Here is a 56,432-nt window from a genome sequence, read left to right on the forward strand (position 1 = left end):
GGGCGGTGGCGGTGGCGGTGGCGGTGGCGGTGGCGGTGGCGGTGGCGGTGGCGGTGGCGGTGGCGGTGGCGGTGGCGGTGGCGGTGGCGGTGGCGGTGGCGGCTCGGAACACGTTGCCGCGGCCGGGCGCCGCCCGGCCGCTGGCGGTTACGGGATCAGGACCACCTTTCCCGTTGTTCCCCGGTTCTCCAGGGCGCTGTGGGCTTCGGCCGCTTCGGAGAGCTTGAAGGTGTGGACTGCGGGGCGCAGTCTTCCGGCCGCTAGCTCTGCCAGGGACCGCTCTTCGAGGCTGCGGAGGCCGCCCAGCTTCTCCAGGAGCTTCGGGCCCAGGGCGCCGGAGACGGTGAGGCCTCGGCCGACGATGTCCGCGACCGTGGCCTCGGTGGCCTTTCCGGCGGACCAGCCGAAGACGACCATGCGGCCGCCGAAGCCGAGCCGGTCGAAGGCCGCCCGGCCCGTCTCGCCGCCGACCGAGTCGAACAGGAGGGTCGCTTCGCGGCCCTCCAAGGCCTTGTCCAGCACCGAGGTCCAGTCTGCGGCCTTGTAGTCGATCGCCGCGTCGGCGCCGTTCTCGGCGACCTGACGGACCTTGTCCGGGCCGCCGGCGAGGCCGACCACGTAGGCGCCGGCGTTCTTCGCGGCCTGCACCAGGAGGGTGCCGATGCCGCCAGCGGCGGCCGGCACGATCACGACGTCTTCGGCGGTGACCGGGCCGACCGAGAGGACCATGAGCGCGGTGCGGCCGGTGCCGATCATCGCGATCGCCTCGGCGAACCCGGCGCCGTCGGGGATCTCGTGGACGTTCTCGACCTCGCGGACGGCCTTCTCGGCGTACCCGGCGGAAGCGAAGCCGAGGTGGGCGACCACGCGCTTGCCGATCCAGGAGGCGTCGACGCCCTCGCCGACCGCGTCGACGATCCCGGCGGCTTCGCGGCCGGGGATCATCGGCAGCGGCGGCAGCGGGTACGGGCCGTTCTTGTCGCCGCTGCGGAAGGTCGTGTCCAGGAGGTGGACCCCGGCGGCGCGGGTGTCGATGCGCAGCTGGCCGGGGCCCGGCTCGGGGTCGGACACCTCCTCGTACACGAGGACCTCGGGGCCGCCGAATTCGTGTTGCCTGATCGCGTGCATCTCTTCCCTCGTCTCGTTCGGTGGGTGTGCACTCAACTCTAGGAATCGGGCGACTGGTGCCGCATCTGTCGAACGACCTGAGTTGCCCCTGACGAAAGTCAGGGGTGGGGGAAGAGCGGTAATCCGGGGTCGATGCCCAGGCCTGTCAGGAGGGTTCGGGCCTCGTCGCGGCGGTCGTCGGCTTCTTCGGGGTGGCCTGCGGCCTGGTAGGCGTTGGCGAGGGCGAGGAGGCTGCGGGCCTGGCGCAGGGGATCGGGCATCGCAGCGAAGACGTCGCAGGCCTGGCGGCCCATGCGGATCGCCCTGCGCAGGTCGCCTTCGGCGGTGTGCAGCTTGCACATCACGCGGGCTTTGACGGCGAGCGATTCGGAGGTCTCGTAGCGGGCGAGGTGCGCGACCCGGTCGAGCGTGTCCCGCACCTGGTCGAACTGCTCGGTGTCGACGTACAGGTCCGCAAGCCAGTACGTGTAGATCAGCAGGTGCCGCCAGTTGTTGAACTGCTCGACCAGTTCGAGGCTGCGCAGCAGCGCGGCCTCGGCGCGCGGGTTGTCCTCGTCGGCGCGGTGGACCGCGAACTGCCGGAAGTACAGCCGCGACTGGTAGTACTTCGACGGGTGGTCGCGCAGCATCTCGGCGATCTCGCGGCTCAGGTTCTCGGCGGCGCTGATGCGGCCCTGGTCGACGTAGAGCTCCGAGAGAGACAGCAGCGGATAGACGGTGGTCGGCCCGTCGTCGGCCGCCGCGTCCAGGTCGCGGGCCTTCAACAGCAGCGCCTCGGCCTCGGCGAAGATCCCCATGCGCCGCAGCACGGTCCCCAGCGAGGTCAGCACCTCGACCCGCACCTTCCGGTTCCCCGAGCGCTCGGCCGCGACCACCGCCTCGCGCAGCAGCGACACCGCCTCCCGGTACCGCCCGAGCTGCGTCAGCGTGGTCGCGAGGTCGTTGCGGGCTTTGCCCGTGGCGTCGCCGTGCGGGGTCAGGCGCAGGTATTCGAGGGTCTTCTCCGCGTACGCCTTCGACTTGTGCAGGTCCCCGGCCGCGAACGCGACCGCATCGGCCAGCGCGTATGCGCGCACCGCGTCCATCGGCTCGGCCGAGCGCGTGCCGGTCTCGATGCCGCGTTCGGCGACATAAGCGAGTTCGGGCAGCTCGTAGAGCGAGTCGGAGAGCGCCCGGCGGTTCGCGGCGTCGTCCCGGTAGCCCGCGTCGGCGAAGGAGATGAGGCGGGAGAGGAGCCGGGAGACGTGCGGGTGGCCGTTCCATTCGAGGAACGTGGCCACGATGTTGCGGTACTCCAGGACCGGCAGCCGCGTGGAGCCCTTCGCGTACCACGCGACCGCTTGTTCGCGGAGCCGTTGCAGCGCAGCGGGGTCGAACGCGGACTCGGCCTTCTGTCGGGCGTACTCGCGCACGAGGTCGTGGAAGCGGTAGCGGCCGGGCCGGTACTCGTCGATGCGGTGGGCGGCGACGAGGTTGGCCAGGAGCCGTTCGGCCGCTTCGGGTTCCCAGGTGACGAGCGCGCACGCGAGGCCTTTGGAGAAGTCGGTGCCGGGCAGGTACGCGAGGTTGAGGTACAACAACTCCTCTTCCGGTTCGAGCGCCTGGTAGGAGAGGTCGAACGCGGCGGCGACGGTGGTGGTGGGGTCGCCTTCGACGGCGAGGCGGGAGAGCCGGTCGTGCCCGGCGAGGGCGGTCGCGGTCTCGGCGAGGGTGGTGCCGGGCTGCGCGTCGAGGTTGGTGCCGACGATGCGCAGGGCGAGGGGGAGGCCGCCGCAGAGTTCGGCGACCCGTTGGGCCGCTTCGGTTTCGCGTGCGACGCGGCCTGAGCCGATGAGGCTTTCGAGGAGGCCCACGGCGTCGGCGTCGTCGAGGGCGCCGACGGTGAGCTGGCGGATGTCGTGGGCGGCGGCGAGGTCGGGGAGGCGGCCGCGGCTGGTGACGACGGCGACGCAGCCGCTGGTGGCGGGCAGGAGCGGCAGCACCTGGGTCGAGTTGCGGGCGTTGTCGAGGATGAGCAGGGTCCGGGTGTCGGCGAGGCGCGAGCGCAGCAGCGCGGCGGCCTCGTCGAGGCCGGAGGGGATCGCCTCGGTGGGGACTCGCAGGGCCCGCAGGAACCCGGCGAGGGCGTCCAGCGGCGCGAGTGAAGGGGTGCGGTCGAAGCCGCGGAGGTTCACGTACAGCTGCCCGTCGGGGAACCGCTCGCGCACCCGGTGCGCCCAGTGGAGTGCGAGCGTGGTCTTCCCGGAGCCGCCGATGCCGGAGATGACGGCGACCTGCGGGCCGCCTTCGAGGAGCCGGTCGAGGGCGGTGAGCTGGGCGGTGCGGCCGGTGAAGTGGATGCTGTCGGAGGGCAGCTGCGCGGGCGCGGGGAGTTGGGCGCGGGGCTTGGGGGAAGCGGGTCGCGGTGCGGCCCTGAGGGACGGGTCGTCGCGGAGTATCGCGGTGTGGAGGTGCTTGAGGCGCTGGCCGGGGTCGATGCCGAGTTCTTCGGCGAGTTGGAGGCGGATCGACTCGTACACGTCGAGTGCTTCGGCGGGCCGGTCCTCGCGGTAGAGGGAGGTCATGAGCAGTTCGGCCGTGTGCTGGCGGTACGGGTGGGCTTCGAGGACGCGGCGCAGGTCGGCCACGACGGAGACCCCTGTGGCGAGCGCGAGTTCGAGTTCGGCGCGCGATTCCTCGGCGGCGGCGCGCTCCTCGTCCCAGCGGCGCGCGCCCGATTCGATGACGCGGCCGCCGAGTCCGGCCAGGGTGGGCCCCCGCCAGAGTTCGAGGGCTTCCCGCAGACTCAGCAGGGCCGCTTCGGGTTCGGAGGCCGCCTCCTGTTCGCGGGCGATGCGGACGGTGCGCTGGAACTGCAGCGAGTCGAGTTTCTCGGCCCGCACGCGCAGGCGGTAGCCGTCGCCGACGGTCTCGATCTCGCTGGTGCCCATGGGGAGGATGAGTCCGCGGGCGCTGGCGACGGTGTTCTGGATCTGCCGCCGGGCGGTCGCGGGCGGCGCCTCTTCCCAGAGGGCGTCGACGAGTTTCGGCAGTGGCACGACGTGCCCGGCTTCCAGGAGCAGCACGGCGAGCAGCCTTGGCAGGGTCCGCCCGGGCAGCGCCACGGGCAGGCCCTCCCAGGCCAGCTGCAGGGGCCCGAGGATGCCGAAGTCCACGGTCCACCTCCCGGGGAGTCGAGGTGCGGCCGTCAATACATGGGGACGATTCCAGTCTATGGGCAGATCGTGATCAATTGGGAACGGTTGCAAGGGGTTTCCGCAGAGTGACCGTGCAGGTACCGGTTGGTGTCTCATGAACGACTCGTGAAGGTCTTGACGGGGCCGAGACGATGCTCGGGTTATCGAGCGAAGGAGGAGCGATGTTCACGAGACAGCGTCCCGAGTCCCAGACCAAGCCGCAGGAGGCCCGCGCCCGCTTCCGGGGCGGCCTGGTCGCCACCACGAGCGGCTGGTCGCAGGGGTACGTGCAGGCCAACCTGGTGTCGGTCCCGGCCCAGCACGCGATCGCCTTGCGGCGCTTCGCGGTGCGCAACCCGCGGGCCTGCCCGCTGCTGGACGTGGTCGCGCCCGGCCGCTACTGGACGGAGCTGGCGTTCGGCGCGGACCTGCGCCGCGACCTCCCGGCCTACCGGGTGTGGCGCAAGGGCGAGCTGGTCGCCGAGCGCACCGACGTGGCCGACCTGTGGAGCTCCGACCTGGTGACCTTCCTGACCGGCTGCACGTTCACGTTCGAGCCGTTCCTGGAGCGGGCGGGCATCCCGCTGCGCCACCTGGAGCAGGGCGTCAACGTGCCGATGTACCGCACCAACCTGAAGGCCCTGGGCGCCAGGCGCTTCCGGGGCCCGGTGGTGGTCTCGATGCGGCCGATGCCCGCGGCGATGGCCGACCACGCGGCGGCGATCACCGCCGACATGCCGTACGCGCACGGCGCGCCCGTCCACATCGGACGACCGGCCGCGATCGGCATCCGCGATCTCGACCGCCCCGACTTCGGCGACCCGGTGCGCCTCCACGACGGCGACGTGCCCGTGTTCTGGGCCTGCGGCGTGACGCTTCAGGAAGCGGTCGTGAAGGCCAAGCTGCCGTTCGCGATCACCCACGCGCCCGGGCACATGCTCATCACCGACCGCCGCGCGAAGATCAACGGCACCGGTGAAATCCCCCTGGTTTTTTGAGCGCAGTATCCGCTAGACCGGGCCCGGCGCCACGGATGCGGGCGCCGGTTCCGGCAGGCGGAACAGGCCCAGGAAGCGTTCGGCCATCGCCTGGTCGCCCTGGACGGTGACGCGGCCCGCGTGCAGCGACACGTCGAGGCTGCGGCCGCCGAGGGTCAGGCGCTTGAGCGTCTCGGCGTCTGTGCGGATCACCGCGTGCGGGTGCTCGGGCCGGCCGGGGGCCAGGAGCAGCTGCGCGTCGATGATCTCGGCGATGAACGGCCGGTCGTCGACCCACAGTTCGAAGGCCGCGTCGAAACCGCGCGCGGCCACAGGCATGAACAGCGTCCGCATCGAGAGGATCAGCGCGTCCGCGCCCATCGGCGCGTCCAGCGGGATCGCGGCCGAACGCGCGCCCCAGCGCAGCAGGAACACGATGACCGGTTCGAGGTCGCGGCCCCACTCGGTGAGTTCGTACACCTTGGACGCGGCCGGAGGCGGCAGGCGGCGTTTGGACACCACGCCGTGGGCCTCGAGCTCGCGCAGGCGCTGGGACAGGACGTTGGCGCTGGCCCCGTGGAGGCCGGCCCGGAGGTCGGTGAAGCGCTTCGGTCCGAGCAGCAGTTCGCGGACGATGAGGAGCGACCAGCGCTCGCCGACGAGGTCGAGCGCGTGGGCGGCAGGGCAGCCGTCGCCATAGGTGCGCACGGTTCCTCCAGTACCAGAGAGGGGTGAAACCGCTGGTGAATATCATTGCGGTAGTACGTATTCATCATAGAGTCACGTAAGGCGAGCTTCAAGTCCTGGTTAATGACCAACAGATCTCGAAACGGTAACGTGCGCTCTGTAAAAGGTGCGTGTCCGGCAGCCCGTCCGCCTTGCGCCGGGAGGGATCGTGCGGCACCATTCATTTCGTGCCACGACTTACCGCCTCCTCGCTGATGGAGCACCACCAAGCCGCCAGCACCCTCGTCGCGCTCCTCGAGGGCAACGGCCGCTTCGTCGCGGGCGAGCCGCGCTACAAGCGCGACATCAAGGCGGCCCGCGAGGCCGCCCCCGGGCAGCGGCCCAGCGCCGCCGTGTTCACGTGCATCGACTCGCGCGTGACCGCCGAGAGCGTGTTCGACTGCGACTTCGGCCAGCTCCTGGTCGTGCGCACGGCCGGGCACGTGCCCGACCGGGCCGCCGTCGGCTCGCTCGAGTTCGCGGCCGCGGAGATGGGCGTCTCCCTGGTGGTCGTGCTCGGGCACGAGCGCTGCGGCGCGATCGACGCCGCCCTGCACGCGGTCGAGGACGACGCCCACGACCCGCGCACCGACTACCTCGTCGAGCAGCTGTGGCAGCCCGCCTCCCAGGCGTGGTCCGAGACGAAGGACCCCGAAGAGGCCGCGTCGCGCGCGCTGCGCCTCCAGGTCCGCCGCACCGTCGCCGACCTCGGCCGCCGCGAGAACCTCGAAGGCGTGCTCGTCGTCGGCGCCGTCTACGACCTGGACACGGGCAAAGTAAGCCTCATCGACGAGAACTGATAGCGAAGAGCTGTCAGAATCGGGGTATGAGCGACCAACCCTTGACCGAGGCCGAGATCGAGCTCGCGCTGTCGGAACTGCCCGGCTGGAGCCACGTCGGCGACAAGCTCGAGCAGACCTGGACCTTCGACGGGCACCTGCGGGCCCTCGCCGCCGCGTCCGCCGTCGGCTTCCTCAGCGAGCAGCGCAACCACCACGCCGACCTGACGATCAACTACAACCGGCTCCGCGTCTCCACGACCACCCACTCGGCGGGGAACAAGGTCTCCGTGAAGGACACCGACCTCGCCAGGGCGGTCAGCGACCTCCTGGAATAAGGCGCGAGTGGCTGCTGCGTCCCGTGGTGCGCCTGTGCTCCCGATGCTTACGACCTGCGAAAACAGGGCATGCAAAGGGCCTTCTTCTCTGCGATGATGAAGAAAGCACAGGTGGGAGCATGTCATGGACGCATATGCCGCTCGGGCCTCCAGGACCGACAAGCGCATCGCCCTCGACCGCCTCGCCAGGGCCCGGCGCAAGGGCATGATCGACACCCGGGAGTACCGTCTGCGGCGGCGGCTGGCCGAACAGGCCGACAGCATCGCCGACCTCCAGACCCTCCTGCTCGACGTGGGCGACGACCAGCTCGGCCGGGACCACTGGCGTTACGGCCGCTGGCGCGGGCCGGTCAAGGACGGTCGCGAACTCGAGATCCAGCGCGTCGTGGGCGCGGTGTTCCTCTCCGCCGCGCTCGTCGTGGTGGTCGTCTGCGTGTGGGTCGCGATCATCGTCTACGAGCACTTTCAACCGTAGTTAGGCGACGAGGGCTTTCAGCTTGTCCCGCAGGCCGTCCAGGTGCTCGGCGATCCACGGCATCTCGAGCGGGTCGTCCGAGAGCAGCGCCGCGAGCCGCTCGGAGTCGGAGTCGCCGTAGATGCCGGTGACGGCCACGCGGATCGTCAGCGCGGCAGGCTCGTCACCGAACGCGTCCCCCGCGATGACCACGATCCCGAACTCGTCCAAGAGGACCCGCGCGAGGTCGGCGCTCGTGCGCACGCCCCAGCGCTCGGCCAGCGCCGCGCGCAGCGGCCCGAACTCCGGCCACACGTAGAACCCGCCCTGCGGGACGCGCACGTCGCAGCCGACGGCCGCGAAGACCTCGGCGACGGCGTTCGCGACCGCGCCGTGCAGGCGCCGCGACATGGCGACCCGGTCGACGAGCTCGGCCGGGTCCGACCACGCGTACGCGGCGGCGTGCTGCATCGGCAGCGGCGCCGAGGACCACAGTTCGGAGGCGATGCCCCGCACCGTCTCCTGCAGCCGCTGCCCCAGTTCCGAATCGGGGAAGCGGGCCGCGCCGATGCGCCAGCCGCCGAGGGCGTAGTTCTTGGAGAGCGCCGTGGTCGTCACCGTGCGCTCGGGCGCCCACTGGCTGGGGGAGGGGAACGGCCCGTCCTTGAACACGAGGTCGCGGTAGATCTCGTCGGCGACGATGACCAGGTCGAGCTCGCGCGCGGCCGCGCACAGGGCCTTCACGGACGCTTCGGACGCGAGGCGCCCGGTCGGGTTGTCCGGCAACGTGACAACGACCAGTCGCGGGTCCCGGCCCGCCGCCCGCGCCTCCAGCACCGCGGCGGTCATGAGCGCCGCGTCGGGCACGCCGCCCTCGCCGTGCGGCACGGGCACGCGGACCGGCTCGCGGCCGAGCAGCTGCGACTGGGCCGCGTACGACACCCACGCGGGCGCCGGGAGCACCACGTCCCCGCCGACGGCGTGCTGCAGCGCGAACAGCAGCGGCTTCGACCCCGGTCCGAGGAGCATCTGGGACGCCTCGGTCGGGTTGCCCCGGCGGGTCCAGTACCCGGCGGCGGCCTCGCGGGCCTCGTCGGTCCCGGCCACGGGCCCGTACGCGATCTTCCCGGCGGCCTGCGCGAGGCGCTGGCCCAGCAAGGGGTGCAACGGAATCCCGGCCTCACCGAAGCCGAGCGCGAGCACCTCCAGCCCGGCGGCGCGGCGAGCGGCGATGGCTTCGTTGGCGGCGAGGGTTGCGGAGACGGTCACGGGTGGCTCCTTGATGGAAGGTCGCAGACCTGCACCAATCTGCCCCGAATGGAGCATCAACGCAAGTATTTCTACCTTTCGCCGAGGGTAAGATTTCCTTATGCTCGACGTGCGCCGCCTGCGGCTTCTCTACGAATTCGCGGCCCAGGGATCGATAACCGCCACTGCCGCGGCGACCGGCCAGACCGCCTCCGCCGTCTCACAGCAGTTGGCCGCCTTGGAGAAGGAGACCGGTGTCTCGCTCCTCGAACGCACCGCCCGCTCCGCCCAATTGACCGACGCCGGACGCCGCCTCGTCGCCCACACCGCCCGCATCCTCGAAGCGATCGACGCCGCCGAGACCGACCTCGCCGCCGAAGCCGGCGAACCGCGCGGCCGCGTCACCGTCACCGCGTTCCCCACCGTCGCCGTCGCCCTCGCCGGCCCCATCGTGCGCCGCCTGCGCCGCTACCCCGAATTGCAGATGGTCCTGCTCCAGCAGCACACCGTCTCCGAATCGCTCGCGCGCGTCCGCTCCGGCGAGATCGACCTGGCCCTCATCGACGACTGGTCCGGCCAGCGCCGCCCCGCCACGACCGGCCCGCTCACCTTCCACCACCTCGTCAACGACCCGCTCGTCGCCGTCCTCCCGCTCAGACACCCCTTGGCGGACAACGAGGTCCTGTCGGCGCACGCGCTCGCGGCGGAGTCCTGGATCGCCTCCCCGGAAGGCGAGCCCTCGCGGATGGCGCTGGCGCGGCTGTGGCGGAACGAGGGCATCAGCGCGCCGGTCTCGGAGTTCGAGGGCCTCGACACGATCCTCACCCTCGTGGCGAAGGGCCTCGGGGTGACGGTGGCGCCGTGGATGGCCGCCGCCGAACGCAAGGACGTGGAGGTGCGCAAGGTCGCCGAGGACCTGCCGGGCCGGGACGTCTACGTCGTCCACCGGACGGCCTCGACGGGCCGCCCGGCGGTGATGACCGTGCTCCAGGCCCTCCACCAGGCCGCCAGGAAGCTCATGACGGCCGCAGAGAAGTTCTAGCGGAGCTGCGAGGGCGGGAACTTCTCGTCCTCGTCCCAGGCCGCCGCCTCCGGCTTCGGCTTGGGCCCCGGCTTCTCCTTGGGGGCCTTGGGCTCCTTCGGCTTCGGCTGCCAGCGCGCCAGGTACGAGGCGAGCCAGGTCGTGATCGGCACGGCCGCGATGAGGCCGAGCGTGCCCGCCACGGACCGCACGATCTCGGTGGCGATCGTCTGGCTCGTGAGCACCTGCTCCAGCGGCCGGTTCGCGGCACTGATGAGCACCAGCAGCGGCAGCGACGCGCCCGCGTACGCGAGCACGAGCGTGTTCACCACCGAGGTCAGGTGGTCGCGCCCGACCCGCATCCCCGACTTGAACAGCCGCGCGGTGCCCCACTGCGGGTTGGCTTTCGCGACCTCGTCCACCGTGGCGGCCTGCGAGACCGTCACGTCGTCGATCACGCCGAGCGCGCCGATGAGGATGCCCGCCAGGAGCAGGCCGGACATGTCGATCGGGTACTGCAGCGCCAGGTTCGTGGTGTTCTCGTCGAGCACCCCGTTGAGCTTCGTGAGGTTCACGGCCGCCTCGGCGAGCAGCACCGTGAACACGAGCGACGCCAGTGTCCCGACCACTGCCACCGTCGTCGTCCGGTTCCAGCCGTGCCCCAGGTACAGCGAGACGAGCATGATCGCGGACGAGCCGACCACCGCCACGAGGATCGGCGAGGACCCGTCCAGGATCGCCGGGACCATGAACAGGAGCACCACCGCGAACGTGATGCCGAGGCTGACGAGCGACCGCGCGCCCTTCCAGCGCCCGAACGCGACCACGGCGAGCGCGAACGCGATCGCCAGCGCCCACAGTGCGCTCGCCCGGTCGTGGTCGATGATGTGGAACTGCTGGCCCGAGACCGAGTCCGGCGTGTAGATGAGGATGACGTCGTCCCCGGGCTCGACGACGGGAGCGCCAGGGCCGCTGGGGATGTCGACGACCGCCTCCTCGCCCTCGTGCTCGCCCGAGAGGAGCCGCACGACCACGTCGCCGCAGACCGTGGCCTGCAGCTGCTCGTTCAGCTCCGCGTCCGCTTCCTCGCACTCGGTCTCGTTCACCGTGAGCACGTGCCCGTCGACCTCGGTGCCGTACCCCTCGATCGAGGAGGCGTCCTCGACCCCGGAGGGCCACAGCAGGATCAGGCCGAGGATCGTCGCGGCCGCCGCCGGGACCAGGACCCACAGGGCCGCGCGCGGGACGGCGTCGTTGGGGACCATATGACTGTGCTGCAGAGAATCCTGGTTCACGCCCGTGAGCTTACGATCCCCCGCACCCGTTGCCGCGCAGCAGCGCGCCCCGCCCGTACACGTCGGACAAATCCGTCCGTATCGGAGCAACTACCAGCGGTCGGCGACTGTAGCGCTCCAGTCGCCCACAGTCATTACCGTTCACACGTCCACAGGATCGACCCAGCGGACCGCGGAGTAATTGCGCCACAAGTGGAGCAGTGCCGGGTCCCCGCGGACCAGCAGATCATCGAACGGCAGCCGGTTCCACAGCGCCAGGTACAACAGCTCCACCGGGCCCTCGATGACGCAGTGCGGGGTCTCGACCTCGCTGAACGTCACGAGCGGACCCGTGTCGGTGGGGTGGATGTACCAGTCGCCGCGCCCCGGCGGCAGATCGGTCGCATGGATGTGGAGCACGGACGGCCGCAGCGCCCGCACCCGGCTCGACGGCCTGCCGTGGAAACCCAGCAGCAGCTCGTCGATACCGTCGGCCGCGAACTCGGGGCCGACCGGTGATATCTCGTCGCCCCGGGCCTGTTCGGCGTCGACGCGGTGGATGGTGGTCTCGTGGGCCTGCCTTCTGACCCAGAAGCGGCGCGACGACTCGGAGGGGAACATCTGCCAGCACTGGAGCCCGCTCGGAGCGGCCTCCAGTGCGGCCGCAAGCCGCAGGAGCCCTTCGCGGACCCAGTCGACCAGCAGGTCCTCGTGCGGCATGGGCCCCACGAGGTGCTGGAACTCCTGTTTCCGCGGATCGTAAGGCAACGCTCCGCCCACGATCGCCGCCGCCCATCGATGGACGGTCCCGATGTGGGTCAAGAGGTCCTTGACGTTCCAGCCCGGACAGGTGGGCACACTCGCGGTCAGCGCGAGCTCTCCACCAGCGACAGCGATCCGCTCCCCTTCGGTGCGCAGCACGTTGATTTGATCGCCGATGTTCATCCCCTGAAGTTTCGCACCTGTGTCGTGAATTACGCAAGCTCGGGCGGTGGACCGATACACAAGTGTTAAACCGGTGGAGCGGTGGCGAGTCGGACGCGAGCAGACACATGGCACTTGCGCCACACCCGCCGTAGCATCGAGCCGTGCTCCACCGGCTTCTCGTCGTCACCGACCTTCCCGGCAGCCCGCGGCCGCTCGTCGAGCAGGTCGCGCTGGCGCTGCGGGGCGGTCCGTTCGCGCTCGTCCTGCGCGACAAGCAGCTGGAGTGGGAGGAACGGCTCGCCTTGGCGGGGGAGCTGCAGCCGATCCTGGACGCTTCGGGCGGGATGCTCATCATCTCCGACCCCGCCGGACCCGTTGCGGCAGCGCATCTTTCGAGAAATTTCCCGATTCCAGCGCCGCGCCCGGCGCTCCTCGGCCGCTCCGTCCACGCGGGCGAGCCGATCGACCCGGGCCTGGACTACTGCACCTTGTCGCCGATATGGCTCACCGACTCAAAACCCGGCTACGGGCCCGCGATCGGGCCCGCCGCGCTGCGGGAGGCATGCGCGGCGGGCCCGGTCCCGGTGTACGCGCTCGGCGGCGTGACCAGCCCTGACAGGGCCCGCGCCGCAAGGGAGGCGGGTGCGGCGGGAGTCGCTGTCATGGGCGCGGTCATGCGCGCCGCCGACCCGGAGCGCGCGGTGCGCGGGCTCCGGAAAGCGCTCTGCTAGCGGTCGAGGCCGTTGTCGGCGATGACCTTCGAGTAGAACTTCGCGCTGTCCTTCGGGGTGCGCACCTGGGTCGCGTAGTCGACGTGGACGATCCCGAACCGCTTGTCGTAGCCGAAGGCCCACTCGAAGTTGTCCATGAGCGACCAGGCGGTGTAGCCGCGCACGTCGGCGCCGGCCTCGATCGCGTCGTGGACGGCCGCGATGTGCGAGCGCAGGTACGCGACGCGCTCGACGTCGTGGACCTCGCCGTCCGCGCCCGGACCGGTCGGGTAGGCCGCGCCGTTCTCGGTGATCATCGTGGGGACGCCGTAGTCCTTGTGGATGCGCACCAGGAGGTCCGTCAGGCCCGACGCGTCCACGGGCCAGCCCATGTCGGTGAAGTCCAGGCCCTCGGGCGTGTAGCCCTCGATGCCGACCGCGCCGGGGTTGACGTCGATCTCGGGGGCGTCCGGGTTGGCGCGCAGCCAGGTCGGGCAGTAGTAGTTGATGCCGAGCACGTCGATCGGCTGGTTGATCTGGGCGAGGTCGCCCTCTTTGACGAACGACCAGTCGGTGTGGTGCTGGGTCCGCTCGATGACGTCCGCGGGGTACTGGCCGCGCAGGATCGGGTCGAAGAAGACCCGGTTCGCGATGCCGTCCACGATCCGCACGGCTTCCTCTTCGCCGCGGCACTGGGTCGGGTTGAGCACGATCGAGACCTGGTCGGCCCCGGCCGCGCGCAGCGCCTGCACGGCGAGGCCGTGCGCGAGGTTGAGGTGGTGCACGGACGCGAGCGCCGCGGCGGGCTCGGTGCGGCCCGGCGCGTGGTGGCCGTTGCCGTAGCCGAGGAACGCCGAGCACCACGGCTCGTTGAGGGTCCACCAGGTGTGGACGCGGTCGGAGAGGCGGGCGCCGACGATCGCGGCGTAGTCGCCGAAGCGCTCGGCGGTCTCGCGCTCGGGCCAGCCGCCGCGGTCCTCGAAGGACTGCGGGAGGTCCCAGTGGTAGAGCGTCGGCATCGGCTTGATCCCGGCCGCCACCAGCTTGTCGACGAGCCGGTCGTAGAAGTCCAGGCCCTTGGGGTTGGCCGGACCCGTGCCGTCGGGCTGGATGCGCGGCCACGCGATCGAGAACCGGTAGGTGTCGACGCCGAGGGACTTCATCAGCGCGACGTCCTCGTCGACGCGGTGGTAGTGGTCGCAGGCCACGGCGCCGGACTGGCCGCGCCAGGTCTTGCCGGGGGTCGCCGAGAACGTGTCCCAGATGGACTGGCCCCGGCCGTCCTCGGTCGCCGCGCCCTCGATTTGATAGGAGGCCGTGGCGGTTCCCCACAGGAATCCCTGGGGGAAGGTCAGCTGCGTCATCGATCGCACCTTTCGCGAACTATAGGAAACAGTTTGCCGGGCCCCGGAATGATACGTCATTGGAATCGCTCCCATGAATCGGGTACTTGCAGATATCGATCCAATGCCGCCCGGTAACGATTCGGCAATGCACACTTGACAATCAGTGTTACCCAGAGCACCATTGCCTGCGTCGCCCCAACGGCGGGTGAGGCAGTCCCTACCAGCGGTGGAACCGGTGAGAGCGGTTCCCCTCAGGCGGGGACGGGAGGCAGTCGGACTCGCCGGGCGCACCACACCTGCGAAGAGAGGGAAACCCCGATGAGCAAGACACGAAGAATCTCCTGCCTTGCGGCTGCCGCCAGTGCCACCGCGCTCGCCGTGACGGCGTGCGGCGCCCCCGACGAGGGCAGCGAGCAAGAAGAGTTCAACATCCGCGGCGAGATCCCCGCCGCCGCCGAGGACTGCGCGCAGTACGACGCCTACGGCGACTTCGAGGACGAGACCGTCACCATCTTCGCGTCCATCCTGGACCAAGAAGCCGACGAGATGCAGGCCGGCTGGTACTACTTCGAAGAGTGCACCGGCATCAACATCGAGTACGAGGGCACCGCCCAGTTCGAGGCCGACATGAAGGTCCGCGTCGACGGCGGCACCGCCCCCGACATCGCGCTCTTCCCGCAGCCCGGCCTCATGTCCAACTTCAAGGACGACCTCGTCCCGGCCTCCGACGCGCTCTCCGCGCTCGCCACCGAGGGCTGGTCCGCGGACTGGCTCGAGTACGGCACCATCGACGGCCAGCTCTACGCCGCGCCGAACTCCGCGAACGCCAAGTCCTTCATCTGGTACTCGCCGCAGTTCTTCGCCGACAACGGCTACACCGTCCCGACCACCTGGGACGAGCTGATCACCCTCTCCGACACGATCGCCGCCTCCGGGACGACCCCGTGGTGCGCCGGCTTCGAGTCCGGCGGCGCCACCGGCTGGCCCGGCACCGACTGGATCGAGGACATCGTCCTGCGCGAGAGCACCGACCTGTACGACCAGTGGGTCAACCACGAGATCCCGTTCAACGACCCGCAGATCGTCGCCGCGATCGACAAGGCCGGCACCGTGCTGCAGAACCAGGACTACATCTTCAACGGTCCTGACACCATCAGCTCCACCGCGTTCCAGACCGCCGGTCACCCGGTCCTGAACAACGAGTGCGCCTTCTACCGCATGGCCTCCTTCTACGGCGCCATGTGGCCCGAGGACACCGTCGTGGCCGAGGACGGCGACGTGTTCGCGTTCCGCTTCCCCGAGACCAACGCCGGTGACAACACCATGCTCGTCGGCGGCGAGTTCGTGGCCGCCTTCTCGGACTCCGAGGCGACCGAGGCCACCCGCCAGTTCCTCGCTTCCGAGCTCTACCACAGCACCCGCCTGCAGACCGGCCCGTGGAGCACCGCCCAGCAGGGCGTCGACGCCACCGTCGCCACGACCCCGGTGAACGTCTTCGCCACCGAGATCCTGACCGACCCGGCCGTCACCGTCCGCTTCGACGGCTCGGACCTCATGCCCGGTGAGGTCGGCGCCTCGTCCTTCTGGACCGGCATCGTCGAATGGGCCGACGGGGCCAAGACCTCGCAGCAGATGGCCGACGACATCGAAGCCTCCTGGCCGTAAACCCCGGCCCGTGTAGCTGACAAGAAGCCGAGCGGGGCCCACCGGCCCCGCTCGGCCCATTGCATCCCGGATACCTGGAGTCACTCACAGTGGACATCTCCGATTACACCGACCGCTTCGGCCTGCTGGGCGTCGGCCTGGTCGCCTTCGCGGCGGTCCTCCTGGCCCTCTACGGCCTCGCCGAACTGGCCTCGCGCCGCGACCGCAGCCGTGCGGTCGCGTTCGTGTTCCTGGCCCCCGCCGTCCTGTTCCTCGTGGTCGGCCTCGTCTACCCCGCGATCCGCACCGTCGCCATGTCGTTCTTCTCCGGCGACGGCACCGAGTTCGTCGGGCTCGACAACTACACCTGGGCCGTCACCGACCCCGACGCCCTGAAAGTCCTCATCAACACCGTCCTGTGGATCGTCATCGTCCCGCTCGTCTCCACAGTGGTCGGCCTCGTCTACGCCGTCCTCATCGACGGCCGCAAGGGCGAGCGCGCCTACAAGGCCCTCGTGTTCCTCCCGATGGGCATCTCCTTCGTGGGCGCCTCGATCATCTGGAAGCTCGTCTACGAGTACGACGCCTCCGGGGACCAGATCGGCCTGCTCAACCAGATCCTCGTGTGGTCCGGCGGCGAGCCCGTCAACTGGCTCAACGAGACTCCCTGGAACAACCTGCTGCTCATGGTCGTCCTCGTGTGGATCGAGGTCGGCTTCGCCACCGTCGTCCTCTCTGCCGCGCTCAAGGGCGTGCCCACCGAGATCGTCGAGGCCGCCCGCATCGACGGCGCCAGCCCGTCGGAGATCTTCTGGAACGTCACCGTCCCGTCGATCCGCTCGGCCATCGTCGTCGTCGCCGTCACCGTCTTCATCGCCACGCTGAAGCTCTTCGACATCGTGCGGGCCATGACCGGCGGCCACCACGGCACGGACGTCCTCGCCCACAACATGTGGGACCAGGCCTTCCGGCTCGGCAACGACGGACGCGGCGCCACCATGGCCGTCCTGCTGTTCGCGCTCGTCATCCCCGTCGTCATCTACCAGGTGCGCAACATGCGCCGCCAGGAACTGGAGACCCGATGAGCACCGACACCCAGGCGCCCGAGCAGGCCCCGAAGATCGGCGAGACGCGGGGCGCCCGCATCCGCCGCGTCCTCTCCAGCCGCGCCGCCAGCGTCGTCGCCCTCGTCATCGCCGCACTGTGGACGATCCCGACCGCCGGGCTCTTCATCTCCTCGCTGCGGCCCGAGGACGACATCAACGAGTCGGGCTGGTGGATGTTCTTCACCAACCCCGGCTCGGCCACACTGGAGACCTACAACTACGTCCTGTACTCGAACACGCAGGGCGGCGGGCTCATCCGCAACCTCATCAACACGATCGTCATCACCATCCCCGGCGTGATCGTGCCGGTGGTGTTCGCGGCCATGGCGGCCTACGCGCTGTCCTGGATCGACTTCAAGGGCCGGAACTTCCTCTACATCGCAATCTTCGCGCTGCAGGTCGTCCCGCTCCAGATGGCGCTCATCCCGCTGCTGGCCTTCTTCAGCAAGGGCCTGCACATCGGCGGCCTGACGATCACGCCCGCGTGGGAGCTCGAAGGGGTGAACACGATCGTGCAAGTGTGGATCGCCCACTCCATCTTCGGGCTGCCGCTGGCGATCTTCCTGCTGCACAACTTCATGCGGGAGCTCCCGGGCGACGTCATGGAGGCCGCCCGGATCGACGGCGCCAGCCACTCGCAGATCTTCCGCAAGGTCGTGCTGCCGCTGGTGACCCCGGCGATCGCGTCCATCGCGATCTTCCAGTTCCTGTGGGTGTGGAACGACTTCCTGGTCGGCCGCACCTTCGGCGGCGGCGAGGCCACGCGCCCGCTCACCGCCGTGCTCGGCGACATGGCCGGCAGCTGGGGCAACAACTGGACCCGCCTCCCGGCGGCCGGGTTCATCGCGATCATCGTGCCGCTCGTGGTGTTCCTGCTACTGCAGCGCTACTTCGTGCGCGGGCTGCTGGCGGGCTCCGTCAAGGGTTAAGCGACGCAACGAAAAGGGGGCGGGCCCGCGGGCCCGCCCCTGCTTCGTGCTCAGTTCGCGCCGCTCCACAGCCCCTGGAAGTGCTGGAAGTACCGGTCGGCGACCGTCTGGTTGAACACGCGGATCATGTTGTCGTCGGAGTGCTTGAGCCCGTTGCCGTTGAGGTTGTGGGTCCCGGTCCACACGACCGCGCGGTGCGAGGACCCGAACTGGGCCTCGGCGACGATGTACTTGTTGCGGTGGGCGTCGTGCACGCGCACGTTGCTCGCCCCGAGCTTGTCCTCGATCCACCCCGGGCTGGCGGTCGGCCCGGTGCGCACGATGACCCGCACCTGGCAGCCGAGCCCCTGGATGCGGTCGAGCTGGGCCCGCGTCTCGGGGCGGTTGGACTGGAAGTTGGCGTGGCCGACCCAGACCCGGTCGCCCTCGTTGCACGCGGTGATCTGGGAGAGCTCGGCCGCGACCGGGTCGGCCGAGCGCGGGAACACCCACGCCCTCGCGAGCGAACCGGACTTGCCCTTGTTCGCGTCGGTCCAGCCGTCCCAGCTCTTCGCGTAGAGCCGGTTCCAGTAGGCGGTGTAGAAGTCGAAGACCGCCTGGTCGCCGTGGACGCCGAGCAGGTTGTGCGCCTGCGTCAGCTGCGAGCCGACGAAGCTGAGGCTCGTCACGAGCACGGTGGGCGCGCCGCCCTTCTCGATGAGGAAGAACCGGTTGTGCATGGGGCCCTTCCGGGTCCCGTCCGCGTTCGGCAGGCAGCCGGCGCTGCACTGGCGCACCGAGGCCCCGGCGGCCTTCAGCTTCGCGATCACCGGGTCGTTGAGCGAGGGCTTGTCGCTGCGGGTGCCGAAGACCGCCTTGACGTCCACGCCGCGCTGCTTCGCTGCCACGAGCGCGTCGGCGAGCGGCGCGATCGGCTTGTCGAGCGAGAAGTAGTAGACCGCGAGCCGGATCGAGTCGCCGCTGCCGGTCGCCTGGACCTGCTTGGTGATCTCGTTGAGGATCGCGGTGTCCTTGCCGCCGTTGGGGTCCGTGCCGCACATCGTGTAGTTCCCGGTGCGCGCGCACCCGGTCCCGGCCGCGTCGGCCTCGGTCGTGACGGTCAGGGTCAGGACCACGAGCAGCACGCCCGCCGCCGCCATAGCGAGGATTCTCCGGTTCATGCCGACCCTCCTCAGATCTGCCTCAGGACATGAACATGGCACGGGTTCGGGGCCGCGGCGGGCTTTCGGGCGGCTACCGGACGTTTCGCAAGGTAGGGCGCTCACGGCCGTGTAATTTCCACGAGGGTGAAATGCGGCGGTTGTCAGGCGGATTCCTGGAAACGTCGGTCGGATAGCCGACGTTTTCTCAACAATCAAGGGAGAGGTCCCCATCCGCAGTACCGCTTAGACCAGTGCCACCAGGAGTCGTCATGAGCATGAGTGCCGCAGAAGAACTGCCCGAGGAGTTCCGCAGGGCCCTCTCCGAACAGACCAGGCAGGAACCGGACCACCCGGAGCCGCTGGTCCTCGCCGAGGAGCAGCCCCGGCTGGCCGAGCCCGCCAGCACCGGATGGCTGTTCATCGGGATGCTGCTGGTGGTCGCCGTCGGCGTGCTGCTGCTGCTCATCTTCGCTTCGGGCGGCAACGCCGAACAGTCGCTGATGCTCTAGCGCTACCGGAACACGCTTGCATCACTGCCGCCCCATCAGGGTGCCGTCCGCCTTGCGGGAGTGGCAAGATCTGGACCGTGGAAACCTGGCGTGGAATAGACGCGACCCCTGAGGGCTGGCCCGCCTCCGTTATCGCCATCGGCGTTTTCGACGGGGTGCACCGGGGCCACGCGGCCCTCGTCCGCACCGCCGTCAAGGCCGCAGCCGAACGCGACGCCCGCTGCGTCGTGGTCACCTTCGATCCCCATCCGACCGCCGTGGTCGCGCCGCACGCGATGCCCGCGCAGCTCACCGGTATCGACCGGCGCGTCGAGCTGCTCGGCGCGCTCGGCGTCGACGCGGTCTGCGTGCTCCCGTTCACCAAGGAGCTCTCGCAGCTCAGCCCGGACTACTTCGTGCGGCACGTCCTCGTCGGCGGCCTGCACGCCAAGGCCGTGGTCGTGGGGGAGAACTGGCGCTTCGGCCACAAGGCCTCCGGCGACGTCAAGAAGCTCGCCGAACTCGGCGAGGAGTTCGAGTTCGAGGTCCTGCCGCAGACCCTCACCGCCAATGCAGAGCCAATTGACGGCTCGCAAGCGTCGCCGAAGGGGGCGTTCTCCTCAACCCGCGTGCGCGGCCTCATCGCCGAAGGCGACGTCGCGGGCGCGGCCGAAGTCCTCGGCCGCGACTACGGCGTCGAAGGCACGATCGTCCACGGCGCGGGCCGCGGCGGCACCGCGCTCGGCTTCCCGACCGCGAACCTCGACATCGCCGCCGGGACCGCGATCCCGGCCGACGGCGTCTACGCGGGCTGGCTCCACCGCGACTCGCACCGCCACGCGGCCGCGATCAGCGTGGGCACGAACCCGACCTTCGACGGCACGGAGCGGACCGTCGAGGCCTACCTCCTGGACTTCTCCGGCGACCTCTACGGCGAACAGGTCCGGCTCGACTTCACCGCGCGGCTGCGCGGCCAGATCGCCTTCGACGGGATCGAACCGCTGATCAAGCAGATCGAGACCGACGTCGCAGACACCCGCCGGGCTTTGGACCTGGGCTGACGCCCTGTTAGCCTGGAGAGGTTGTTCAACCGACCAGCCTGCACGACACCGCGGGTTGGCCGCAATCACGAAAGGGTGTTCGACATGGCGCTTGACGCTGAAAAGAAGGCCGCGATCATCAAGGAGTACGCGCTCAGCGAGGGCGACTCCGGCTCGACCGACGTCCAGGTCGCGATCCTGACGACCCGCATCCGCGAGCTCACCGCTCACGTCCAGGAGCACAAGCACGACCACCACTCGACCCGTGGTCTGCTCCTCTTGGTCGGCAAGCGTAAGCGCCTTCTCAAGTACCTGAAGAAGGAAGACATCACGCGCTACCGCCAGCTCATCGAGAAGCTCGGCATCCGCGACAACGTCTGATCGAGGCTTGCATAAGGGAGCGCCCCGCCAGGGGCGCTCCCTTTCGCGTACCCCCCGTCACCTTCCCCCGCGAGGTGCCTTTCGCGGCTCACTTTTGCTTCGCCAGTGCCGCCGCGTCGGCCGGATAACGTAGGGTGGGCGATGAGCAATACGCTCGACCGCAGCGCCTCCCAGCGAGGCGCCGCGCGGCCCGCCAGAGACCGCCCCGGTCCTCGGTAGTGGCATCCGGAACGTCCCGCACGACGCGGGGCCGAGCTTCCGAGTGCTTCGATCGAAGACCGGAAAAGCGCGCAGGCGAGCCGCATTCCGAACTACGCAGTGCACCGCACTGCATAAGGAGATCGACACTCTATGTCCGATAACGAACGGACACCTGAGGCCTTCAACCTCGGGGAGCACCACGCCACCGCCGTGATCGACAACGGCGCGCACGGCACCCGCAAGATCGTCTTCAGCACCGGCCGCCTGGCCAAGCTGGCCCAGGGCTCCGCGATCGTCCAGATGGACGACACCGTGGTCCTCTCGACCACCGCGGCGTCGAAGAACCCGAAGGACCACTTCGACTTCTTCCCGCTCACCGTCGACATCGAGGAGCGGATGTACGCCGCCGGGCGCATCCCCGGCTCGTTCTTCCGCCGCGAGGGCCGCCCGAGCGAGAACGCCATCCTCACCTGCCGCCTGATCGACCGCGGCCTGCGCCCGTCCTTCGTGTCGGGTCTGCGCAACGAGGTCCAGGTCATCGGCACGATCCTCGCGGTCGACGCCAAGGACGAGTACGACGTGGTCGCCATGAACGGCGCCTCCATGTCGACCCAGCTCGCCGGCTTGCCCTTCTCGGGCCCGCTCGGCTCCACCCGCATCGTCCTCATCGACGGCACCTGGGTCGCGTTCCCGACCCTCGAGCAGATCGAGAAGGCCACCTTCGACATGGTCATCACCGGCCGCGTCCTGGAGTCCGGCGACGTCGCGATCATGATGGTCGAGGCCGAGGCCACCGAGAACACCATCAGCCTCATCGCCGCGGGCGGCACCAAGCCGACCGAGGAGATCGTCGCGAGCGGCCTCGAGGCCGTCAAGCCGGTCATCGCCGAGCTCGTGCGCGCCCAGGCCGAACTGGCCGCGGTCGCCGCGAAGCCCGTCGCCGACTACCCGCGCTTCCTGGACTACCAGGAGGACGCGTACGCCGCCGTCGAAGCCGCCGTCTCGGCTGAGCTCGACCAGGCCCTGCAGATCGCCGACAAGACCGAGCGCCAGGACGAGCTCGACCGCGTCAAGTCGGTCATGCTCGAGAAGCTCGGCGCCGACTTCGAAGGCCGCGAGAACGAGCTCGGCAACTCGCTGCGCTCGCTCACCAAGAAGCTGGTCCGCAAGCGCGTCATCACCGAGGGCGTCCGCATCGACGGCCGCCTCCCGGCGTACATCCGGCCGCTCGCGGCCGAGGCCGGCATCCTCCCGCGCGTCCACGGCTCGGCCCTGTTCGAGCGCGGCGAGACCCAGATCATGGGTGTCACCACGCTGAACATGCTGCGCATGGAGCAGGCCATCGACACGCTGTCGCCGGTCAGCAAGAAGCGCTACATGCACAACTACAACTTCCCGCCGTACTCGACCGGTGAGACCGGCCGCGTGGGCTCGCCCAAGCGCCGCGAGATCGGCCACGGCGCGCTCGCCGAGCGCGCCCTCGTGCCGGTGCTGCCGAGCCGCGAGGAGTTCCCGTACGCGATCCGCCAGGTCTCCGAGGCGCTCGCGTCGAACGGCTCGACCTCGATGGGCTCGGTCTGCGCGTCCACGATGTCGCTCATGAACGCCGGTGTGCCGATCAAGGCCCCCGTCGCGGGCATCGCGATGGGCCTCATCTCCGAGGAGGTCGACGGCGAGACCAAGTACGTCACGCTGACCGACATCCTCGGCGCCGAGGACGCTTACGGCGACATGGACTTCAAGGTCGCCGGTACCGCCGAGTTCGTGACGGCCCTGCAGCTGGACACCAAGCTCGACGGCCTGCCGTCGGACGTGCTGGCCCAGGCGCTGCAGCAGGCCAACGACGCCCGCCACGCGATCCTCGACGTCATGCTCGACGCGATCAGCGAGCCGGGCGAGCTGGCCGCGACCGCGCCGCGCATCACGACCCTGAAGATCCCCGTGGACAAGATCGGCGCGATCATCGGCCCGAAGGGCCAGACGATCAACCAGATCCAGGACGACACGGGCGCGGACATCACCGTCGAGGACGACGGCACGATCTACGTGTCGGCGGAGAACGGCGAGGCCGCCCAGGCCGCGGTCGAGACGATCAACGCGATCGCGAACCCGACCCTCCCGAACGTGGGGGACCGGTTCCTCGGCACGGTCGTCAAGACCACCGACTTCGGCGCGTTCATCTCGCTGACGCCGGGCCGCGACGGCCTCCTGCACATCTCGAAGGTCGGCGACGGCAAGCGCGTCGAGCGGGTCGAGGACGTGCTGAGCGTCGGCGACAAGGTCGAGGTCGAGATCGGCGACATCGACAACCGCGGCAAGATCTACCTGGACAAGGTGTACCCGGAGGGCCAGGAGCCCGAGGGGTACAAGAAGGGCCGTCCGGCCGAGCGCAAGGAGTCCCGCGGGGACCGGGGCGACCGTGGTGACCGCGGCCCGCGCCGCGACCGCGAGCGCTCCGGCGAGCGTTCCGGCGGCGGCGACCGCGAGCGCTCGGGTGAGCGTTCCGGTGGCGGTTCGAGCGACGGCGAGCGCCGCCGCCGCCGCACCCGCCGCAGCGACGAAGGCGGAGGCTCGGAAGAGTAGATGAGTCGACCCCAGACTCACACGCTGATTGACGATCCGCTGGGCGGCACGGTCCGAGTGACCGTGCTGCCCGGCGGTTTGCGTGTGCTCACCGAATCCGTCCCGACCATGCGCTCCGTCTCCGTGGGCGTGTGGGTCGGTGTCGGCTCCCGCGACGAGTCCCCCGAACTCGCCGGCGTCTCGCACTTCCTGGAGCACCTGCTGTTCAAGGGCACCGCGAAGCGCACGGCCACCGAGATCGCCGAGGCCGTCGAGGCCGTCGGCGGCGAGTCGAACGCGTACACGGCGCGGGAGCTGACCTGCTTCTACGCCCGCGTGCTCGACGACGACCTGCCTATGGCGGTCGACGTGCTGGGCGACGCGATGTGCAACTCGCTCGTGACCGCCGCCGACGTCGAGGTCGAGCGCGACGTGATCCTCGAGGAGATCGCCGCGTCCGCCGACGAGCCCTCCGATGTCGTGCACGAGCTGTTCTCCCTGGCGCTGTTCGGCGACGGGGCGCTCGGCCGCGACATCGCGGGCGACCCCGACACCGTCAAGGCGCTCACCCGCGACCAGATCTACGCGTTCTACCGGCAGCACTACACGGCCCCGAACCTGACGGTGTGCGCCGCGGGCGGGGTCGACCACGCCGAGACCGTGAAGCTCGTGGCGGAGGCGTTCGCGCCGATCCTGGGCAGCGCCGACGTGCCGCGCCAGCGCCGCCACGACGAGGACCTGCTGCCCGAGCCGGAGCCGCTCCTGGTGGAGCGGCACGACACGGAGCAGGCGCACCTGGTCGTGGGCTGCCGCCTGTTCTCGCGGCATGACACCCGCAAGGACGCGTTCGAGGTGCTGAACAACATCCTCGGGGGCGGCATGTCCTCGCGGCTGTTCCAGACGGTGCGCGAGCAGCGCGGCCTGGCGTACACGGTGTACTCGTTCTCGACGTACTTCGCGGACACGGGCATGTTCGGCGTCTACGCCGGGTCCAACCCCGACAAGGTCCACCAGGTCCGCGACCTGGTGCTCGCCGAGCTCGCGAAGGTGGCCGCCGAGGGCGTTACCGAGGCGGAGCTGCGGCGCGGCAAGGGCATGAGCAAGGGCGGCATGGTGCTCTCGATGGAGGACTCCGGTTCGCGCATGAACGGGCTGGGCCGGGAGGAGCTGCTCTACGGCGACCACTGGAGCCTGGAGCAGGAGATCGCCGACATCGAGGCGGTGACCGTGGAGCAGATCCGGGCGGTGGCCGCGGAGATCCTGACGCAGCCGATGACGACCGTGGCCGTGGGGCCGTTCGACCAGAGGGATTTCGCATGATCAAGGTGGGTGTGCTCGGCGCGCACGGCCGCATGGGCACGGCCGTGTGCGAGGCGGTCGACGCCGCCTCGGACATGGAGCTGGCCGCGACGGTCGGCCGCGACGAGGCCCTCGACAAGCTCGCGGGCGTCGACGTGGTCGTGGACTTCACGCTGCCCGACGTCGTGATGGGCAACCTGGAGTGGTGCGTCGAGCGGGGCATCCACACCGTGGTCGGCGTGTCGGGTTTCGACGCGAAGCGCCTGGACGCGGCCCGCGAGATCCTGGCGGCGGACCCTCAGGTCGGTTCGGTGATCGCCCCGAACTTCGGGATCGGCGCGGTGCTGATGATGCAGTTCGCGGCGAAGGCCGCGAAGCACTTCGACCACGCGGAGATCATCGAGTCGCACCACCCGCGCAAGCTCGACGCGCCTTCGGGCACGGCCGTGCACACCGCGCGGCTGATCGCGGCGGCGCGGGCCGAGGCCGGGCTCTCGGACATGCCTGACGCGACGGAGACGGACCCGCTGGGTGCGCGCGGCGCGGAGGTCGACGGGGTGCGCGTCCACGCGGTCCGCTCGGCCGGTTACATCGCGAGCCAGGAGGTGCGTTTCGGCGGCTCCGGCGAGCGCTTCACGATCAGCCACGACTCGCTGGACCGGGCGTCGTTCATGCCCGGCGTGCTGCTGGCGGTGCGCGAGGTCCTGAAGCGGCCGGGCCTGACCGTCGGCATCGACGACTTGCTCGACTAGACGAAGAAGGAAAAGGGCCCGCCGGAAGGCGGGCCCTTTTTCGCGTCTTCGGTTATTCGGTGGAAGGACTTTCCGAGACGGCCTCTTCCTGGGGCGTCGGGCTGGCGGTCGCCTCGGAGCCGCCCGAGCCCGCTTCGGTGGTGGCGGACTCGCTCGGCGTCTCGCTGGTCGCCGACTCGGTGGGGGAGGTGCTCTCGGTGGGCGACTCGGAAGTCGCCTCGTCGCTCGGCGTCTCGGATTCGCTGGGGTCCGCGGAGGTCGAGGAGGTGTCCGGGGAATCGCTCTCGATGGTGGTCTCGATGATCGTGGTCTCGGGGCCGTCGCTGACGAACCGCTCGGGGTTGCCGGTGAGCGCGCCGAGCAGGTACAGGGCGCCGATAGTGATGCCGAAGACGAGGACGCTGGAGATCAGGATCGCGATGAGGGTCCGCTTGTTGGACTGGGTCTTCGTGACGTGGCCTTCGGGGGCGGGCCCGGCGGGGACCGTGATCTCGTCGGTGTCGGCGAGGACGACTGTGTCGTCGTCCCGGAGCGCTTGCAGCTGTTCGGTGTCGGGGATCTTCGCGGTGGCCGTGGCGTGCCCGGGTTCGAGCTCCACGGTGATCGCCTCGGCTTTGCCTTTGGCAACAGGGCTGAGCGCGGTGATCTGCTCTTTGATCTTCTCGCCGGTGCGGCGCATGGCGCGGAGGATGAGCACGGCGCCGATGGAGGAGCAGACGCTCAAGACTGCGGTCCCGGCGAGCGTGCCCCACAGGCCGAGGAGTTTCGCGAGGACCGCGCCGAGGACTGTGGCCCCGGCGGCGGCCAGGACCTGGCCGATGCTCAACTCCATGCCGGGGTCGTGTTGCTTGCGCCCCTTGCTCTTCGACTCGTATTGAGTCACCGGTCCTCCTCCCTGGCGTTATGGATCTGTTACGCCGAACAGGCTCACCAGGATACGGGCCGTGCGGGAGACGGCTACGGTTTGTGCTTGAGCTAACGGGCTACAGGTCGTCGTTGCCGGTCGAGTAGCGGCGCATCCGCTGCCACTGCCACAGCCACAGCAGGCCGCACACGACCAGCACGAACGCGACCCCGGCGAGCAGGAACGCGAGGCCGTTGTTCTCGACGGCGGTGGCGGTGAGGTCGTACTCCTCGCCGGGGGTCATGGTCCAGGTGACGGTGCGGCCGTCGAGGGTGCCGTTGTGCTCGGTGACGCGGGCGGGGAAGTCGACGCTGAGGAGGATCTCGGCGTCGTCGAACGCGGCCGGGTTGAGGAACCCGGCGGCGCGCAGGTCCCAGTGGCTTTCGAGGGTGTACTCGCGGTCGGTGTGGTCCAGGCGCAGGTAGCCCCATTCGTCGCCGCCGAACTCGGCGAAGTCGGTGAGCGGGCGGTTCGTGAAGGTCGCGGTGGCGCCGGTGTAGCCGTCTTCGGCGTAGGGGGTGCGCTCGGTGCCTGGCACGCCGTCGAGGAGGGCGTCGAGGAACGCGTCGAGCTGGGCCTGGTCGAGGCCTTCTTCGGAGGCTTCGGCGACGAACTCGTCGCTCCAGGCGGCGGTGAACTCGCCGCCCACGGTGTCGTCGGGGCGGACCTCGAGGCCCAGGTCGAGCCGGAGGCACCCGGAAGTCGCGAAGAGCAGTCCGAGCGCGGCGGCGGCGACGAGCACCCGGCGAGATTGGAGACCCAGCATGCCCCGAGCCTAGGCCCGGAAAAGCGCCGATTCGGCGCTTTCGACCGAGTCGAGCGGGCGCCGGAGTGTCGCGTGTTCCCGATAGGCTGTCGGTGAGGAGGCGATGTGTGCGCAGTCGATGAAGCCGCTCTGGCATCCGAGCCCGGCCCTACCCCGCCGGAGCCCAAGCGGCGCAACCCGGTGCAGCGCTGGGCCGACGGCGTGTTCAGCCACCCCGCGTTCCTGCCGCTCGCGATCCTCGGCTGCTTTTCGGCCGCCGCCGCCGGGATCGTCGTCACGAACCCGACCGACAACACCGGCCCGAGCACCTGCCTGTTCAAGATGGCCACCGGCTTCGACTGCCCCGGCTGCGGCGGCACCCGCGCGTTCTACTACCTCGTCACCATGAACCTGCCCGAAGCCGCCCGCCACCACCTCATGGCCGTCTTCGCCGCCCCGTTCATCGCCTGGATGTACCTCTCCTGGGCCCTGCCGCGCCTCCTCCCGCGCCGCACCTGGCGCCTGCCCACCTTCCACCTCACGCCCGGCGCGCTCACCGCGTTCCTCATCGTCTGGGGCGTCTTCTTCATCGCCCGCAACCTGCCGTGGGAGCCGTTCAGCTTCTTCTACGTATGAGAAAAGACCCGGCCACAAATGTGGCCGGGTCTCCTCGTGGGTGTTGAGTTGCAGCTTCTACGCGTAAGCGCTCGCGCGGTGCAGGTAGATGTCGCCCGACACCGACCGCGCCCGCACTTCGAGGCTCGTGCCCGTGCTCGACGGCGCGGGCGACGTGTCGCCCGTGGCCAGCTCCGACGTCACCGAACCGGCCTTCGCATCCAGGTCGACCCAGATGTCAGTGCCCGGCACGACACCGAGGCTGATGCGCCCCGAGACCGTGTTCGCCCGGACCGAACCCGAACGCAGCGCGCTCAGCTCGATCCCGCCCGACAGCGTGTTGACGTTCGCGTTCGAGTCGACCCGCTCGGCCGTGATCGAACCGGCCACCGTCTTCGCGGAGAAGTCCCCGCCGACGTGGTCGGCCCGCACCTGGCCCGAAGCGGTGTTCGCCCGGAAGTCCTCGACCGCGTGAATGACGCTGATCGAACCCGAGACCGTGTTCGCGCGGACGCTCGTCGCGTTCTCCACCGTCGCCGACCCGGCGACCGTGTTGATCGAGACCGCGCCGAGCTTGCCGTGCAGGCTGATCGGCGCCGAAGTCGTCTTGACCGAGACCTCCGAGCGGACCGGCACCTTCACCGAGAGGTGCACGCCGATCTCCTTGCGGAAGAACCAGTTCTGCGCCTTCTCGGGAGCGACCACGCGCAGGTGGCCGTTCTCGAACTCGACGCGCGCCAGGTCGGCCGCGTCGGCGTCGCCCTCGGAGCGGCGCTGCGCGGGCTTGACCTCCACGAGCACCGTGTTCAGCTCGTGGGCGGTGACGGTGACCGAGCCGTCGGCGAGGGTGATCGCCGCCGTGACCGGCCCGTCATGGGTGAATTCGGTGTACTCGTTCATGCTCGGTGCTCCTAAGCCCTGGCGTAGCCGGTGATGCGCTGGCTGTACCTCGCACCGGCGGGCTGACCCGAGGTGCGCGAGGCGTGCACGGCGTTGTTGATCGCGCGCACCAGCCAGGCGTTGACGGAGGCGCCGTCGGAAGAGGCCGCCTTCTCGACGTCCTCCTTCAGCGACTCGGGGAGACGCAGCGTGATGCGGGCGACGTCGTCGTCCACCGGCGGGGCCGGAGGCGGCGCGACCTCGGCGGTCTCGCCGCCGCTCACCCGCAGGTCCACTTCCCGGCCGCGCACGCGCAGGTCGACCGACGCCGGGGAACCGGCCTGGTCGAGCCCCGCGGTGATCTCGGCTGCGGCCTCGGAAAGAGCTTCCATGAGCGCCAGGCGAGCGCCCGCGTCGAGCGCCTCGGCCAGCAGTTCAGCGGTCCGCGCGGCTTCCTCGCCACCGGGCGCGGCGGCGGCGGTGAGGCTCCGGCGGAGCGATTCGATATACGGCGTCAAGTCCATGACACCATGATGACATCATTTCTGACGTCTGTCAACCGGCGTAGTGAAACCAGACAGTGCGATCCGAACCACCACCCCCACCCGCACACCGCCGCCGCGCCGCCCCCACCCGGGCGCGTGCCGGACCACACTCCGCAGCCGAGTACCCTCAGGGAGTCGAGAACCAGCACTAACAGGCACCGAACACGAAACGAGGGGGAGCGGGGATGCCCGAAATCGTACCGATGGACGTCCGACTCATCGCCTGGACGCACTTCGAGTCCCCGGCCGACGTCCCCTGGGAGACGGACGCCGACGGCGGTCAAGCCCTCGCCGAATTCGCCGGCCGCGCCTGCTACCAGTCCTGGACCAAGCCGAACCCCAAGACCGCCACTAACGCCGGCTACCTCGAGCACATCCTCCAGGTCGGACACCTCTCCGTCCTCGAGCACGGCACCGTCAGCTTCTACCTCAGCGGCATCTCCCGCTCCCTCACCCACGAGCTGATCCGCCACCGCCACTTCTCCTACTCCCAGCTCTCCCAGCGCTACGTCCCCGAACGCGACGCCGCCATGGTCGAACCCGAGGTCATCGCCAACGACCCCGAACTCCACCAGCGCTTCCTCGCCGCGGCCGAAGCCGCCCAGAGCGCCTACAACGACCTCCTCGAAGGCCTCGAGAAGCAGTTCGCCGACGTCGCCAACCCCACGCTGCGCCGAAAGCAAGCGCGCCAAGCGGCGCGTTCAGTACTCCCCAACGCCACCGAGACCCGCATCGTCGTGACCGGCAACTACCGCGCCTGGCGGCACTTCATCGCCATGCGCGCCTCCGAGCACGCCGACGTCGAGATCCGGGCGCTGGCCATCGCATGCCTCAAGCAGCTCAAAGAGAAGGCCGCCAACGTCTTCGCCGACTTCCAGATCACGAAGCTCGACGACGGCACCGAGGTCGCCTCCAGCCCCTACGTCACCGAGGGCTAGAGCCAGCAGACGCATATCCCCGCACCGCCCCAGGCGCCCACGCTTCGCCGTGAGTGCCGTTTCGGGGCGGTGCGGCGGAAAAACTTGAGACAGTTACAAACGCAGCGAGCGGCCGGGCGCAGGCGCCCCGGCCGCCGGAACCAGCATTGGTGAAAGCAACATGCGCAACGCAACGCGCCCCTTCGGGCGAACACTCGCGGCCATGATCACGCCGTTCACGCCCTCGGGCGAACTCGACGTCCCCGGCACCGCCGCCCTCGCCCGCCACCTCGTCGACGAGCAGGGCTGCGAGGGCCTCGTCGTCAACGGCACCACCGGCGAATCCCCCACCACCACCGACGCCGAGAAGACCCAGATCCTCGAGGCCGTGCTCGAAGCCGTCGGCGACCGCGCGCACATCATCGCCGGGGCCTCCACGTACGACACCCGCCACTCGGTGCGCCTCGCCCAGGAGGCCGCGAAGACCGGCGCCCACGGGCTCCTCCTCGTCACCCCGTACTACAACAAGCCCACTCAGGACGGCGTCGCCGCCCACTTCGAGGCCATCGCCGACGCCACCGAGCTGCCGGTCATGCTCTACGACATCCCCCCGCGCTCGGTCATCGGCATCAGCGACGCGACCTACGAGCGCCTCGCCCGCCACGAGCGCATCATCGCCGTGAAGGACGCCACCGGCGACGTCGTCAGGGGCCAGCGCATCCGCCTGAACACCGGCCTCGCCGTCTACTGCGGCGTCGACGAGATCAACCTCGCCGCCTACGCCACCGGGCAGGTCGGCATCGTCTCCGTGACCGCGCACCTCGTCGGCCGCCAGCTCAACGCCATGTTCGACGCCTACGACGAAGGCGACGTCGCGAAGGCCTCCGCGATCAACGACGCGCTCCTGCCCGTCACCGCGGCCCTGTTCGAGAACCCCGGCCTCGTCGGCGTCAAGGCCGGACTCAAGGGCCTCGGCCTGCCGGGGGGCGACCCGCGCCTGCCGCACGTCCCCGTCGACGCCGAGCTCAGCGCCCGCATTGCCACCGCCCTCGCCGACCTGAAGGAGGCCTGATGGGCCTGACCAGACCGAAGAACCTGAGCGCTCCCGGCGCCCTCCCCGACGGGGCGCTGCGCGTCATCCCCCTCGGCGGACTCGGCGCCATCGGCCGCAACATGACGCTCTTCGAGTACGAGGGGCGCCTGCTCATCGTCGACTGCGGGGTGCTCTTCCCCGACGTCGACCAGCCCGGCGTCGACCTGATCCTGCCGGACTTCACACAGATCCTCGACCGCCTCGACGACATCGAAGCCATCGTCGTCACGCACGGCCACGAGGACCACATCGGCGCGATTCCTTACCTCCTGGAGCACAAGAACGACATCCCCGTCGTCGGCTCCAAGTTCTCGGTCGCCCTGGTGGAGGCGAAGCTCCGCGAGCGGCGCATCAAGCCCGCCGGGATCGTCGTCGCCGAGAACGAGACGCTGCAGCTCGGGCCGTTCGGCCTCGAGTTCCTGGCCGTCAACCACTCCATCCCGGACGCGCTCGCCGTCGCGATCCGCACCGAGGCCGGCCTGGTGCTCCACACCGGCGACTTCAAGATGGACCAGCTGCCGCTCGACGGCCGCATCACCGACCTCGCCGGGTTCGCGCGCCTGGGCGACCAGGGCGTCGACCTGCTGCTGTCGGACTCCACGAACGCCGAGATCCCCGGCTTCGTGACCTCCGAGCGCCAGATCGGGCCCGTGCTCGACAAGCTCTTCGAGGACGTCAAGGGCCGCATCATCGTCGCGTCCTTCGCCAGCCACGTGCACCGCGTGCAGCAGGTCATGGACGCCGCCCACGCGCACGGCCGCAAGGTCGCGTTCGTCGGCCGCTCCATGGTCCGCAACATGGGCATCGCCCGCGACCTCGGCCTCATGCACGTCCCCGAGGGCCTGCTGGTGAGCATGGACGAGGCGGTGCGCCTGCACGCCGACGAGATCGTCTACATGTCCACCGGTTCGCAGGGCGAGCCGATGAGCGCCCTGGGCCGCATGGCCTCCGGCGACCACCGGCACATCGCGGTCGAGCCCGAGGACACGATCATCCTCGCGTCGTCCCTGGTGCCCGGCAACGAGACCGCCGTGTACGGCGTCATCAACCGCCTCGCGCGCACCGGCGCCACCGTGATCCACAAGGACGTCGCGAAGGTCCACGTCTCCGGCCACGCCCCCGCGGGCGAGCTGCTGTACGTGCTCAACGTCGTGAAGCCCTCGAACATGATCCCGGTCCACGGCGAGGCCCGGCACCTGCAGGCGCACGCGCGCCTCGCGATCGAGTCCGGCGTCCCGGCCGACCAGGTCATCGTGATCGAGAACGGCGACGTGGTCGACCTGGTCGACGGCGTGGCCCGCCTCGTCGGGCACGTCCCGAACAACCTGATCTATGTGGACGGCCTCTCCGTGGGCGACGTCGGCGAGCCGGTGCTCAACGAGCGCCGCGTCCTCGGCGACGGCGGCTTCATCGCCGCCACGGTCGTGATCGACTCCGAGAACGGCAAGGTCGTGGGCGGCCCCACCGTCTCCGCGCGCGGGTTCTCCGAGGACCCCCGGGCCTTCGACGGGGTCCTGCCGCTCATCAACGACGCGATCGAGCGCGCCGCGGTCGACGGCGTCACCGACCCGCACCAGCTCCAGCAGATCCTGCGGCGCACGGTCGGCAAGTGGGTCAACGACACCTACCGCCGCCGCCCGATGATCGTCCCGCACGTCCTCGAAGTCTGACGCAGCGCGCAAGGGCCGCAACCGATCCGGTTGCGGCCCTTGCGCGTTCTCGGGGTTACTGCTAGGGGTTGTGGCCCGGCCAGGTGTTCGGCTGCTGCTGCGGGGGCGCCTGCTGGACGTTCAGCTGCGTGGTCTGCGGCGGCGCCTGCTGGTACGGCTGCGGCGCGTACTGCGGCTGGGCGGGCTGCTTCGCGGGCGCCCAGCGCATCATGAAGATGCTGACGGCCAGGAGCGCCGCGGCGAGGATGTAGAGCCAGATGCCGCCGCCCGCGGAGGCCTCGATGTCGACCTCCATGTCCTCCCACGCGTCACTGTTGAAGGTGGCGTTGAGCTCGATGACGGGGTGGAGCGCGGCGGCGGCGGTGATCGCGGCCAGGCCGATGCCGCCCAGCTTCGCGGCCCACTCGAGGCCGGGTTTCACGCCTGCGGCGGCCCAGCCGACGAGGACCGCGAGGACGAGCGCGGGCATGAGGCCGGGGAGTCCGAGACCGGCCGAGTCGGCGACGGAGCCGCCCATGGCGTCGGCGTCGCTGCCGCCGATTGAGACCTGGGGGATCAGGGAGCCGACCGCCAGGAGCAGCAGCCCGGCCCCGGCGAGGCCGAGGCCGACCGGGGTCGGGCGGTCCGGCCCGCTCGGGAGGAGCTGCTGATACGCGGGCTGCTGCGGCGGGGGCTGGGAGGCATACGGGGCTCCGGGGACGCTCACGAGAGGATCACACCTAACTACACGATGAGGACGGGTCGCCTTGTCTGGGCAAGGGGCATGCGTTACGCATCCTAAAGGGCCCCTGCCAGTCGGCTAGCCCCTCGCGCGGATGGGCAGCGGGTTCGGCGGCTCGATGCGCAGCTCGTTGATCACCATGTCCTCAGGGGTGTTGAGGAGGTCGACGATGGTCTTCGCGATCGACGCCGGGCTCGTGGCGCGGGCCGGGTCGTAGTCCGCGCCGTACTGCTCGCGCACGCTGCGCTGCATGTCAGTGGCGAAATGCGAGGGGTACACGCTGGTGACGCGCAGGCCGTTCGGCTGCTCCTCGGCGCGCAGCGCGTCCGCGAGCGCCCGCAGCGCGTGCTTGCTCGCGGCGTACGAGCCCCACTTCGGACCGGCGCTGATCCCCGCGCCGGAGTTGACGAACACGACGTGGCCGCGCGCGGCGCGCAGCGCCGGGAGCAGGGCCCGGGTCAGCTCGGCCGGGGCGGTCACGTTGACCGCGAGGGTCTGCTCCCACTGCTCCCAAGGCTGATCGGCGACCGGGCCGATGTGGGCGATCCCGGCATTGTGGATCACGCCGTCGAGCCGTTCCAGGCCGAGCGAGGCCACCGCGCCCGCGATCGACGCGGGGTCGGCGAGGTCGAACACGAGCTTCCGGTCGTGCGGCACACCGTCCAGAGCGGACTCGCTGCGGGCGTGCGCGATCACGGTGTCGCCACGGGCGCTGAGCTGCTCTGCAAGGGTTTTCCCGAGGCCGCGGCCCGCACCCGTCACCAGAATCGTTTTCGACATGCCGTCACATTAACCGCTTTCATGGTTGCCTTCGGGCCGACTCCGCTCAGCATGAGGGCGGTAACGTATGGGGCATGATGGCCAGGACGAGCGGCGGTTCGGGCGGTGCCGCCCGCAAGAGCGGCACGGCCCGCAACAGCAGCGCACCCGCGGCGCGCCGCAAGCCCGCCGCGTCAGCCGCCAAATCGTCCGCGAAGCCCCCCGCCCGCAAAGCGGCGGCGAAGAAGGCGGCGAAGAAGACCGCGGCCAAGCGCGCCGCGAAACAGAGCTCAAAGAAGACGTCCGCTCCCAAGCGCAAAGGCATGAACGCGGTCCCCGGACCGCTCGAAGCGCTCGGCCTCGGCCTGCGCGGCCTGTGGGTCGGCACCGCCCGCTCCACCGGCTGGATGGCCCGCTCCGTAGGCAAGGAGGCCGCTACGGCCCGCGACATCGACCCCGCGCACCGCAGAGACGGCCTCGGGCTCTTCCTCATCGCCATCGCGATCGTCCTGGCCTGCGCGGTCTGGTTCGACGTGGCCGGGCCGATCGGGGAGCGCCTCGCGTTCATCCTCGACTGGCTCCTGGGCCTCGCCACGCGCGCGCTCCCGGTCCTGCTGGTCCTGTGGGGACTGCGCGTCATGCGCCAGGTCCCAGTGGAGGACACGCACGGCCGCTCCCTCGTGGGCTGGACCTCGATCTGGCTGTCGAGCCTCGGCCTGCTGCACTTGATGTCCGGCCTGCCGTCCGATATGGGCGAGCGCATGGTCGCGGGCGGCCAGATCGGCTGGCTCATCGGCGGCGGCCTCGCCCTCGGCGTCTCCGCGTACGTCGCGTTCCCGCTGCTCATCCTGCTGCTGCTCTTCGGGGTCCTGGTGGTGACGGCGACGCCGCTGAACCAGGTCCCGTACAAGCTCGGCCGCCTCTGGGACCTCGCCACCGGCAAGGTCGACTCCTACGAGGACGATGACGGAGAAGAGGACGAAGCGGAGCCGAAGCCCAAGGCCCGCAAGCCCAGCCGCGAAGCCAAGAAGCTCCAGGAGGAGGAGGCCCGCCGGGTCCACCACCCCACCACGGTGCTGCCCCGCCTCGCGCCCGAAGAGGTGCCGGAGCTCAACACGCACGTCGCGGCCCGCGACTCGACGCCGATCCCCGAGCCCGAGCCGGTGCGCGAACCCCCGAAGCACTCGCCGCCGCCCAAGCGCATCGAGCAGCCGACCCTTTCGGACGGTACGACGGCGGTGGACAGCGAGTACCAGCGCCCGTCGATGAAGATCCTCGGCACCGGGCCCGTCGCGAAGGCCCGCTCGAAGGCCAACGACACCGTGATCGCCGCACTTCAGGAGGTGTTCGCGCAGTTCCAGGTCGACGCGGCCGTCACCGGTTTCACGCGTGGCCCGACGGTGACGCGCTACGAGGTCGAGCTGGGCCCGGCGGTGAAGGTGGAGCGGATCATCCAGCTCTCCAAGAACATCGCGTACGCGGTGAAGAGCTCCGACATCCGGATCATCAACCCGATCCCCGGCAAGAGCGCGGTCGGCGTCGAGATCCCGAACACCGACCGCGAGGACGTCGCGCTCGGCGACGTGCTCCGCTCCAAGACCGCCGAAGCCGACGCCCATCCGATGATCGTGGCCCTGGGCAAGGACATCGAGGGCGGGTACGTCCTCACGAACCTGACGAAGACGCCGCACATGCTCATTGCTGGCGCCACAGGCAGTGGTAAATCGAGCTGTATCAATGCCTTGTTGGTGTCGATGCTCATGCGCGCCACGCCCGAGCAGGTACGCCTGCTGCTCATCGACCCCAAGCGCGTCGAGCTCTCGAACTACGAGGGCATCCCGCACCTGGTCCACCCGATCGTGACCAACCCGAAGAAGGCCTCCGACGCCCTCCAATGGGTCGTCAAGGAGATGGACATGCGCTACGAGGACCTCGCGGCCGCCGGGGTCCGGCACGTGGACGACTTCAACCGCAAGGTCCGCGCGGGCGAGGTCACGGTCCACCCGGCCTCCGGGCGCGAGTTCCGTCCCCACCCGTACCTGCTCGTCATCGTGGACGAGCTGGCCGACCTCATGATGGTCGCCGCGCGGGACGTCGAGGACTCGGTCGTGCGCATCACGCAGCTCGCCCGCGCCGCCGGCATCCACCTCGTGCTTGCGACCCAGCGGCCCTCAGTGGACGTCGTCACGGGTCTCATCAAGGCCAACGTGCCGTCCCGCCTGGCGTTCTCGACCTCGTCGCTCGCCGACTCGCGGGTCATCCTCGACCAGCCCGGCGCCGAGAAGCTGGTCGGGCGCGGCGACGGCCTGTTCCTGCCGATGGGCGCGGCGAAACCGGAGCGCATCCAGGGCGCCTGGGTCTCCGACGAGGAGATCGAGGCGGCGGTCGAGCACGCGAAGTCGCAGATGGACGCGCAGTACATCGAAGAGGTGACCGCGACCCAGGGTTCGACGCGCGAGATCGACCCGGACATCGGCGACGACCTCGAACTGCTCATCCAGGCGATCGAGCAGGTCGTGACCACCCAGTTCGGGTCGACCTCGATGCTGCAGCGCAAGCTCCGCGTCGGGTTCGCGAAGGCCGGGCGGCTCATGGACCTCATGGAGACGCGCGGGGTCGTCGGCCCCTCTGAGGGGACGAAGGCCCGGGACGTGCTCGTCAAGCCCGAGGAGCTGGACGGGGTCATCGCCTCGCTCCAGCCGTAGCGGAAATCGAAAGGGCCGGTCCGCGGACCGGCCCTTTCGCCTTACTCGAAGCTGACGGCTATCTCGTGGTTCTTGTCGCCGGTGATCGGCAGCGAGATGCCCTCCTCGGGCCACTTGACCGGGCCCTTCGGGTGGAAGTTCAGGGTGAACGCGAGCGCGTCGGCGGGCACGTCGTACGTGAGCGTGAACGTCCGCCAGACCGCGTTCGACAGGTCCTCGTCGAAGGATTCCGCGCTGAGGGGCGTCAGCTCGCCGTCAGGGCCCGAGACCTTCAGGGCCTCTTTGGCGTCGATAGCCCATTCGAGGCCGCTCGCGGAGTGGAGCCACCCGAACTCGACGGTGAGCAGCGCCCGGTCGGGCTCGGCGACCCAGCCCGTGCCGGGCTGGAAGACCTCGCGGCTCAGGGAGAACTGGGTCTGGTACTTCCAGTCGTCGAACCAGTACTCGTAGCTGCCCTCGGTCGTGTAGCCGTCGACCGAGCCCTCGACCATCTCGGTGTCGACTGAGGTAGTCCCGGTGTACAGCGCCTGGATGAGGCCTTCGCGGGTGCGTTCGCGCAGGTCCATGGTCTGGGAGCGCTCGACGTCGACCACTTCGAGGCTGATCGGGGCGTCCTTCTTCGCGACGGTGAAGAACACCTCACCGGGGGCGGGCACCTCGCCGTCGAAGTCCCAGGTCTGGTCGCCGATCTTCAGCGTCGCGGCCAGCTCCCCGGCCTCGGCGTTGAACGGCGCGTTCACGCCGGGGTCGGGCGCGAACTGGACGAGCGTGAACTCGTACCCGGGCTCGGGCGAGTACAGGCTGGCGTGCTCGCCGAACAGGTAGTCGAGCTGGAAGCCCTCGGGCAGCGAGTCGAAGGACGCGACGCACTCGACGCGCAGCGCGAAGTGGGCGCCCACGAGCAGGCCCTCGTCGTCGGCGAACCGCGACTCGTCGCCTGCGGGGCACACCGAGACCGGGATCTCGTCGCTGGTGAGCGTGTAGCCGGCGCGCGTGTGGAGCGTGCCGGTGGGCGGGGCGCCGCAGGCGGCGACCGTCAGCACGGAGGCGGCCGCGAGCAGCGGCAGGGCGATCCGTTTGAAGGCAGGGCGATGGGCTGGGGCGATGTCTTTGGGGGACATAGGACAAGCCTAGGGTATGGCCGCCACGTGCGGTGATCCACTGTTGCCCCTGCGCAGACGCTCCGTGAAAGGACCGGATTGTCCGCACTGTATTGCCCGCATAACGGCCCGATCGCCACTGCGCGAGTAAGCCGCGTCACCCCGCCGACCAGTGTCACTGTGGCCCGTCCCGCCGCCGGGGGCACTCGCGGCCCGCCGGTAGGTACGCTTTCCTGGTGTCTGCAGCTCATTCGACCCGTTCCGAGGAATCGCCCGCGCGCGAAGCCGGTAAGTCCGTCGCACTCCTGACGCTCGGCTGCGCCCGCAACGAGACCGACTCCGAGGAGCTGGCCGCCCGCCTCGCCGCCGGTGGCTGGCGTATCAGCGACGACGGCGAGAACGCCGACGTCGTCATGGTCAACACCTGCGGTTTCATCGAGCAGGCCAAGACCGAGTCCATCGACGTCCTCCTCGACGCCTCCTCGACCGGCGCGAAGGTCGTCGCGACCGGCTGCATGGCCGAGCGCTACGGCAAGGAGCTGGCCGAGAGCCTGCCCGAGGCCGACGCCGTGCTCGGCTTCGACCACTACCCGGACATGGCCGCGCGCCTCGACGACATCCTCGCCGGACGCTCGGTCGAGTCCCACCAGCCGTCCGACCGCCGCAAGCTCCTGCCGCTGGCCCCGGCCGCGCGCCAGAGCGCCGCCGCCGTCGTCCCCGGCCACTCGCGCGCCTCCCAGGCCGACGGCGCGGTGCTCGAGGCCGGCGCGCCGCAGCACCTCGCGGTCGTGCGCAAGCGCCTCACGAGCGGCCCCGTCGCGAACCTCAAGCTCGCCTCCGGCTGCGACCGCCGCTGCACGTTCTGCGCGATCCCGTCGTTCCGCGGCTCGTTCGTCTCCCGCACCCCCGAGGAGATCCTCGCCGAGGCCGCCTGGCTCGCCTCCGAAGGCGTCAAGGAGCTCAACCTCGTCTCCGAGAACACGACGTCCTACGGCAAGGACCTCGCCGACTCCCAGGCCCTCGAACACCTGCTGGAGGGCATGGCCGCGATCGACGGCATCGAGTGGATCCGCCTCTCCTACCTCCAGCCCGCCGAGCTGCGCCCGAGCCTCATCGAGGCCATGCACCGCACTGGGAAAGTGGTGCCGTACTTCGACCTGTCCTTCCAGCACTCGTCCGCGAAGGTGCTGCGCCGGATGCGCCGCTTCGGCTCCACCGACAACTTCCTGGCGCTGCTCAAGCAGATCCGCGACGTCGCCCCGCTCGCGGGCGCCCGCACCAACGTCATCGTCGGCTTCCCCGGCGAGACCGAGGAAGACGTGCAGGAGCTCATGGGCTTCCTCGAAGAGGCCCGCCTCGACTCCACTGGCGTGTTCGCCTACTCCGACGAGGACGGCACCGAAGCGGTCGGCCTCGACGGCCACGTGGACGAGGACGTCGTCTCCGAGCGCCACACCCGCGTCTCCATGCTCGTCGACGAACTGGTGAGCCAGCGCGCCGCCGACCGCGTCGGCGAGGTCATGAAGGTCCTCGTCGAGTCGGTGGAGGACGACGGCGTGGACGGTCGCGGCGCCCACCAAGCGCCCGAGGTCGACGGCTCGATCGCGCTGGTCGGCGAGGTCGAGGGCCTGGAGCCCGGCGACTTCGTGACGGCGAAGGTGATCGACTCCAACGGTGTCGACCTCGTGGCGGAGATCGTCGAGGAGGCCTGGTGACCACTCAGGACCAGCCGGTCTCGCCGTGGAACATCGCGAACGTGGTGACGGTGGCCCGGATCTTCCTGGTGCCGGTCTTCGCGGTGTTCGTGGTCCTGTCGGGCATGGAGCACTCGGGTTGGCGGATGGCCGCCTGCGCGCTGTTCGTGTTCATCTCGGCGACGGACTTCGTCGACGGCTGGCTGGCGCGCTCGCGCGGTCTGGTGACCGATTTCGGCAAGCTCGCCGACCCGATCGCCGACAAGGTCCTCATCGGCACTTCGCTGATCCTGCTGAGCTACTACGACCAGCTGGCGTGGTGGGTGACCGTCGTCATCCTCGTGCGCGAGCTGGGGATCACGGCGCTGCGCATGGCGGTGCTGCGGCGCACGGTGATCGCCGCCGACCGGGGCGGGAAGCTCAAGACGGTCCTGCAGATCGCGGCGGTGGCCTGGTACCTGTGGCCGTGGCCGTCCCCGCTCGACGCGGTGGGGCCCTGGTTGATGGGCGGTGCGCTGGTGCTCACGGTGGTGACGGGAATGGATTACCTCTGGAAAGCATTCAAAACGAAGAAGAGCGAGCCGAACGGTACGAGATAGGCTTGCGGAACCCACCTAAGCTCGTTTGAGCTATCGCGGCGCGGAGGAGAGTCCAATGGTCTTGTTGCGGGAACTGCTGGGAGAGACCCTGCGGCGCCGCCGCCGCGCGCAGAAGCGGACGCTGCGGGACGTGTCGAAGCAGGCCAACGTGAGTCTGGGGTACCTCTCCGAGATCGAGCGCGGCCACAAGGAGCCGTCGAGCGAGCTGCTGGCCTCGGTGTGCGGGGCACTTCAGGTGCGCCTCTCCGAGGTGCTGGCAGAGGTCTCGCGTGAAGTTGCGATCCACGAGCGCGGCGAGGAATCGCCGCAGGGCCGCCAGGTCGCGGTGCTGCCTTTGCCTCGCGACAAGGAGGCGCAGGAAGAGGTCGCGCGCAGGCGTCGTGCGCTTTCGGCCGCGCCTGCTTCCATCGCTCAGGTCCGGTCCCGCCACCGTCGTGGCGAGGTGACCGATTCGGTGGTCCGCGCGGCAGCTTGAAATCGACTGATGATGTAGTTTTGGCGATTGAGGCGTCACCCTGTCCCACGCAAGTGGCGCGGATGTCCGACACTAGAGGCATGTCGGCGTTGCAATCACCGGAAGGACCCCGATAATGGCCAATCCGTTCGTCAAGGGCTGGAAATACATGATGGCGCTCTTCGGTGCGAAGATCGATGAGCACGCCGACCCGAAGATCCAGATCCAGCAGGCGATCGAGGAAGCGCAGAAGCAGCACCAGGCGCTGGTGGGGCAGGCGGCTTCTGTGATCGGGAACCAGCGTCAGCTGGAGATGAAGCTCAACCGCTCGATGGCCGAAGTGGAGCGTCTGCAGGCGCAGGCGCGCCAGGCCCTGGTGCTCTCGGACAAGGCCCGTGCCGAGGGCGACGAGCAGAAGGCGCAGCAGTTCGAGTCCACCGCCGAGATTCTGGCGGGCCAGCTGGTCTCCACCGAACAGTCCCTTGAGGACATGAAGGTGATGCACGACCAGGCGCTCACCGCTGCCGACCAGGCCAAGAAGGCCGTCGAGAACAACCAGATGATCCTGCAGCAGAAGCTGCAGGAGCGCACGAAGCTCCTCGGCCAGCTCGAGCAGGCCAAGATGCAGGAGACGATCGCCTCCTCGCTGGAGTCGATGTCGCAGACCGCCGCCCCGGGCAACGTGCCGAACTTCGACGAGATCCGCGACAAGATCGAAGGCCGCTACGCGAGCGCCATGGGCCGCGCCGAGCTCGCCTCGAACTCCGTCGAGGGCCGCCTCCTCGAGGTCAACCGCGCCACGCGCGACATGGCCGGGGCCTCGCGCCTGGACCAGATCCGCGCCTCGCTCGAGGGCGAGCAGCTGTCGGGCGGCAAGGCCAGCCCGGCGATCGAGTCGAAGGAGTCGGTCACCAACGCCCGCCTCGCCGACATTCGCGCGTCCCTCGGCAACGACGAGGGCACGGCCGAGCCCGAGGCCGACAAGACCAAGAGCTGATCCGAAGGGGCCCTACGGTGGACGCGAAGGACCGCAAGCGCGCGCTCAAGCGCCTGCGCTCCCGGTTGTCCGCCGCCAAGTCCTGGACCGCGACCGCGGGAGGCGCTGCCGCCGGCAGCGCCTTCTTCGTGCCCTACGCCGGTCTCGGTGCGCCCGACGGGGTCTGGGTGACGGTCGCGGGGTTCTCGACCGCGATGGCGGTGGTCCGCTGGCTCGACTACCGGCGCCTGGCCCGCGCGATCCCGGCCGAAGAGCGCGCTTCCCTGGAGCTGCACGGCCCCGCGCAGCTGTCGAAGGAGGCGCGCGGCCTGTTCGGTGAGACGGCCGACGCGATCCGGCGCGGGCGCATCCGCGCGCAGTTCCGCCGCAGCCGGGCCCTGCACCCGTACGAGCGGCTGGAGCGGGCCACGGTCGCCGCCGAGCAGATGGCGAAGCGCCTGCAGGGGAACGCCGAGGCGGTCGCGATCCTCGCCGGGGCGTCGAAGGCCGGGCAGGAGCTGTACCGGCTCGCCTTGGGCGTCAAGGACGTCGAAGAGGCCATCGCGATCGCTCCCGACGTGAAGCGCGCCGGTATGGGCGCGAACCTCGACCGGATGGTGGAGCGCCTGGAGACGGGCGTGGCCGCCTACGAGGACATGGTGAGCGCGGCGGGGGAGTGCCTGGCCGGTTCGATCGGGTTGCAGCAGGCGCTGTCGGCGCACTCGGACGAGACGCTGGACCTGCTCACCGACGCGGCCGACCGGTTGCGGGCGGCCGGTGACGCGGCGAGCGAGATCCGCGGGAGCGTCGGCCCGAATCTCACTGGGTGACAAAAGGTTGCATGCGGTGATGAGGTAGACGCGCACCGGAGCGACACGAGGTGAATATGCCTCATTTGATGTAATTTCAGGGTGAAAGCCCTGATGCTGCCGGTGTTGATCGCCGCAACCCTGATCGCCGCCCCTGCGCTGCCAGTCGCCGCGCAGCTCGACGGCCCCGGCGCTGCGAGCCCGACGCCAGCCGACCCCGACCTCGACCCCGGCGAGGTACCGCAAGGTCCGCAAGGGGTCCACCTCAAGGGGTACGAGGGCTTCAAGCTCGCCTGGGAAGCGGACCGCGGCGTCTTCCTCAGCACCCAAAGCGACCACTGGCGCTTCGAACCGGGGGCCGAAGAGTCCCTGGAGAACCAGGGCGCGTTCCGCGTCGTGCACGACGAGACCGGCCTGTGCATGGTCGCGGGCCCGCTCGGCCCCGACGGCGTGAACGCGCCGCTGGAGCTGGCCGACTGCGCCGACGCCGAACCCTGGTCGATCGTGTTCGACGACCGCCCTTCGCATGCCGACTTCCGCTTCGCCACCCCCGAGGGCTACCTGCTCGGACTCGCGCACCCTGCCGAAAAAGAGGAGCATGTGGCCGTGCCCGCCGAAGGCGCCGAGGTCTTCGCGGTGAACGTGCCCGTGAGTCTGCACTCGCAGGAATGGCTGTTCGCGGCGGTGCCGCCGAGCGCCCCGCCGTCGACGCCGCCGAGCGAGACCCCGTCGTCCCCTGAGGCTCCCGAGACCTCCGAGTCGCCGAAGCCGACCCTGCCGACCACCGGCGCCGCCCTCGGCGTCGGGATCGGGGCCGGGGCCGTGGCGCTCGTCGGCGGCGCGGTCCTCGTCCTGTGGTGGCAGCGGCGCCGGGCGCTGCGCGCCGACTGGTGACCGGTTCGAGTCCGGCGCGACACTGCGCCGCGACACACTGAATCCCACGATGCGGGAAATGGTGGTTCGCGCCAGAGCCCGGTGGCATACTACTTTTCGTGACCTTCCAGCTCATGATTAGCTGCGGGCGTTCCGCGGAGCATCGTCGTTAGATGCACCCGCCGAACGCCAGACCTCCTGCCGCCCGCAGGGGGTCTTTTTCGTTCAGGGCAAACGAACGTTCAGGTAGGCCCCGCAGCGGCCGGACCAAAAAAGTAGAAAACTGGAGCACCAAGTGACGCAACCAGACCCGCAAACCGGCAGCGAATCTGCGAGCAGCGGCGGGGACTTCCACGTCTTCGACACCACGCTCCGTGACGGCGCACAGATGGAGGGCCTGCGCTACTCCGTCGCCGACAAGCTCGCCGTCGCCGAACTCCTCGACGAACTCGGCGTCGACTACATCGAGGGCGGCTGGCCCGGCGCGATCCCCTCGGACACGGAGTTCTTCGCCCGCGCGGCCGAGGAGCTGAACTTCAAGCACGCCAAGCTCGTCGCGTTCGGCATGACCCGCCGCGCGCACTCCAGCGCCGCCGAGGACCCGGGCTTCCAGGCCCTCCTCGACTCCCGCGCCCCCGTGCTGTGCCTCGTCGCCAAGTCCGACATGCGCCACGTCGAGCAGGCCCTGAAGACCACCCCCGAAGAGAACCTGGCGATGATCGCCGACTCGGTGCGCACCGGCCGCGAGCACGACCGCCAGGTCTTCATCGACTGCGAGCACTTCTTCGACGGCTTCCGCCACGACCCCGAGTACGCCACCCTCGTCGTCCGCACCGCCCTCGAAGCCGGGGCCGAAGCGGTCGTCCTGTGCGACACCAACGGCGGCAGCATCCCCTCGGACATCACCACCGTCGTCACCGACCTGCGGTCCCGCCTCGAAGCGGTCCTCCCGAAGGAGCGCGTACGCCTGGGCATGCACGCCCAGAACGACACCGGCTGCGCCGTCGCCAACACCCTCGCGGCCGTCCAGGCCGGCGTCATGCACGTCCAGGGCACCGCGAACGGCTACGGCGAGCGCCCCGGCAACGCGAACCTGTTCAGCGTCATCGCGAACCTGGAGACCAAGCTCGGCCTCAAGGTCCTCCCCGAAGGCGGCCTCGAGCAGCTCACCCGCATCTCCCACGCGATCGCCGAGATCGCGAACATGACCCCCGACGAGCACGCCCCGTACACCGGGCACGCCGCGTTCGCGCACAAGGCCGGCATCCACGCCTCCGCGATCAAGGCCGACCCGGCCCTGTACAACCACGTCGACCCCGCGGTCGTCGGCAACGACATGCGCATCCTCGTCACCGAGATGGCCGGACGCGCCTCCGTGGAGCTCAAGGGCCGCGAACTCGGCATCGACCTCTCCGGCGACAAGGCCGCGCTCGACCGGATCACCAAGCGCGTCAAGGAGCTCGAGTCGAAGGGCTGGTCCTTCGAGGCCGCCGACGCGTCCTTCGAGCTGCTCGTGCGCGACGAGGTCGAAGGCGGCCTGCCCCGGCCGTTCAAGCTCGACACGTACCGCGTCATCGTCGACCACGACCCCACCTCCGCCACGGTCGCGGAAGCCACGGTGCGCCTCGACGTGGACGGCGAGCGAGTCATCGCCACCGCGCAGGGCAACGGCCCGGTCAACGCCCTCGACGCGGCCCTGCGCAGCGCCCTGGCCGCCCGGCACCCGCGCCTGGCCGAGCTGACCCTCTCCGACTTCAAGGTCCGCATCCTCGCCGGTTCCAAGGGCACCGACGCGGTCACGCGCGTCCTCATCTCCATGAGCGACGGCGAAGCGGAGTGGACCACGGTCGGCGTGGCCCCCAACCTCATCGAGGCCTCCTGGAACGCCCTCGCCGACGGCCTCGCGTACGGCCTCAACCGGCGCGGCCTCGCCAAGTCCTGACTCCTGCCTACCCGCGCGGCGCCCCATGAACGGCCTGCGCGACACCTGACACGGCCCGGTCCACAAGACCGGTGCCAACGCCCCGGCCGCGCCGATCGTGCGGCGGGCAAGTGAAAAGGGCCCGATCAAGTTGATCGGGCCCTTTTGCTGTGCCGCTCTAGTCGAAGACCGCGAGGCGCTTCTGCTCCTGCGTGCCGCCGCCGAAGGTCGTGAACGCGCCGCCGACCGTGAGGTTCGTGCCCGACGGGTGAGCGGTCGCGTCCCAGGCGCCGACGACGCCGTTCGCGGCCGGGTTCCAGTCCAGGAGCTTCCCGTTCATGTCGACCGCGAGGAGCTTCCCGCGCTGGGCGCGGACCCCGTCGACGCACTGGCCCAGGGGCCCGGCGTGGTTGGTGACGCAGGCCTTGTCGAAGTGGCCGCCGCCGATGACGGAGTCGCCCCACACCTCGACGGTCTGCATGCCGCCGTCGACGGCCTGGTACCAGAGCGTCTCGCCGCTGCGGGTGAACGCCCGGATCTCGCCGCCGCGCCCGTCCAGGGCCGCGAACACGCGGTCCCCGGCGACCTCGACCTCGCGGGTCAGGACGTACACCTTGGACTCGAAGGACGGGTCGGGCGCGCCCGTGGACAGGTTGACCGCGCCGAGCTTGCCGTACTTCTTCTCGCCGCCGATGGTGGCGAACGCGCCCGCGACGTACAGGCGGTCGTGGCCGTACTGGAGGTCGCGGACGGCGCCCTCGGCGACCACCGGCTTGAACCCGGTGACCGGGGCGCCGTTGACGGCGCTGACGGCCGCGAGGGTCGGCTGCGCGAGGCTGCCGACGGACTGGAACGTGCCGCCCAGGTAGACGGTGTTGCCGACCGGTTCGATCGCGTAGACGGTCGCGGAAGGCTTCGGGTTCCAGGTGGTGTCGAGCCTGCCGGTGTCGAGCCAGAAGCGGGCCACGCGCGAGCGGGCGACACCGTCGACGGTGGTGAACTTCCCGGCGATGTACAAGTAGTCGCCGCTGGTCTTGACCTCGTGCACCGATCCGTTGAGGACGGGCGCGAACGGCAGGAGCGCCCCCGTGGCCGAGTTCACGGCCGCGAGGTACGTGCGGTTCGAGAACGTGCCGTCGGTGTTGCGGGCGCGGGTGAAGACCCCGCCCGAGTAGACGATGTCGCCGTCGTAGTCGACCTTGTAGACCTGGTCGTTGAAGGAGGCGGAAGCCTGCGGAAGGTTGGAGTCGATCGCTCCGGCGGGCGCCTGCGCCATGAACAGGGCCCCGAGCAATACGAAGAGTGTGATCAAACGGCGCATACGGCAGTTTTGCACGCGGCGTGCGACTCTTCACGCATTCACGGCGGCGCGTCACGGTGGCGCGCGCCCTGTTCAATGCGGATCGGCGTTTTCCAATGGAGACACCGCGCGGGCTACGCCTGCAGGGCCCGGTTGCGGTGCTTGCCGTCACCGCGCCGCTGGTGCGGCCGTACTAGAGTTGACTTGTGACTTCCTACAAGACCGATCGTGCCCGCGCGGCGGCAATGGCCGCGGATTCGGCCGTGTACGGACGCCGCCGGTTCATGTCCGGCTTCTTCCTCGGCCTCGTCCTGCTCGTGATCCTCGCCTTCGCGTTCGGCTTCGTGCTCGTGGGCGACCTCGGCGAGACCCTCAAGGTCCGCTTCGGCGCGACCGCGATCTCGCTGCTCATCGCCGCGCCGCTGACCTGCGTGCTCGGTTTCTTCATCGGCCTGTTCGGGAAGGTCCGCCGCCTCGGCATGGGCATCGTCGTCGGCGCGCTCGCCGGCGCCGTCCTCATCGGCGGCATCTTCCTGCTCGTCCGCTAGCGCGCAGTGCTCCGCTTCCAGTGATGTGCCCGCGCGGTACTCGATAGTGCGTCGACCCTGCCCCGACCCCGAACTAAGCTGAGGCCGCAAGGTTTCGAACCAGTCTCAGAGAGGGGCCGACTGTGCGGATCGCGCGGATCGCTCAACCCACCGGCATGTCCTTCGCCGTCCTCGAAGGCGAGGGCCCCGGCGCCACCGCCGCCGAGATCGAGGGCCACCCGTTCGCGCAGATCAAGTTCACCGGCCAGCGCTGGGCCCTGGACGACGTGCGGCTGCTCGCCCCGATCCTGCCGTCCAAAGTGGTGTGCGTGGGGCGCAACTACGCCGACCACGCCGCCGAGCTCGGCAACGAGGTCCCCAAGGAGCCGCTGCTCTTCCTCAAGCCCTCCACTTCGGTGATCGGCCCGAGCGAGGCCATCCGGCTCCCGGCCGTGGCCGACCAGGTCGAGCACGAGGCCGAGCTGGCCGTCGTGATCGGCCTGCACGGGGCGCGCGGGCTCGACCGCGAGGCCGCCAAGAGCGCGATCTTCGGGTACACGTGCGCCAACGACGTGACCGCCCGCGACCTCCAGCAGCAGGACGTGCAGTTCACGCGCGCCAAGGGCTTCGACTCGTTCTGCCCGATCGGGCCGTGGATCGAGACGTCCCCCGAGGTCGACATGGCCGACGCGGAGGTCCGCTGCGAGGTCAACGGTGAAGTGCGCCAGCTCGGTTCGACCAAGGACATGGTCTTCGACCCGGCCGCGATCGTCGCCTACGTGTCGCAGGTGATGACGCTGCTGCCGGGCGACGTGGTGCTCACCGGCACGCCCGCCGGGGTGGGCCCGCTCCAGGCAGGCGAGACCGTCTCCGTTTCCATCGCCGGTATCGGCACGCTGTCCAACAAGGTGGTTCCCAGTGAGTAACGCCCACACCCGTCGCCCCGCCCAACCGCCGCAAGCGGCTCTTCCCCGAACCGGAATGGCTTCGCCATCCTCTTCTGTCCGCACCCGCTTCTGCCCCAGCCCGACCGGGACCCCGCACGTGGGCCTGGTGCGCACCTGCCTGTTCTCGTGGGGCTACGCCCGGGCGAAGGGCGGCGAGTTCGTGTTCCGCATCGAGGACACCGATGCGGCCCGCGACACCGAGGAGTCCTACAACCAGCTGCTCGAGGCGCTCTCGTGGCTGGGCATGACCTGGGACGAGGGGCCCGACATCGGCGGGCCGTTCGCGCCCTACCGGCAGTCGCAGCGCCTCGACGTCTACGCGGACGTGATCAAGCGCCTCCTCGACGGCGGCTACGCCTACGAGGCGTTCTCGACGAACGAGGAGGTCGAGGCCCGCCACCGCGCCGCCGGGCGCGACCCGAAGATCGGCTACGACAACTTCGACCGCGACCTCACCGACGAGCAGAAGGCCGCCTTCCGCGCGGAGGGCCGCAACCCCGTCTACCGGATGCGGATGCCCGACGAGGACATCACGTTCCGCGACGCGGTGCGCGGCGAGGTCACGACCCCGGCCGGGACGGTGCCCGACTACGTGATCGCGCGCGGCGACGGCTCGCCGCTGTACACGCTCACCAACCCGGTGGACGACGCGATCATGAAGGTCAACATGGTGACCCGCGGCGAGGACCTGATGCCCTCGACGCCCCGCCAGATCGTCATGTGGCGCGCCCTGGTGGAGCTGGGCATCGCCGACGCCGAGCCCGAGTACGCGCACCTGCCGCTCATCGTGGACGAGCGCGGCAAGAAGATGTCGAAGCGCGACCCGCGCTCGAACCTCCTGCAGTACAAGGAGGCCGGGTACCTGCCGGAGGGCGTGCTCAACTACGTGGCGACCCTCGGCTGGTCGATCTCGGGCGACCGCGACACGTTCACCGTGGCGGAGTTCCTGGAGGCCTTCGACCTGCACGACGTGAAGTCGAACCCGGCGAGGTTCGACGAGAGGAAGTTCGACGCGATCTGCTCGGACCACTTCCGCGCGGTCGACACCGCTGAACTCATCGACATGCTCGTGCCGCGCCTCCAGGCCGCCGGGCTGCTCGGCGCCGAGGTCACGGCGGAGCAGTCGCACGTGCTCGACGTGGCCGTGCCGCTCGTGCAGGAGCGCTGCGCGACGCTCGCGCAGGCCGTGGAGATGCTGCGGTTCCTGTTCTGCGGCACCGAGGTCGAGCTGGACGAGGACAGCGCGAAGAAGACGTTCAAGGACGACGCGGCGCAGGTGCTCGACGCCTCGATCGCGGCCGTCGAGGGCATCGAGTGGACCACCGAGGCGATCGAGGAGGCCCTGAAGGCCGCCCTGGTCGACGGCATGGGCCTCAAGCCCCGCAAGGCCTTCGGCCCGGTGCGGGTGGCGATCAGCGGCAAGACCGTGTCGCCGCCGCTGTACGAGTCGATGGAGCTCCTGGGCAAGGACGTGAGCCTCGCCCGCATGCGCGCGGCCCGCGCGACACTCTAAGCGCTACAGCCACAACGGCCCCGTCCGCAAAGGACGGGGCCGTTCGCGTTTGCGCGCCTCCACTACTGTGCAATGCATGGTACTGTGGATTGCGTGGACAGATCGCAACTGCTCAAGGGCCTCCTCGACATCATCGTCCTGCGCGTCCTCGACCGCCAGGACGGCTACGGGTACGAGATCCTCAACCGGTTGCGCGCGGCGGGCTTCGACGACCTCGGCGACGCCTCGGTCTACGGCACGCTCCGGCGGCTCTACCGCGCGGGCTACCTGTCCACCTACGTGCAGCCCAGCGACTCCGGACCGCACCGCAAGTACTACTCGCTCACCGAACCGGGCCGGAAGTACCTCCGCCAAGCGCGCGAGGCCTGGGAGGACGTGAGCGCCAAGATGCGAGTGCTGTTCGACGCGCCCACGAGAGGCTGACCATGACCGACACCCCCGTGCGGCACGACCAGGTCGCCGCCTACCGCGACTCGGCCGAGCGCCACCTCGCCGACCTGCTCGAGGAGATCCGCCTCGACCTCGTCGCCGGACTGCGCGCCCACCTCGCCGACGTCGCCGCCGAACTGCGGCCCGGCGAGACCCTGGAGCGCCGCCTCGGCAGTCCCGAGGAGTGCGCCGCCGCGGCCCTCGGCTACAGCGCCGCCCTCGAATCCTTCCAGCAGGACTATGCAACGGCCGCGCCGCCGCGACCGGTCTACACAGCATGAGCACCACGCCACCGACAACCGCAGCTTGAACAAGGTCAGCCGAGAAGGGCAGCACCATGACGACCACACCCGACCGGTCCACTGAGATCGCGTCCTACCTGACCGCGGTCGAGCGGCACCTGAACGACCTGCCCACGCACATTCGGCAGGACCTCATGTCCGAACTCGACGCCCACCTCACCGAGGTCGCCGCCGACCTCGAGCCCGGCGCGACGCTCCGCGACCTCCTCGGCAGCCCCGAGGCCTACGCCCGCGAACTGCGCGACACCGCCGAAGTCGACAAGGAGCGCGCCTCGGTCCGCATGCGCCGCAAGCTCTCCGACCTCGCTGCCCCGTCCCTCGCCCGCTTCCGGGGCGCCGCCGACAAGTACGCCGTGAGCACCGGCCACGCCGACGCCGTCGAACTGCGCGAGCGCCTGCGCCCCGGCTGGTGGGTCCTGCGAGGTGCGCTGGTGGCGGCCCTCTTCGTCTACTGGCTGTCTTCCGCGCAATACGACGTCACCGGGTTCTCGGTCTTCGGCTCCGTTCCCGGCCTGCTGCTCATGATCGCGATGCTCCTGGTCTGCGTCTGGGCCTCGATACGCCTGGGCGCCAAGGCGATGGACTGGCGGGGACGCCGCCGCCGCTGGATGATCGCCGGAAGCGTCGCACTCGTCGCGCTGGCCGGATACCAGTTCTCGTGGATGTTCACCGGCGCCATTCCGCAGCGGTACATCCCCGCCGCCACGGAAGAGGCGGGCGGGTACCCGTATGTCAGCGACATCTACGCCTACGACGAGAACGGCAACCTGCTCACCGGCGTGTACCTGTTCGACCAGGACGGCAACCCGCTGTGGATCGGCGACCCGTACTCGTGCGGGATCGCCACCGAGGACCCGTTCGCGACCGAGTCGACGGCGGAGGAGTGGGACGTGTACGAGGAAGAGGTCGAGAGCCCCGACGAGAACCTCGGCTACCAGTACCCGCTCTGCGTCTCGAAGGGCACCGAGGGGACCTTCCCGGCGGAAGGGGCGACGACTCCCGAGGACGAGATGACCACGGTGCCGCCGACCGGGGCCCCGACCTCCGAGGCGACGCCGGGCGGGGAAGCGCCCGCGACCCCCGCCGAGTCGGCCACGCCGGGCGAGACCCCGACGAAGTAGCCGGAGACCGGGAACCGGTCCTGCCGCGAGGCAGGGCCGGTTCCGCCTATTCCGGGCAAGACGGGCAGCTTCACCGTCCTCTATGACATTGATCTCAGTGGACCTCCGTCGGAGAAGGTCTGGCGGGGCGGCCGGTGTCAATGGGCCGTTCGGGGGAGGCTCGGCCCCCGGGTCCCAGGAGGGCCCGGGCACCCGGCGCGATACCGGCGCTATCGGGCGAGACGGGCACTCGATGTGAACGCTCGCAGCGAGCAGTGTGCCGTATTGGTGTGATTACCGAGAGGTACGGTCCCCCGGGTTTCGGCCCCTAGGGTTGCCCCGATGTTTACCCGCATGAAGCCTTCCAGCGCGAAGCACCGCGCCGAGGACCCCCAGCGGCACCCCGCCCGCAAACGGGTCCTCGTGTCCGCCGCCGCCGTGCTCTTCGCCGTCGGCACCGCCAGCAGCGCCAGCGCCGCCATCATCGGCACCGACGACCCGACCGCCGAGGACCTCCTCGCCGCCGAGATCGTCGCCGCCTCCGGCAGCGCCGAGCGCCAGTGGGACCAGGTCGCCCCGATGGAGAGCATCCTCCCCGTCAAGGAGACCCCCGCCGCGGAGACCGAGAAGACCGAGGCCGCCGAGGTCCCCGAGCCCGTGGTCGAGGAGCCCGCCGAAGAGGAGACCACCGAGTCCTCCGGGTCGAGCGTCGAGATCGCCGCCGACTGCTCCGAGTACTCCGGCAACCAGGCCATCGGCTGCACCATGACCCTCGAAGCGGGTTGGGACATGAACGAGGTCGGCTGCCTCATCAGCCTGTGGGACAAGGAGTCCGGCTGGGACGAGACCGCCTACAACTCCGGCTCGGGCGCCTACGGCATCCCGCAGTCCCTCCCCGGCGACAAGATGGCCGCCAACGGCGACGACTGGGAGACCAACCCGGCCACCCAGATCGCCTGGGGCCTCGACTACATCGACGGCCGCTACGGCAGCCCGTGCAGCGCCTGGTCGCACAGCGAGTCCAACGGCTGGTACTAGCCGGAACATAAGCTCGAATCCAAGCGGACCCGGAGTTCGCTGACCCAGAGGCCTCGGCGCACCCGCGCCGGGGCCTCTTACTTCCCCAGGGCCGCTTCGAGCCGGTTGAACAGGAAGAGCAGGCTGCCCTTCAGGTGCTTCTCGTCCTGCGAGCCGTCCCCGGTCAGTGCCGTGATCGCGTACTGCTCCGTGTAGTCGATCCGGGTCCCGCCCGCTTCTGGCACGAGCTCCACGGTCACGAGCGAGACCGTGCGGCGCACGCCGTCGACCTGCAGCTCGTAGCCGAACACGAGGCGCCTCGGTTCCACCAGGTCGAAGAAGTGCGACCGCCACTCCACCAGTTCAGGCGTCCCCGACGGAGCGAACAGCGCCCGTGAGGTCTCGCCGCCGCCCACGCGGAAGTCCAGTTCATGGACCGAGTCCTTGCCGGGAATACGGAACCAGCGGTCCCGTATCTCGAGCTCAGCGAAGGCCGCCCACACGCGCTCCGGGGCTGCGCCGAGCACCCGCGAATGCGTCGCCGTACCGTGAATGACTCTGTCGATGTCGTTGCCCGCCAAGGCTTCAGATCCCATCGGCCAATCCTAGATCCGGTCGGTCGCCGCCGAAGCCGCCCGCACCGAGCGCAGCAGCAGGCGCGGGTCGCCGAGCATCCGCTTCAGGCGCCGCTCCAGGCCCGCGATCGGGGTGAGGTTCTGCGGGGCCCGCGCGTCCTTGTGCGCGGCCGAACCCAGCGGCGGCAGGGCCGCAGCGGTCGCGTCGGCGAGCGCGATCGCGGCCTCTTCGCTCAGCTCGTCGGCGGCTTCGAGCCGCGCGACGCCCGCCCAGCCCCGCGACGACGTGCCCGGCAGCCGCAGGTACCACGTGTAGCGCGGCCAGCCGGACATGAGGTGGAAGACCGGCGTGCGCTGGCCCGGCCGCAGCCGCTCGACGACCGCGTTCAGCTCGCTCGGAAGATAGGAGCGGTGGTGGCTCTTGATGTACCCCACCGAGTGCGGCAGGCGGGTGCGCCCGCGCAGGGGGCCGTCGAGGACGGCGAGCTCGGCGTCGAACGCGACCATCGAGGCCATCTTCGCCTCGAGCTCGGCCATCCTGAGCTGCGCTTCGTTGACGAGTTCACCCGGGTCGGGCGAGTCGACCTTGCAGTACGTGTAGTACCCGAACTCGACGCCCGGGTCCACTGCGGCGAACAGGCCGCGGCCGACCTCGGACTCGCCGACCATCGCGACCTGTCCGTCGAGGTCGCACGCGACCGCTCCGGCGGCCCACGAGACGCACACGCCCGGCCAGCGCTCGCCGTCCTCGAACAGCTCGACGCGGGCGTCGATGCGGCGCACGCCGTCCACGACGACGATGCGGCGCGGCCCGGAGGCGGGCGCGTCGACCGGGCGCCAGTCGGCGGGTTCGAGTTCGACGCCGGCGTTCACGATCGCCTGGTTGGCGCGCGAGGGCGACTCGGGGTTGTCCGCGAAGGACGGGTCCCAGGCGTCGACGGTGATCTGCAAGGCGCACCTGCTTTCCGCAATGGTTGCGGCCCAGCGTACTGCTAGGGCCTGCCCCGCGGATCAGACCGGTCGTTACCCGGCCCGTTTGCCCGCTCGCTGCGTTGTCGGCCCTCCCGATACAACCCCGGTATCGGGAGGGCCTTCCGCCTTGCGAGCGAACAAACGGACTCGGGTACCGCCGCGCCCTGACCCGCGGGGCAGGCCCTGCCGTCGACGCCCCGGCCGTTAGGAGATCTCGGTGACGAGTCCGGTCTCGAGCGAGTAGACGCCGCCGACCACGGTGAGCTCGCCGTCGGCGACGAGTTCGGCGAGGTTCGGGTGCTCCTTGAGCGCCTGGATGGTGAGCAGGACGTTCGCCTTGATCATGGCGTCGACCGGGTCGCCGGACTCGCCCTTGGACGCCTCGTAGGCGGGGCGCAGGGCCTCGACGGTCTCGGGGAGCGCGTACTCGTGCTCTTCGAGCTCGGTGCCCTCCTCGGCGGCGAGGAGCGCTTCGTGGGCGGCGGTGACGGCGCCGCACTTCTGGTGGCCGAGGACGACGAGCAGCGGCGCTTCGAGCGCGGCGGGGCCGTAGGACACGGACTCGGAGACGAGCGGGTCGAAGACGTTCCCGGCGGTGCGGGTGACCATGAGGTCGCCGACGCCGGTGTCGAAGACGAGCTCGGGGCCGACGCGGGAGTCGACGCAGCTGAAGACGGCGGCGCGGGGCTCCTGGCCTTCGGCGAGGGACTCGCGCCATTCGGTGTCGGTGTGGGGGTGGACGGGTGCGCCGTCGGCCCAGCGCTGGTTGCCGTCGAGGAGGGCGTCCCAGATGTCGGCGGCCGAGTCGAGCTCGTGGAGGTCGGGGACCTCGGGGGTCTGCGCGGCGGCGTCCTCGCCGCCGATGCCGCCGCCGTCGGCGCTGCACGCGTCGAGGGCGAAGACGGCGATCGCGCCTGCGCCGAGGGCGCCCGCGCCGGTGAGGAGCTTGCGACGGGTGCCGCGAATGTGCAATGTACTCATGTCGCCATAAGTACTTGAAGGTTCAAGTTTAACGGCGGGTGAATCGAGTTCATGTGGCCCGCGGCATAGCCGGACAATGCACTCTTGTCGGACGCCGTGCACGCGAACGGAACGCGAACAGCGAGCGTGCCGTTGCGGCGTAACGGGGCCAACGGAGTCAACCTACTCCCGCCGCGACGCGGCGGCCAGGATCAGGGCGCGCAGTAGTCCCATAGGTATGTCAAAAAATCGTCAAGAGGCCGTGACCTGCGCTAAGACCAGGTCTTCTCCACATGGGACCCTTTGGCGTCCTTGGTGACGCGGAACCGCACGGGCACCCGCTCTGCGAGATCGGCCACATGCGTGACCAGGCCGACGGTGCGCCCGGCCGACAGCGTCAGGGCTTCGAGGGTCGTCGCGACGGCGTCGAGCGTTTCGGGGTCGAGCGTGCCGAAGCCCTCGTCGAGGATGATCGACTCCAGGCTCGCGCCATGCCGCGACAGGCTCGCAAGCTGATCCGACAAAGCCAGTGCCAGCGACAGCGAGGCCGCGAAGGTCTCGCCGCCCGACAGGCTCCGCGCCGGGCGCGGCATGTCGGCGTCGTGGTGGTCGACCACCCAGAAGTCCTGCTCGCGGTAGACCAGGTCGTACTGGCCGCCGGTGATGCGGTTGAGCATCACGGTCGCGCCCGCCACGAGCTCGTCGAGCGCCTCGCTCAGCAGCCACTCCATGAACTTGCGGGCGTCCAAATGCCTGGCGAGTTCCTTGGCCACCAGCGCTTCTCCCGCGAAGCGCCGCATCTCGGCGTCGAGGTCGATGCGCCGCTTGCGGGCCTCGGTGAGCGCGGCGGCATCGGCGCGCGCTACCTCCACGGCCGTCGCGTGGCGGGCCACGTAGTCGCCGCCGGTCCCGTTCCGTGGCACCTCGACGTTGAACTCGCCCAAGGCGAACCGGAGTTCGCCGCGCAGCGTCTCGGCGCGGCCGTCGAGCCCCGCGAGCTCGGTGCGGGCGGCCTCGCGCTCGGTCCCGGCGCGCTCCAGCGAAGCTGCCGCCCAGTCGACGAGCTGGCCCCAGCTCGCGGCCAGGTCGTCCCCTGCGGCGGGCGGTCCGAGCACGGCGACCTGGTCGCGGGCGTGCTGGAACTCCTTCCAGGCCCGCTGCTG

The 56,432-nt window shown here is 70.0% G+C and carries 54 protein-coding genes (1 of these 54 running past the window's edge); 34 read left to right on the forward strand and 20 right to left on the reverse strand.

The window, feature by feature from the left end; all coding sequences use genetic code 11:
- Positions 1-147: 147 nt before the first annotated feature.
- Complete coding sequence (locus tag ACZ60M_RS02395) at positions 148-1,128, reverse strand: zinc-binding dehydrogenase (RefSeq protein WP_465413901.1); 981 nt, start codon at positions 1,126-1,128, stop codon at positions 148-150.
- Positions 1,129-1,226: 98 nt separating this feature from the next.
- Positions 1,227-4,283: an AfsR/SARP family transcriptional regulator gene (locus ACZ60M_RS02400; RefSeq protein WP_465413903.1), complete on the reverse strand. Its 3,057-nt coding sequence runs from the start codon at positions 4,281-4,283 to the stop codon at positions 1,227-1,229.
- Between the two features lie 203 nt (positions 4,284-4,486).
- Between ACZ60M_RS02400 and ACZ60M_RS02405 the strand changes: the two genes are divergently transcribed.
- Positions 4,487-5,302, forward strand: a complete 816-nt coding sequence (locus ACZ60M_RS02405; protein WP_465413905.1) for a putative hydro-lyase — start codon at positions 4,487-4,489, stop codon at positions 5,300-5,302.
- 12 nt (positions 5,303-5,314) lie between these two features.
- Here ACZ60M_RS02405 and ACZ60M_RS02410 read toward each other — a convergent pair whose 3' ends face one another.
- Positions 5,315-5,989, reverse strand: a complete 675-nt coding sequence (locus ACZ60M_RS02410; RefSeq protein ID WP_465413906.1) for a winged helix-turn-helix transcriptional regulator — start codon at positions 5,987-5,989, stop codon at positions 5,315-5,317.
- Positions 5,990-6,195: 206 nt separating this feature from the next.
- Here ACZ60M_RS02410 and ACZ60M_RS02415 point away from each other — a divergent pair, with 206 nt between their 5' ends.
- The 3 genes from ACZ60M_RS02415 to ACZ60M_RS02425 all read left to right on the forward strand — a co-directional run bounded on the left by ACZ60M_RS02415 (position 6,196) and on the right by ACZ60M_RS02425 (position 7,599).
- Positions 6,196-6,807, forward strand: coding sequence for a carbonic anhydrase (locus ACZ60M_RS02415; RefSeq protein WP_465413908.1), 612 nt, complete (start codon positions 6,196-6,198; stop codon positions 6,805-6,807).
- Positions 6,808-6,833: 26 nt separating this feature from the next.
- A complete protein-coding gene (locus ACZ60M_RS02420; protein WP_465413910.1) occupies positions 6,834-7,124 on the forward strand; it encodes a 4a-hydroxytetrahydrobiopterin dehydratase in 291 nt (96 codons plus the stop codon).
- 124 nt (positions 7,125-7,248) lie between these two features.
- Entirely contained in the window at positions 7,249-7,599 is a 351-nt protein-coding gene (locus tag ACZ60M_RS02425) for a hypothetical protein (protein WP_465413912.1), read from the forward strand.
- Here the strand turns inward: ACZ60M_RS02425 and ACZ60M_RS02430 are convergent, their stop codons facing one another.
- Positions 7,600-8,847 carry a pyridoxal phosphate-dependent aminotransferase gene (locus tag ACZ60M_RS02430; protein ID WP_465413914.1) on the reverse strand — a complete coding sequence of 416 codons (1,248 nt, stop codon included), beginning with the start codon at positions 8,845-8,847 and terminating at the stop codon, positions 7,600-7,602.
- Positions 8,848-8,947: 100 nt separating this feature from the next.
- Here ACZ60M_RS02430 and ACZ60M_RS02435 point away from each other — a divergent pair, with 100 nt between their 5' ends.
- Positions 8,948-9,868 (forward strand): LysR family transcriptional regulator, encoded by a 921-nt coding sequence (locus ACZ60M_RS02435; RefSeq protein ID WP_465413916.1) that lies wholly within the window; start codon positions 8,948-8,950, stop codon positions 9,866-9,868.
- Here the strand turns inward: ACZ60M_RS02435 and ACZ60M_RS02440 are convergent.
- Both ACZ60M_RS02440 and ACZ60M_RS02445 read right to left on the reverse strand, forming a co-directional pair.
- Entirely contained in the window at positions 9,865-11,112 is a 1,248-nt protein-coding gene (locus ACZ60M_RS02440; protein ID WP_465413918.1) for a YibE/F family protein, read from the reverse strand. The genes ACZ60M_RS02435 and ACZ60M_RS02440 overlap by 4 nt on opposite strands.
- 171 nt (positions 11,113-11,283) lie before the next feature.
- Positions 11,284-12,066, reverse strand: coding sequence for a maleylpyruvate isomerase family mycothiol-dependent enzyme (locus tag ACZ60M_RS02445; RefSeq protein WP_465413920.1), 783 nt, complete (start codon positions 12,064-12,066; stop codon positions 11,284-11,286).
- 143 nt (positions 12,067-12,209) lie between these two features.
- Between ACZ60M_RS02445 and ACZ60M_RS02450 the strand changes: the two genes are divergently transcribed.
- A complete protein-coding gene (locus ACZ60M_RS02450; RefSeq protein WP_465413922.1) occupies positions 12,210-12,779 on the forward strand; it encodes a thiamine phosphate synthase in 570 nt (189 codons plus the stop codon).
- On the opposite strand, the gene ACZ60M_RS02455 is transcribed toward ACZ60M_RS02450, so the two are convergent.
- Positions 12,776-14,122, reverse strand: a complete 1,347-nt coding sequence (locus tag ACZ60M_RS02455) for a GH1 family beta-glucosidase (RefSeq protein ID WP_465413924.1) — start codon at positions 14,120-14,122, stop codon at positions 12,776-12,778. The genes ACZ60M_RS02450 and ACZ60M_RS02455 overlap by 4 nt on opposite strands.
- 300 nt (positions 14,123-14,422) lie before the next feature.
- On the opposite strand from ACZ60M_RS02455, the gene ACZ60M_RS02460 reads away from it, so the two are divergent.
- The 3 genes from ACZ60M_RS02460 to ACZ60M_RS02470 all read left to right on the forward strand — a co-directional run bounded on the left by ACZ60M_RS02460 (position 14,423) and on the right by ACZ60M_RS02470 (position 17,783).
- Positions 14,423-15,769: an ABC transporter substrate-binding protein gene (locus ACZ60M_RS02460; protein WP_465413926.1), complete on the forward strand. Its 1,347-nt coding sequence runs from the start codon at positions 14,423-14,425 to the stop codon at positions 15,767-15,769.
- Positions 15,770-15,858: 89 nt separating this feature from the next.
- Positions 15,859-16,833: a carbohydrate ABC transporter permease gene (locus ACZ60M_RS02465; RefSeq protein ID WP_465413928.1), complete on the forward strand. Its 975-nt coding sequence runs from the start codon at positions 15,859-15,861 to the stop codon at positions 16,831-16,833.
- Positions 16,830-17,783, forward strand: a complete 954-nt coding sequence (locus tag ACZ60M_RS02470; protein WP_465413930.1) for a carbohydrate ABC transporter permease — start codon at positions 16,830-16,832, stop codon at positions 17,781-17,783. Before ACZ60M_RS02465 ends, ACZ60M_RS02470 begins: the two co-directional genes overlap by 4 nt.
- 50 nt (positions 17,784-17,833) lie before the next feature.
- On the opposite strand, the gene ACZ60M_RS02475 is transcribed toward ACZ60M_RS02470, so the two are convergent.
- Positions 17,834-18,943, reverse strand: a complete 1,110-nt coding sequence (locus ACZ60M_RS02475; protein ID WP_465413932.1) for a phospholipase D-like domain-containing protein — start codon at positions 18,941-18,943, stop codon at positions 17,834-17,836.
- A gap of 251 nt (positions 18,944-19,194) precedes the next feature.
- Here ACZ60M_RS02475 and ACZ60M_RS02480 point away from each other — a divergent pair, with 251 nt between their 5' ends.
- From ACZ60M_RS02480 to dapB, 6 genes are all read left to right on the forward strand, one after another.
- Positions 19,195-19,434 carry a hypothetical protein gene (locus tag ACZ60M_RS02480; RefSeq protein WP_465413934.1) on the forward strand — a complete coding sequence of 80 codons (240 nt, stop codon included), beginning with the start codon at positions 19,195-19,197 and terminating at the stop codon, positions 19,432-19,434.
- A gap of 77 nt (positions 19,435-19,511) precedes the next feature.
- The gene (locus ACZ60M_RS02485) at positions 19,512-20,474 is read left to right on the forward strand and encodes a bifunctional riboflavin kinase/FAD synthetase (protein ID WP_465413935.1); all 963 of its coding nucleotides are present in this window, start codon (positions 19,512-19,514) and stop codon (positions 20,472-20,474) included.
- 84 nt (positions 20,475-20,558) lie between these two features.
- A complete protein-coding gene (rpsO, locus tag ACZ60M_RS02490; protein WP_465413937.1) occupies positions 20,559-20,834 on the forward strand; it encodes a 30S ribosomal protein S15 in 276 nt (91 codons plus the stop codon).
- A 351-nt stretch (positions 20,835-21,185) separates the two neighbouring features.
- Positions 21,186-23,618 (forward strand): polyribonucleotide nucleotidyltransferase, encoded by a 2,433-nt coding sequence (locus ACZ60M_RS02495; protein WP_465413939.1) that lies wholly within the window; start codon positions 21,186-21,188, stop codon positions 23,616-23,618.
- Positions 23,619-24,917 (forward strand): M16 family metallopeptidase, encoded by a 1,299-nt coding sequence (locus tag ACZ60M_RS02500; protein WP_465413941.1) that lies wholly within the window; start codon positions 23,619-23,621, stop codon positions 24,915-24,917.
- Positions 24,914-25,648 (forward strand): 4-hydroxy-tetrahydrodipicolinate reductase, encoded by a 735-nt coding sequence (gene dapB / locus ACZ60M_RS02505; protein ID WP_465413943.1) that lies wholly within the window; start codon positions 24,914-24,916, stop codon positions 25,646-25,648. Before ACZ60M_RS02500 ends, dapB begins: the two co-directional genes overlap by 4 nt.
- A gap of 52 nt (positions 25,649-25,700) precedes the next feature.
- Here the strand turns inward: dapB and ACZ60M_RS02510 are convergent, their stop codons facing one another.
- Together ACZ60M_RS02510 and ACZ60M_RS02515 are read right to left on the reverse strand one after the other, a co-directional pair.
- Complete coding sequence (locus ACZ60M_RS02510) at positions 25,701-26,531, reverse strand: hypothetical protein (RefSeq protein WP_465413945.1); 831 nt, start codon at positions 26,529-26,531, stop codon at positions 25,701-25,703.
- Positions 26,532-26,631: 100 nt separating this feature from the next.
- A complete protein-coding gene (locus tag ACZ60M_RS02515; protein WP_465413946.1) occupies positions 26,632-27,318 on the reverse strand; it encodes an LppM family (lipo)protein in 687 nt (228 codons plus the stop codon).
- A 105-nt stretch (positions 27,319-27,423) separates the two neighbouring features.
- Here ACZ60M_RS02515 and ACZ60M_RS02520 point away from each other — a divergent pair, with 105 nt between their 5' ends.
- Complete coding sequence (locus ACZ60M_RS02520; RefSeq protein ID WP_465413948.1) at positions 27,424-27,933, forward strand: DUF2752 domain-containing protein; 510 nt, start codon at positions 27,424-27,426, stop codon at positions 27,931-27,933.
- Positions 27,934-27,990: 57 nt separating this feature from the next.
- Here ACZ60M_RS02520 and ACZ60M_RS02525 read toward each other — a convergent pair whose 3' ends face one another.
- Together ACZ60M_RS02525 and ACZ60M_RS02530 are read right to left on the reverse strand one after the other, a co-directional pair.
- Positions 27,991-28,812, reverse strand: a complete 822-nt coding sequence (locus ACZ60M_RS02525) for a DUF4097 family beta strand repeat-containing protein (protein ID WP_465413950.1) — start codon at positions 28,810-28,812, stop codon at positions 27,991-27,993.
- A gap of 11 nt (positions 28,813-28,823) precedes the next feature.
- Positions 28,824-29,315 (reverse strand): hypothetical protein, encoded by a 492-nt coding sequence (locus tag ACZ60M_RS02530; RefSeq protein WP_465413951.1) that lies wholly within the window; start codon positions 29,313-29,315, stop codon positions 28,824-28,826.
- 206 nt (positions 29,316-29,521) lie between these two features.
- On the opposite strand from ACZ60M_RS02530, the gene thyX reads away from it, so the two are divergent.
- From thyX to ACZ60M_RS02545, 3 genes are all read left to right on the forward strand, one after another.
- Positions 29,522-30,274: an FAD-dependent thymidylate synthase gene (gene thyX / locus ACZ60M_RS02535; RefSeq protein WP_465413953.1), complete on the forward strand. Its 753-nt coding sequence runs from the start codon at positions 29,522-29,524 to the stop codon at positions 30,272-30,274.
- Positions 30,275-30,434: 160 nt separating this feature from the next.
- Positions 30,435-31,325, forward strand: coding sequence for a 4-hydroxy-tetrahydrodipicolinate synthase (dapA, locus tag ACZ60M_RS02540; protein WP_465413955.1), 891 nt, complete (start codon positions 30,435-30,437; stop codon positions 31,323-31,325).
- Positions 31,325-33,016, forward strand: a complete 1,692-nt coding sequence (locus ACZ60M_RS02545) for a ribonuclease J (RefSeq protein ID WP_465413956.1) — start codon at positions 31,325-31,327, stop codon at positions 33,014-33,016. The genes dapA and ACZ60M_RS02545 overlap by 1 nt, the downstream gene beginning before the upstream one ends.
- A 61-nt stretch (positions 33,017-33,077) precedes the next feature.
- Here the strand turns inward: ACZ60M_RS02545 and ACZ60M_RS02550 are convergent, their stop codons facing one another.
- Together ACZ60M_RS02550 and ACZ60M_RS02555 are read right to left on the reverse strand one after the other, a co-directional pair.
- On the reverse strand, positions 33,078-33,722 hold the full coding sequence (locus tag ACZ60M_RS02550) for a hypothetical protein (RefSeq protein ID WP_465413958.1): 645 nt from the start codon (positions 33,720-33,722) through the stop codon (positions 33,078-33,080).
- Positions 33,723-33,815: 93 nt separating this feature from the next.
- Positions 33,816-34,517 carry an SDR family oxidoreductase gene (locus tag ACZ60M_RS02555; protein ID WP_465413960.1) on the reverse strand — a complete coding sequence of 234 codons (702 nt, stop codon included), beginning with the start codon at positions 34,515-34,517 and terminating at the stop codon, positions 33,816-33,818.
- 74 nt (positions 34,518-34,591) lie between these two features.
- Here ACZ60M_RS02555 and ACZ60M_RS02560 point away from each other — a divergent pair, with 74 nt between their 5' ends.
- On the forward strand, positions 34,592-37,201 hold the full coding sequence (locus ACZ60M_RS02560) for an FtsK/SpoIIIE family DNA translocase (protein ID WP_465413961.1): 2,610 nt from the start codon (positions 34,592-34,594) through the stop codon (positions 37,199-37,201).
- Positions 37,202-37,242: 41 nt separating this feature from the next.
- On the opposite strand, the gene ACZ60M_RS02565 is transcribed toward ACZ60M_RS02560, so the two are convergent.
- Complete coding sequence (locus ACZ60M_RS02565; protein WP_465413963.1) at positions 37,243-38,322, reverse strand: hypothetical protein; 1,080 nt, start codon at positions 38,320-38,322, stop codon at positions 37,243-37,245.
- A 212-nt stretch (positions 38,323-38,534) separates the two neighbouring features.
- On the opposite strand from ACZ60M_RS02565, the gene rimO reads away from it, so the two are divergent.
- The 7 genes from rimO (at position 38,535) to cimA (ending at position 45,648) form a co-directional block, all read left to right on the forward strand.
- Positions 38,535-40,016, forward strand: coding sequence for a 30S ribosomal protein S12 methylthiotransferase RimO (gene rimO, locus ACZ60M_RS02570; protein WP_465414207.1), 1,482 nt, complete (start codon positions 38,535-38,537; stop codon positions 40,014-40,016).
- Complete coding sequence (gene pgsA, locus ACZ60M_RS02575; RefSeq protein ID WP_465414209.1) at positions 40,010-40,594, forward strand: CDP-diacylglycerol--glycerol-3-phosphate 3-phosphatidyltransferase; 585 nt, start codon at positions 40,010-40,012, stop codon at positions 40,592-40,594. The genes rimO and pgsA overlap by 7 nt, the downstream gene beginning before the upstream one ends.
- A gap of 55 nt (positions 40,595-40,649) precedes the next feature.
- A complete protein-coding gene (locus tag ACZ60M_RS02580; protein WP_465413965.1) occupies positions 40,650-41,069 on the forward strand; it encodes a helix-turn-helix domain-containing protein in 420 nt (139 codons plus the stop codon).
- A 115-nt stretch (positions 41,070-41,184) separates the two neighbouring features.
- On the forward strand, positions 41,185-42,045 hold the full coding sequence (locus tag ACZ60M_RS02585; RefSeq protein ID WP_465413967.1) for a PspA/IM30 family protein: 861 nt from the start codon (positions 41,185-41,187) through the stop codon (positions 42,043-42,045).
- Positions 42,046-42,062: 17 nt separating this feature from the next.
- Positions 42,063-42,854: a phage shock envelope stress response protein PspM gene (gene pspM, locus ACZ60M_RS02590; RefSeq protein ID WP_465413969.1), complete on the forward strand. Its 792-nt coding sequence runs from the start codon at positions 42,063-42,065 to the stop codon at positions 42,852-42,854.
- 81 nt (positions 42,855-42,935) lie between these two features.
- On the forward strand, positions 42,936-43,727 hold the full coding sequence (locus ACZ60M_RS02595) for a hypothetical protein (RefSeq protein ID WP_465413971.1): 792 nt from the start codon (positions 42,936-42,938) through the stop codon (positions 43,725-43,727).
- Positions 43,728-44,001: 274 nt separating this feature from the next.
- Complete coding sequence (cimA, locus tag ACZ60M_RS02600) at positions 44,002-45,648, forward strand: citramalate synthase (RefSeq protein ID WP_465413973.1); 1,647 nt, start codon at positions 44,002-44,004, stop codon at positions 45,646-45,648.
- A gap of 157 nt (positions 45,649-45,805) precedes the next feature.
- Here the strand turns inward: cimA and ACZ60M_RS02605 are convergent, their stop codons facing one another.
- The gene (locus ACZ60M_RS02605; protein ID WP_465413975.1) at positions 45,806-46,921 is read right to left on the reverse strand and encodes a hypothetical protein; all 1,116 of its coding nucleotides are present in this window, start codon (positions 46,919-46,921) and stop codon (positions 45,806-45,808) included.
- A gap of 212 nt (positions 46,922-47,133) precedes the next feature.
- On the opposite strand from ACZ60M_RS02605, the gene ACZ60M_RS02610 reads away from it, so the two are divergent.
- The 7 genes from ACZ60M_RS02610 to ACZ60M_RS02640 all read left to right on the forward strand — a co-directional run bounded on the left by ACZ60M_RS02610 (position 47,134) and on the right by ACZ60M_RS02640 (position 52,783).
- Positions 47,134-47,475, forward strand: coding sequence for a hypothetical protein (locus ACZ60M_RS02610; RefSeq protein ID WP_465413977.1), 342 nt, complete (start codon positions 47,134-47,136; stop codon positions 47,473-47,475).
- Positions 47,476-47,597: 122 nt separating this feature from the next.
- Positions 47,598-48,380, forward strand: a complete 783-nt coding sequence (locus ACZ60M_RS02615) for a fumarylacetoacetate hydrolase family protein (RefSeq protein ID WP_465413979.1) — start codon at positions 47,598-47,600, stop codon at positions 48,378-48,380.
- Between the two features lie 55 nt (positions 48,381-48,435).
- Complete coding sequence (gltX, locus tag ACZ60M_RS02620) at positions 48,436-49,914, forward strand: glutamate--tRNA ligase (RefSeq protein ID WP_465413981.1); 1,479 nt, start codon at positions 48,436-48,438, stop codon at positions 49,912-49,914.
- A gap of 93 nt (positions 49,915-50,007) precedes the next feature.
- Positions 50,008-50,337, forward strand: coding sequence for a PadR family transcriptional regulator (locus ACZ60M_RS02625; protein WP_465413983.1), 330 nt, complete (start codon positions 50,008-50,010; stop codon positions 50,335-50,337).
- 2 nt (positions 50,338-50,339) lie between these two features.
- On the forward strand, positions 50,340-50,624 hold the full coding sequence (locus ACZ60M_RS02630) for an HAAS signaling domain-containing protein (protein WP_465413985.1): 285 nt from the start codon (positions 50,340-50,342) through the stop codon (positions 50,622-50,624).
- Positions 50,625-50,680: 56 nt separating this feature from the next.
- Positions 50,681-51,766, forward strand: a complete 1,086-nt coding sequence (locus tag ACZ60M_RS02635) for an HAAS signaling domain-containing protein (protein ID WP_465413987.1) — start codon at positions 50,681-50,683, stop codon at positions 51,764-51,766.
- A gap of 333 nt (positions 51,767-52,099) precedes the next feature.
- Entirely contained in the window at positions 52,100-52,783 is a 684-nt protein-coding gene (locus ACZ60M_RS02640) for an aggregation-promoting factor C-terminal-like domain-containing protein (RefSeq protein WP_465413989.1), read from the forward strand.
- 77 nt (positions 52,784-52,860) lie between these two features.
- Here ACZ60M_RS02640 and ACZ60M_RS02645 read toward each other — a convergent pair whose 3' ends face one another.
- The 4 genes from ACZ60M_RS02645 to ACZ60M_RS02660 form a co-directional block, all read right to left on the reverse strand.
- Positions 52,861-53,358 carry an SRPBCC domain-containing protein gene (locus ACZ60M_RS02645; protein WP_465413991.1) on the reverse strand — a complete coding sequence of 166 codons (498 nt, stop codon included), beginning with the start codon at positions 53,356-53,358 and terminating at the stop codon, positions 52,861-52,863.
- 9 nt (positions 53,359-53,367) lie between these two features.
- A complete protein-coding gene (locus tag ACZ60M_RS02650; RefSeq protein WP_465413993.1) occupies positions 53,368-54,288 on the reverse strand; it encodes a DNA double-strand break repair nuclease NurA in 921 nt (306 codons plus the stop codon).
- Between the two features lie 225 nt (positions 54,289-54,513).
- The gene (locus tag ACZ60M_RS02655) at positions 54,514-55,290 is read right to left on the reverse strand and encodes a carbonic anhydrase (RefSeq protein WP_465413995.1); all 777 of its coding nucleotides are present in this window, start codon (positions 55,288-55,290) and stop codon (positions 54,514-54,516) included.
- A gap of 251 nt (positions 55,291-55,541) precedes the next feature.
- On the reverse strand, positions 55,542-56,432 hold the final stretch of the coding sequence (locus tag ACZ60M_RS02660; protein WP_465413997.1) for an AAA family ATPase. The gene runs 1,542 nt beyond the window's last position; the window shows 891 of its 2,433 coding nt (coding positions 1,543-2,433); the start codon falls outside the window, past its right edge; the stop codon is at positions 55,542-55,544.

The organism is Glycomyces sp. NPDC050141, assembly GCF_055586545.1.

Bases quoted from the DNA above. Each gene is read 5' to 3' on its own strand.
- rpsO (WP_465413937.1), top strand. From the start codon at position 20,559: ATGGCGCTTGACGCTGAAAAGAAGGCCGCGATCATCAAGGAGTACGCG.
- thyX (WP_465413953.1), top strand. From the start codon at position 29,522: ATGCCCGAAATCGTACCGATGGACGTCCGACTCATCGCCTGGACGCAC.
- ACZ60M_RS02395 (WP_465413901.1), bottom strand. From the start codon at position 1,128: ATGCACGCGATCAGGCAACACGAATTCGGCGGCCCCGAGGTCCTCGTG.
- dapA (WP_465413955.1), top strand. From the start codon at position 30,435: ATGCGCAACGCAACGCGCCCCTTCGGGCGAACACTCGCGGCCATGATC.
- ACZ60M_RS02425 (WP_465413912.1), top strand. From the start codon at position 7,249: ATGGACGCATATGCCGCTCGGGCCTCCAGGACCGACAAGCGCATCGCC.
- ACZ60M_RS02555 (WP_465413960.1), bottom strand. From the start codon at position 34,517: ATGTCGAAAACGATTCTGGTGACGGGTGCGGGCCGCGGCCTCGGGAAA.
- ACZ60M_RS02445 (WP_465413920.1), bottom strand. From the start codon at position 12,066: ATGAACATCGGCGATCAAATCAACGTGCTGCGCACCGAAGGGGAGCGG.
- ACZ60M_RS02525 (WP_465413950.1), bottom strand. From the start codon at position 28,812: ATGAACGAGTACACCGAATTCACCCATGACGGGCCGGTCACGGCGGCG.
- ACZ60M_RS02495 (WP_465413939.1), top strand. From the start codon at position 21,186: ATGTCCGATAACGAACGGACACCTGAGGCCTTCAACCTCGGGGAGCAC.
- ACZ60M_RS02455 (WP_465413924.1), bottom strand. From the start codon at position 14,122: ATGACGCAGCTGACCTTCCCCCAGGGATTCCTGTGGGGAACCGCCACG.
- gltX (WP_465413981.1), top strand. From the start codon at position 48,436: ATGGCTTCGCCATCCTCTTCTGTCCGCACCCGCTTCTGCCCCAGCCCG.
- ACZ60M_RS02635 (WP_465413987.1), top strand. From the start codon at position 50,681: ATGACGACCACACCCGACCGGTCCACTGAGATCGCGTCCTACCTGACC.
- ACZ60M_RS02530 (WP_465413951.1), bottom strand. From the start codon at position 29,315: ATGGACTTGACGCCGTATATCGAATCGCTCCGCCGGAGCCTCACCGCC.
- ACZ60M_RS02420 (WP_465413910.1), top strand. From the start codon at position 6,834: ATGAGCGACCAACCCTTGACCGAGGCCGAGATCGAGCTCGCGCTGTCG.
- ACZ60M_RS02580 (WP_465413965.1), top strand. From the start codon at position 40,650: ATGGTCTTGTTGCGGGAACTGCTGGGAGAGACCCTGCGGCGCCGCCGC.
- ACZ60M_RS02545 (WP_465413956.1), top strand. From the start codon at position 31,325: ATGGGCCTGACCAGACCGAAGAACCTGAGCGCTCCCGGCGCCCTCCCC.
- ACZ60M_RS02480 (WP_465413934.1), top strand. From the start codon at position 19,195: ATGAGCATGAGTGCCGCAGAAGAACTGCCCGAGGAGTTCCGCAGGGCC.
- dapB (WP_465413943.1), top strand. From the start codon at position 24,914: ATGATCAAGGTGGGTGTGCTCGGCGCGCACGGCCGCATGGGCACGGCC.
- ACZ60M_RS02440 (WP_465413918.1), bottom strand. From the start codon at position 11,112: ATGGTCCCCAACGACGCCGTCCCGCGCGCGGCCCTGTGGGTCCTGGTC.
- ACZ60M_RS02405 (WP_465413905.1), top strand. From the start codon at position 4,487: ATGTTCACGAGACAGCGTCCCGAGTCCCAGACCAAGCCGCAGGAGGCC.
- ACZ60M_RS02565 (WP_465413963.1), bottom strand. From the start codon at position 38,322: ATGTCCCCCAAAGACATCGCCCCAGCCCATCGCCCTGCCTTCAAACGG.
- ACZ60M_RS02640 (WP_465413989.1), top strand. From the start codon at position 52,100: ATGAAGCCTTCCAGCGCGAAGCACCGCGCCGAGGACCCCCAGCGGCAC.
- ACZ60M_RS02460 (WP_465413926.1), top strand. From the start codon at position 14,423: ATGAGCAAGACACGAAGAATCTCCTGCCTTGCGGCTGCCGCCAGTGCC.
- ACZ60M_RS02515 (WP_465413946.1), bottom strand. From the start codon at position 27,318: ATGCTGGGTCTCCAATCTCGCCGGGTGCTCGTCGCCGCCGCCGCGCTC.
- ACZ60M_RS02645 (WP_465413991.1), bottom strand. From the start codon at position 53,358: ATGGGATCTGAAGCCTTGGCGGGCAACGACATCGACAGAGTCATTCAC.
- ACZ60M_RS02475 (WP_465413932.1), bottom strand. From the start codon at position 18,943: ATGAACCGGAGAATCCTCGCTATGGCGGCGGCGGGCGTGCTGCTCGTG.
- ACZ60M_RS02560 (WP_465413961.1), top strand. From the start codon at position 34,592: ATGATGGCCAGGACGAGCGGCGGTTCGGGCGGTGCCGCCCGCAAGAGC.
- ACZ60M_RS02655 (WP_465413995.1), bottom strand. From the start codon at position 55,290: ATGAGTACATTGCACATTCGCGGCACCCGTCGCAAGCTCCTCACCGGC.
- ACZ60M_RS02585 (WP_465413967.1), top strand. From the start codon at position 41,185: ATGGCCAATCCGTTCGTCAAGGGCTGGAAATACATGATGGCGCTCTTC.
- ACZ60M_RS02435 (WP_465413916.1), top strand. From the start codon at position 8,948: ATGCTCGACGTGCGCCGCCTGCGGCTTCTCTACGAATTCGCGGCCCAG.
- ACZ60M_RS02470 (WP_465413930.1), top strand. From the start codon at position 16,830: ATGAGCACCGACACCCAGGCGCCCGAGCAGGCCCCGAAGATCGGCGAG.
- ACZ60M_RS02500 (WP_465413941.1), top strand. From the start codon at position 23,619: ATGAGTCGACCCCAGACTCACACGCTGATTGACGATCCGCTGGGCGGC.
- ACZ60M_RS02630 (WP_465413985.1), top strand. From the start codon at position 50,340: ATGACCGACACCCCCGTGCGGCACGACCAGGTCGCCGCCTACCGCGAC.